The organism is Corynebacterium sp. KPL1814 (assembly GCF_000478175.1).
GTDB lineage: Bacteria > Actinomycetota > Actinomycetes > Mycobacteriales > Mycobacteriaceae > Corynebacterium.
Map to the genome: position 1 here is coordinate 313,953 of NZ_KI515776.1, position 55,969 is coordinate 369,921.

Consider the following 55,969-nt stretch of genomic DNA (forward strand, 5'->3'; position numbering starts at 1 on the left):
CCCGATGCGCGGTGCGAGCTCGATTTCGACTCTCCCCTCCAACTCTTGGTGGCCACGGTGCTTTCCGCGCAGTGCACGGATGCGCGCGTGAACTCGGTAACCCCTGAGCTGTTTCGCGCCTATCCCACCGCGGCCGATTATGCGGCAGCCAGCCGGGAGGATCTGGAGGCGATCCTGCGGCCGCTGGGGTTTCAGCGGGCAAAGGCGGGGCATCTTATGGGCATCGGCGAGCGCTTGGTTTCTGAATTCGGCGGCGAGGTGCCACAGACCGTAAAGGAACTGACCTCCCTGCCTGGGGTGGGCCGCAAGACGGCGCTGGTGGTGCTGGGCGATGCCTTCGGGGTACCGGGCCTTACCGTGGATACGCACTTTAGCCGCCTGATGCAGCGCCTGGAGCTGACGGGGGAGAAGACGCCGGTGAAGATAGAAAGGGACATCGCCAAGCTCATTGCAGAGGCCGAGTGGACGATGTTTTCCCACCGCATCATTTTTCACGGCCGGCGCGTCTGCCATGCCCGGAACCCGGAGTGTGGGAATTGCGTGGTGCGGGATCTGTGCCCAGCTGCATTAAGCTAGCGGTATGAAAAAATACGTCTTCGGCACCGTCATTGCGGCCATTGTCATCGCAGCCCTCGTGGTGGTGGGGGTCATGCAGCTGCGTGGGGATGACAACGGCACGGGCGATTCGGCGCAGGCCCCTGGCGCGGGATCGGAATCGGGCTCGGCGGGTTACCAGGACGTGGCCGAGCGCCCAGATTGCCCCGCGGGGCCCATCGCCGGAGTGGAACTGGAATGCTTGGGCGGCGATGATGCACGCGAAGGGGACAAGGCGGATGAAGGCATTACCATCGCCAATGTGTGGGCATGGTGGTGCGAGCCGTGCCGCGCGGAATTGCCCCACCTGGACGAGGTGGCAAAGTCTCACCCTGACTGGAAGGTCATTGGGGTGCACGCGGATAAAAACGCCGCCAACGGGGCTGCCTTTCTCAACGATGTGGGAGTAGACCTGCCGAGCTTCCAAGATCCGGATAATAGCTTCGCGGGCACGCTGGGACTGCCGGGCGTGGTTCCCGTGACCGTGATTCTCCGCGATGGGGAAGTGGTTAAGCAGGCAGCCCAGCCGTTTACCTCGGCGGCCGAAATCGAAAAAACGGTTGAGGAGGCGCTCGCCGGATGAGTGAATTATGGCCCGAGTACGCACCCGAGTGGATAAAACCCGCGCTGGGCGTCGATCCGAGTCAGGTGCAGGAACTTATTGGGCAGCGGCAAGCATCGCAGCTCAATGGCTCAGAGGAAGAGGTGCCAACCAAGCGGGAAGCCGCGGTGCTGATGCTGCTTAGCGGGAACAGTGTGGAGGATGGCGAAATTTTGCTTACGCACCGCTCGCCGTCCCTGCGCTCGCATTCCGGTCAGATTGCCTTTCCTGGCGGCCGGCGGGATCCGGGTGATACCTCGCTGGTAGATACCGCCCTGCGGGAGGCGTGGGAGGAAACCGATCTGCAGCGCCACACGGTCACGCCCTTAGAGCAGTGGGAACAGCTGCACATTCGCGCCACGGGGAATCCGGTAAGCCCCATCCTGGCCCATTGGAACCAGCCGGGCGAAGTCTATCCCGCTAGCCCGGCGGAGACCGATGATGTGTTCTTCGTCCCGCTCGGGGAGCTCATTGACCCCCGCAACCGCCTGCTGGTGGGCTTCAAGCGGTGGCAAGGGCCGGCGTTTTATGCCAATGATTACGTGATTTGGGGCTTTACCGCCGGAGTACTGGCAGCATTATTGGATCATTCTGGGTGGAGCGTACCGTGGAATAATAATTCGGTCATAGACCTGCGTGACACCCTCAAAAAGTCCCGCAATAATGAGAAGATGTTCTAATTGCCCGCGCGTTTAAGCTGCCGGGGAACGCACGAGATTTCGATCGAGAAAGAACCAAAGCCATGACTGCTGCGCTCGTTGTTGACGGCCTGATTGTGCTTGCCGTATTAGCAGCATTGCTAAGCGGTTGGCGCAATGGTGCGCTCGCCGCGGTGCTCTCCGCCATTGGCGTGGGCGCGGGCCTCGTGGTGGGCATCGCCGTAGCACCCAGCGTATTGCGCACAGTGGAGGAGCCTTCGCTGCGCCTGCTCCTGCTCGTGGGCATCCTAGTTTTGCTGGTGGGTATTGGGCAGATCATTGGTTCCTCCTTGGGTACCAGCATGCGCGATCACATGAAGGCGCGCACCACCCAGCGGATAGATTCGCTATTCGGCGCGGTCTTTCAGTCCTTCATCGCGCTCATCGTCATCTGGATGATTTCCATTCCCGTGGCCACCAATTTGGGCGGATCCGCGGGGCAGGGGCTGCGCGATTCCCGCATCCTGAGCAACCTCAACGCGGCCGCCCCGACGCGCCTGGCTTCCCTTCCCAATGGCGTGGCGGCGTTGCTCAATGAATCGGGGCTTCCGCCCTTGGTCTCGCCGTGGGAAAATTCCATCAGCGGCAAGGACGTTGAGGACCCCGCCCCAGACGTGCAGGATCCAGAGCTGGTGCGCAGCATCCGCCCGTCCATCATTCATGTGCTTGGCGATGCCGAAGAGTGCTCCCGCCGCCTCATGGGTTCCGGTTTCGTGGTGGACAATGACTATGTGGTCACCAATGCCCACGTGGTGGCCGGCACCCAAACGGTGAGGTTGGATACGAAGCTGGGGCTGAAAGACGCCTCGGTGGTCTACTACAACCCAGAGGTCGATATCGCCGTCTTGCACGCGCCGGATCTGGGCATCCAGCCCCTGCCGTGGGCGCAGCAGCCGGCCCAGACCGGCGACGACGCCATGGTCATGGGCTTCCCACACTCAGGCCCCTTTAATGCGGAAATGGCCCGCGTGCGCGATCGCATCACCATCGCCGGGCCAGATATCTACTCCCAAGGCAGGTTAGAGCGCGATTCCTATACGGTGCGCGGCAATATCCAACAGGGCAATTCTGGCGGCCCCCTAATCAATACCGCGGGTGAGGTCTTGGGCGTTATCTTCGGTGCCTCAGTGGATGATTCTGAGACCGGATACGCGCTGACCGCAGACGAGGTCATCGGCCACATTGGGGATGTCACCCAATTGAAGCGCCCAGTAGAAACGGGCGAGTGCGTGGCGCACTAGCTTTCGTACTAGATCCGCGTAGGGCTATCCGTCCTACGCGCCCCACGCGCCGTCCTACGCGCCCAGCCACCGGCGCAGCTCGTCGACGAACCGTTCGGGGGCCTCGAGGAAGGGCAGGTTCTTGGCACCTGGAATCGAGGTGGCACTAAATCCGGCGCGGGCGCGGAGGGCGGCTCGCTGGATGACGGGGTTCCACAAGCGCTGCTGGGCGTGGATGAAAAGGACGGGGCGTTTTACGCTTAATTCGGACCAGTTCAAGGGCACCACGGCGGTGCGCATCCGATGATTCCACAGGATGCCGCGGCGCACCTTGCCAATCTGGGAGGCGCGCAGGCGCAGGGCAAGGATGGACTCTAGGGTGGCATCGGCAAGCGCGGGCCCCGTATCCAGGCTGAGCTCCTTGCGGTAGGCCCGGGGACTGAGCAGCAAGGTATTCGCGCGCGTGACCTTTGGCAGGTGGCAGAGGAGGGAACGCAGGATTATCCACCCAAAGTCCCAGGGGCGGGCGGCGATGGCGCGGCGGATATCCACGGGGTGCGCGGCCGAGACGGAGACTAGGCCGCGGACGCGGTTGGGGCGCTCGGCGGCCAGGCACCACGCCACCGCGCCACCGGTATCGGCGCCGACGATATAGGCATCATCGTGGCCCAATGCTTGGATGAGGCCATCCAGATCCCCGACCAAGGTGCGGATATCCTGGCCGGGATCGATGGGCGGCTTATCGGACATGCCAAAGCCGCGCATATCCACCGCGGCAACGTGGTACCCGCACTGGGCGAGGGGCCCGATGACCTCCTGAAAATCGAACCAGCCGCCAAAAGCGCCGTGAATAAAAACAACGAGGGGGTCGGCACTATCGCCCGCTATGGCCACGTGCAGGCGGATGCCCCGGGTGTGGACAAACTCGTGCGCAAAGGGTCCTTCCAGCTCAACCGTGGAGGGGGGCAGTGGTGCTAAGGCCATGGAGGACAAGGCGCCTTTCTATGTGTACAGAAAATCCGCCCCAGGAAAGGCTGAGGCGGATCTAATAGTGCGTGCGGTTTAGGTATACAGGCCGTGAGTGTCCTTCCGGTCCAGCGACTTCTGCGCCTTGCCCGGAATGAGGTTCTTGAGTTCCTTGGTGGAATCTATGGTCTTCTGCGGTGCCTTAACCTTCTTGACATTCTTGACGCCGAGTAGGGCGAGGGCACCGGCCGCCACGATCATCACGAGGAAGACGATCAAGAAGGCAGCCCAGCGGTCCAGCCAGAGGGCGAGGAGCTCAGCGAGAAAGAAGAAAAAGAAGAAGGAGCTGTACAGCGCGATGGTGCCCGCTGCGCCGAAGAAGCCGGCGCCAATGCCGCCCTTCTTGGCGGACTCCGCCAGCTCCGTCTTGGCGAGCTCTACCTCAGAGCGCACGAGCTGGGACATCTGCTCGGTGGCATTGGAGACCAACTTGCCGATGGAGGTTTCGGAGGACGATGCATCAACATCGCTCAAAGGAATCGAATTAACCTTTGGTGCGAATTGATCGGTGCCGTCAGTAAATAATCCATCGTTGCTCACGATTAATTCTCCTCGTTTTCATCTAAACCTTGTAACGGCCCCAATGATAATAGATACAGCGCGGTTTTATGGTGCCGCGCCAACGATAGGGGGCCTTCGGGGCTCGGGGCGTCTAGGGCTATCCTAATGTATATGCCAGAAAATGACGCGTTATCCCCGCTATTTCGCCTCCCGGGGGTGAAAGAAGGTGCGGAAAAGGCCGCGGCTGCCATCGCGCGCGCCCACCGCAGGCCCGCCGGGCTGCGCAGGTATGAGGTCATCTCTGCGGAGTCCTTGATGCGCGGGGCGCGCGCCAGCGTGGCCTTGGATGGGCATTCCATCCCCCCGCATCCTGGCCCGGGTGATGTGGAAAGCGGGCCGCTCGCCGGCGCGGTCAGCGCGTATTCCGTGGTAGCACCTGAGGTGGTAGATTCCACCGTCCGCTCCTTTGCCCGCGCGCCGCTGCAGGTGCTCGCGCGCATCGACGTTGCGGCCGGCGGCAACGGGATCCCCAGCGGCGATAGCGCGCGCTTGCAGGGCCTGGCGCGCCTGATTGCGCAGGGCAGCGGCCCCGCATTCCGCGATCTTTTGCCGAGCGTCGTGCACGCCGAAATCGCGGCAGGCGAATTCTTTGGCCCGCGCAGCGGCGTGGTGGCGCGGGTTGCGGCCCGCCTGGCCGCCATACACACCGGCTTTGATCCTCGCGGGTTCGCCGTGCCAGAGGTGTATTTCCACCGCCATTCCACGGCCTACCACGAGTGCCGCGCGAACTACCGCGACAGCCCCGGTGAGGTGGTACTTTTCCACCTTTCCGCTTGGGAGGTAGGCGGCAAAGAAGCCGATGCCATCGCCCGCGCGGCCTAACCGTACGCCCGTATCCGGTAGGCGGTGAACATCCATTCGGTGCTGGTCAGCGCCGTGCAGGTAGATAATTTTTCTTAGCTGTTGTGATCGGGTAATGAACGTGTCATAATAAGCGGTGCAAGGCCCCGATATACAGTGTGGCCTGCCCCGGCTCGCCCCCCGAGGCCGGGTTACTGACGGCCCGCGCACCCCCCGATGCGCGGGCCGTCACCTATATCTACGGTTATCCACAAGGCTTAGTTGAAAATGCAACTAACTGAGCGCTAGGTGGTGCCTTTCGCGCATTTATCCACAGACGGGAAGTTCCATCCCTAGTGTAGGTGGAGCGGGTGCTTCAGGCTAGGGGCATGAATACAGCACAGTCTCGCTCCACCATCGTCGTTGCCATAGGCGAGGAAGCCTTGCGCGCCGAGGCGGTTCATGCCGCTGCGGCGACCAGCCACGAGGTCATTGCGGTCGCCGATCCTCGCGATATTCCGCGCAGCCTCGCCGGGGCTTATACGGTCTTGGTCGATGCGCTCATGGCGCGCGTCCTCGCCTCCGCACAAGCCGCACAGACCGCGCCCGCCCCGGTGCTTTTCCTCGCCGCGGATCCGGGGCCCATCGATTATGAGGCAGCGCTTGCCTGCCATGCGGACCGCGCTTTCATTATCCCCGCGGAGATTAAGGACCTGCTGGCGGCAATCGCCCAGGCCGCGCACCCGCCAGAAGATCGCCCCGGTACCGCCACCATCGCGGTGGTGGGCGCCAGTGGTGGGGTAGGAGCCTCTACCTTTGCAGCAGCCTTGGCGCGATCTCACTGCACGGCGGGCGAGCAGACGAGGGCGCTGCTTATCGATGCCACCGCGCACTCCGGCGGGCTCGATCTCCTCCTCGGCGTGGAAACCGCGCCAGGTGCCCGCTGGCCGGAGCTCAATATTGGCGATGGCAGCATCGATGCCGCAGATCTTTACCGCGCCTTGCCTTCTACCGCTGATGACATAGCGGTGCTATCCGCGGCGCGCAGCACGGTGAAAGATACCTTCAGGCTAGATGCCACGCTCTTGGCGGCAGTGACGTCTGCCGCGCACGCGGGCGAGGGCCTGTGCGTTGTGGATTGTACGGCGGAAAATATCCCGGCTGCCTGCACGCACGTGGTGTTGGTGGTGGCCGCGGAGGTGCGCTCGGCAGCGGTGGCCGCACAACTCATACTGCGACTGGATGCGGCGCGGCGCGACATCGTGGTGGTGCTGCGCCAACGGCAGTGGGCGGCTCTCAGCGCACCCGAGGTAGAAGACATTATTCATCACCGGGTCAGTGCCCAATTGCCCACCGTGCGCGGGCTGACCCGCAGCATCGAGATCGGTGGACTCCCAGCCCGGCTTCCCGCAGCCCTTGCCAAGACCGCCCGTGCGGTGCGCGAGGAGGTAGGGGTATGAGCGCGGCGATGGATAGCTCGGCCGAAACCATGGAAAAGACCATGGAGAAGATGCAGCGGCTCATTGCCGCCGAGCCGGACTTGGTGCACGACGCCTCTAGCTTGGCCCGGCGGATCCGCGAGGAAGCAGGGGTTATCAGTGACGTCGCCGTGGTGGATCTGCTCCGGCGCCTGCGCCAAGATGCCACCGGCATGGGGCCACTGGATGCCTTATTGACCCGGCAGGGCGTGACCGATGTAGTGGTCAACGGGCCTGAACACGTCTTTATGGACCGCGGTGAGGGGCTAGAGCGCAGCGATATTACCTTTCGCAACGATGGGGAGGTGCGCCAGCTTGCCTCCCGCCTGGCCGCGGCCTCAGGCACGCGGCTTGATGATGCCCAGCCTTTTGCCGATGGCCGCGTCACGCGCCCCGATGGCGTCGTGCTCCGCGTGCATGCCCTTTTAAGCCCACCCGCAGTGGGCGGGACGTGCATTAGCCTGCGCGTATTGCGGCAGGCGCAGACCACCCTGCCGCAGTTGGTGGCCAATGGCACCGTGTCGGAGGACATCGGCCAGCTGCTTGCTGCGATGGTGAAAAAGCGAGTGTCCTTCCTCGTCATTGGCGGCACCGGTTCCGGCAAGACGACGCTGCTTTCGGCGCTATTGGGGACCGTATCCGAGCGCGAGCGCATCGTGGTCATCGAAGATACGGCGGAGCTTTCACCTCATCACCCGCATTGCGTGAGCATCGTCTCGCGCCGGGCAAACGCCGAAGGCAGCGGGGAAATCACCATGGCGCAATTGCTGCGGCAAGCGCTGCGCATGCGCCCAGACCGCATCGTCGTCGGCGAGATTCGCGGCCCAGAGGTAGTCGATCTTCTCGCCGCGCTGAATACGGGACACGATGGTGGCGCGGGCACCTTGCACGCCAATTCCCTCTTTGAAGTGCCCGCCCGCATGGAGGCTCTCGGCGCGCTCGGCGGCCTGGACCGCAGCGCCCTGCACTCGCAATTGGCGGCCGCCGTCAACGTGGTGCTCACGATGGAGCGCACGCCACACGGCCGGCGCCTGGCCCATATCGGCGTCTTAGAGGGCAATCCGGTCACCCCGCGCATTGTCTGGAACGCAACCGAGGGTCCCGCGCCTGGATTTGCGGAATTCTCGGCCTCGCTGCTGGAGGAACCGTTTGAAGAAACAGGGGGTCAGGCGGATGCTTAGCTTCTTATTGCTCGCCGCAGCCCTCTTGCTGTCTGCGCCCTCGAGCGCATCCCGCATTGCTGGCAAGGGTAGCCGGATAAAGGCCAGCTCTTTGCTCATTTTGGGTGCCGTATTCTGCGGCAGCTTGGTCTTCTTCTCGGTCGGGCGGATGAGCATTGCGGTCGCGGCGGCGATCATCGCATGGTGCGTGTCGTGGTATATCAAGGACATCATGGCCACCCGCACGCGCCGGCGCGGCCGCGAAGCCCTAGCCGGATACTTCGGGGTCGTCACCGCTGACCTGCGCGCCGGGGCGACCCTGGCGAGCGCGCTATCGCGCGGGGCGGAGTCCCTTCCCTCGACGACGCCGCGGGATATGAGCGCGGCCTTAGAATCCACCGCTACCGCCGCTGCGCGCGGTGCGCCCCCACACGTGGCGCTCTCTGGCGCCCATGCGGATGCGGAACTTACCCGGCTGGGCCACCTGCTCGAATTATCCACACAGCACGGCATCGCGGTAGCAAGCCTCTTTGAGCAGGCCCAAAGCCGAATGGATGCGCTGCGTCGCCACCACCAATCCACAGCGGCCGGGCTGCAGGGACCCCAAGCTACGGCGACGGTCTTGGCCTGCCTTCCCATTGCGGGCATCGCCATGGGCGGGGCGATGGGGGCCAATTCGCTGGGCTTCTTGCTCGGCGGGGGATTAGGCGGAATCCTGCTGGTCATCGGGGTGGGGCTTGCCTGCGGCGGCTTTGCCTGGTCCCGCGTCATCATCAGGAAGGCGGCACCGTGATGGCCTTTATCTGCTTAGCGCTGGCCGTGCTGGTTGGGTTGCCGGCCACCAAGGGGCGGCTGGGACCGGCTACCGCACAGAACTCAGCACAGCACACGGCGAAGACCCCGCGCGCCGGCCCAAGAAAGCTCAATGGCGCAACAGTGCGCGGGGGATTGATGAGCAAACTCCAGCCTTCTACCACCGTGGATCCACTCCTCGTGGCCGGGGATATCGAGCTTTTCGCAGCTTGCCTGAGTGCGGGCCTGACGGTGCACGCCGCTGCTACGGCAGTCGCGCGCACGGCAGAGGCCGATACCCAGCACCTGTGGGAGACGGTATCCGCGCTCCTAGGAGTTGGCGTGCCCACGGAATCTGCATGGGACCACATGAAGGGCCATGCGGGATTGGAGGACGTGGCGGGGCTTGTCATCTTATCGGGCCAGTCCGGCGCCACCATAGCCGCCGGATGCACGCGAATCTGTACTTCTTTGCGCGCCGAAGCATCTGCTCACGCTACGGCTAAAGCAGAGCGCGCAGGAGTATTTATTGCCCTCCCGCTGGCGGTGTGCTTCCTGCCAGCATTCATCGTTCTAGGCCTCGCGCCCGTAGTGATTAGCTTGGGCGCGCAGCTTTTCTAGATGCACCATTTTTCACTTCTACTCAACCACCACACCTTTTAAGAAAGGACTCTCCATTATGTCTGCACTATTTATTAAGTACTCCCAGCTCACCCGCGCCCTCGTCCGCAACGATGAGGGGATGAGCACCATTGAATACGCCATGGGATCGCTTGCGGCTGCGGCACTTGCCGGCGTGCTGTACATGGTTATCAACGGCGGCGGCGTGGTCGATGCCATCGAGGGAATTATCACCGATGCGCTATCGAATACCCCGAGCTAACCGGGCGCACTAGAACACAAGAAAGGAGGAATCATGCGCACGGTAGTCGATGACGATGGTTCGGTGACCATCGAAGCCGCCCTGGCATTAAGCTCCCTCGTCCTCGTGGCGGCGGGCATCATCGGTGCGATCGCGACGATGGCGTCCTATATCGCGGCGGTGGATATGGCGGGCGCGGCGGCTAGGTCGCACGCCATCGGCGTCGAGTACCAACCGGCCCGCGAGGATGCCCGGGTAAGCGTGCAGGAAAGCGCGGGGCTTATCAGGGCATCGGTAAGCGTCGATGCTCCCATCGGCACCATGAGCGCGGAGGCGGTCTTTCCCGTGGAGGTGGCCGGCAATGACTAGCAGGCTCCGCGGCGAGGATGGATACGCCACCATCGCAGCCACCGGAATCATCGTCGCCATTGTCAGCTTATTGCTGGTCATCGCGGCGGTGGGATCTCGTGTGACCGCGCGCCATGAAGCGCAGGTGGCCGCGGACCTTGCCGCTGTAGCCGGCGCGTGGGCCTTAGCCACCGGCAAGGATGCATGTGCGGCCGCAGAAAGCACCGCGCGGGATAACGGCGCGAGCCTCGAGGAATGCACAGAAAATGTACCCGATATCATCGCCGTTGCCGCGGTGCGCGGCCAGAGCGCCAAGGCCAAGGCGGGCCCAGTCTAAACCGCGGCATCCTGCGTCATGGTGACGAGCGCGCCGAGCAGCTTGATGGCGCCGTCCTTGCTCAGAGGATTATTGCCGTTGCCGCACTTGGGCGATTGCACGCACGATGGGCACCCGGCCTCGCACGGGCAGGAGCGCACCGCCTCAAAGGTGGCCGCGATCCACTCGGGGAAGCGGCGGAATCCCTCTTCGGCAAACCCGGCGCCACCGGGGTGGCCGTCGTAAACAAAGATGGTGGGAAGCTGTGTATCCGCGTGCAGGGCGGTGGATACGCCGCCGATATCCCAGCGGTCGCAGGTGGCGATAAGCGGCAGCAGGCCAATGGCGGCATGTTCGGCCGCATGCAGGGTGCCGGGGATATCGGCGGCGGTAATGCCCATCGCAGAAAGCGCCAGCGGGTCGATGGTATAGGCCACGGCGCGGGTGGTCAGCCGCTGTTCGGGGAGATCGAGGGGGATATCGTCGCCGATGGTGCCATCGGCAAGCCGCACCTGATAGCCGGTGACGCGGTCGGTGACCTCGACCTCCACGTCCGCCACCCACAGGCCTGGGGAGTAATTGACCAGGTTATCGGCCTCGCGCACGATGCGAATATCTGTCGTGGAGCGCGGGGTGGTCGAATACTCGGGGGTTTCCGGGCGGGCAAGCGCCACATAATCGGCCAGGAGGAGTTCCTCGATGACAAAGCTTTCGCCCTGGTGCAGGTAGACCGCGCCGGGGTGGACCTGGCTGGTCGCGCGGGCTGCATCGATGGTGCCCAAAAGACGCCCATCGGAGGCATCCACGATCATGACCTCCTCGCCTGATCCGCCGCGCAGCGATACCGCTGAGTGGGCGGTTTCCGGAGAGAGCTCCTCCGCGCTGGAAGCGGGAATGGGCACGGCAAACCATCCGCGCTCGCGGCGGCGCACGAGGCCTTGCTCCGCAAGCTGGTGGATGACCTCGCTGGCACCCCACTCAGCAATGGTGGCATCATCCAGCGGTTTCTCCACCGCCGCGCAGTAGAGATGACCAAAGAGGATGTAGGGGTTCGTGGGGTTAAAGACGCTCGCTTCCACCGGCTTGCCCAATAGCGCATCGGGGTGGTGCACCAGGTAGGTATCCATGGGTTCATCGCGGGCGACGAGCACCACGAGCGAACCTTGCCCGCGGCGGCCCGCGCGCCCGGCCTGCTGCCAAAAACTGGCCACCGTGCCCGGAAAACCAGCGGTGACCACGGCATCGAGCCCGCCGACGTCGATGCCCAGCTCGAGGGCGGAGGTGGTGGCGACGCCTAAGAGAGAGGCATCGTCAAGCGCCTGCTCCAACCGGCGGCGGTCCTCGGCTAAGTAACCTGCGCGGTAGGCGGCGATGCGCTGCGCGAAATCCGGCCGGCCCAAGCTACCGGAGAGGGTCTCGGCGGCTACCATCGCCACGACCTCGGCGGAGCGGCGGGAGCGCACAAAGGTCATGGTCCGGGCGCCTTCCGCGATGAAGGTCGCCATCATCTCGGCTGCCTCGGTGGTGGCCGCGCGCCGGACGGGGGCGCCGTGCTCGCCCTCCGCGCCCTCCAGGAATCCAGGCTCCCAGAGCGCGACCGTGCGCGCGCCGGTGGGGGCGGAATCCTCAGTAATCGCATGCGCCGGGCGGCCGGTGAGGCGCTCGGCATGCCGCGCCGGATCATTCATGGTTGCGGAGGCATAAATGATGGTGGGCTGCGATCCATAATGCCGGCACAGACGGAGCAGGCGGCGCACCACCAGGGCCACATTGGCACCGAATACGCCCCGGTAGGAATGGCATTCATCGATGACAATGAACTCCAGGTGGCGCAGCACCCGCGCCCACCGCGCGTGCGCGGCCAGCATGGACATGTGCACCATATCGGGATTGGAAAACACCAAGCGCGAATGCTCGCGCACGCCCGCCCGCGACTCCTGGGGCGTATCGCCGTCATAGGGCGCGGGCACCACGTTCTTGAGCTCCGGAATCCCGCGGCACAGCTCGAGCGCGGACTGCAGCTGGTCCGATCCCAGGGCCTTGGTGGGGGTGAGGTAGAGCGCGCACGCGGTCTGATCCTCTGCCAACCGGGTGAGGATGGGCAGCTGGTAGCCCAGGGATTTTCCGGACGAGGTGCCGGTGGAAATTACCGCGTCGCGGCCCTGCCACGCGCATTCGGCGAGCTCGGCCTGGTGCGCATAGAGCTTGCCGATGCCCCCATCTACCACCTTCTCCTTCAACCCCGGCAGCACCCACTCCGGCCAATCGGCGTAGCGGGCCCGTTGCGCCGGGAGCGTGGTGTGAAACGTCAGGGTGGACTCAGAAAGGCGCCGCTGGATGAGTTCTAGGAGCTCTTCACCAATGGGGTTATCGCCAGCCGGGTGAGACAATTTTTTACCCCCTTGTGAGTTAAATCTATCGCTTTGGCATGGAACGTGTCACACTGTTGACAGGCCAATGTTGTCTTGGTGCGGTTTTATACTTCACGGTACTGCTCGAGGACCCATTTACCGAATAACTACCGGCGCGGTTTTCCGCGCTACCTCTTTAAGAAAAGGAACTCAGTTCACCATGACACAAGGAACCGTTAAGTGGTTTAACTCCGAAAAGGGATACGGCTTCATCGAGCGCGAGGACGGCGGCGGAGACATCTTCGTGCACCACTCCGAAATTCAGGGCAGCGGCTTCCGCACCTTGGAAGAAAACCAGAAGGTCAGCTTCGAGGTTGGATCCGGCCCGAAGGGCGACCAGGCGCAGGCCGTTTCCATCCTCTAAAGCCTTTTAGGGTTTTAAGCGCCCTAGGGCGTTTCGGCGTAGCCGCGGCGGGTATCCCACCACTCCATGATGCTGTTTTGGGCCTTTTGCAGTCCCAAGCCGATGAATACGGCGGCGATAATGCTGATAACCATCGCAAACAGTGGGGTATCGGAGAACGCCAAGCCGCCCACATAACCAATGGCCAAGGCTTGGAATGCCCAGAGCATCACGCCAATGGTGTCGAAGAAAAGGAAGACCGGCCAGGGAAAGCGCATTGACCCCAGTAAAATGGTCATAAAGAGCCTTGCTGAGGGGATAAAGCGCGCAATGATAATGGCCGCGCCACCGCCGCGGCGCATATTGCGTTTTACCCAGGTGAGGGCCTCGTAGGCCTTCGTTCCTTTCTGAATGCGGTTAAGCAGTGGCATAAACCGCGTGCCCAGCAAAAAGCACAGGTTATCGCCCAACATGGCGGCTACGAGCGCCGCAAAGAACATGGTGGGCAGGTGCGGAAATCCCTGCGAGCCGGCCCAGGCGCCGGCCATATTCAGCGGGATTTCGGAAGGGAGCACTGGAAAGAAACAGTCCCCGAAAATGAGCAGGCCCACGATTGGATACACCCACTCCGTGCCCATGATGGCTTCAATCCACATCGTTACTGTGTCAACCATCTAATCCTCCACGGGGTGTGTTGTGGGTGTGCTATCGTCCCCAACAATGCTTTCACAGCTGCTGGACTTTCTAAAAAGGTCAGTATAGACCGGTTCGGTGGGGGTGCGAAGCGCCCCCTACAAAGCCTTTTGGTAGTACCAAGTATATGGTGCGAAGAACGGTATAAACCACCTGTGTACGCTAGGGGCGATTGCTGAAAGCGCACAAATTTTAATGTTCGCATCATCGAAAGGGATGAAGTCGAAGTGGCAGAAGCGGCCGAGCCGGGCAAAACTTTAGTGATTGTGGAGTCGGCGACTAAGGCGAAGAAGATCCAGCCGTACCTGGGAGATAACTACATCGTGGAGGCCTCCGTGGGGCATATCCGCGATCTCCCGCGGGGCGCTGCCGACGTGCCGGCGAAGTTCAAGAAAGAATCTTGGGCCCGCTTGGGTGTTAACCCGGAAGATGACTTCGCCCCGCTTTACGTCGTCAGCCCGGATAAAAAGAAAAAGGTCGCTGACCTCAAATCCAAGCTGAAGCAGTGCGATAACCTCTTGCTGGCAACAGACCCGGACCGCGAGGGCGAGGCCATTGCTTGGCACCTATTGGAGGTTTTAAAGCCCAAGGTGCCGGTGCGCCGCATGGTCTTTAATGAGATCACCAAGTCCGCCATCCTGGAGGCGGCGGAAAACACCCGCGACTTGGACTATGACCTTATCGATGCCCAAGAAACCCGTCGCATCCTCGACCGCCTCTACGGCTACGAAGTCTCCCCGGTGTTGTGGAAGAAGGTTATGCCGCGGCTTTCGGCCGGGCGCGTGCAGTCGGTGGCCACGCGGGTCATCGTCGAGCGCGAGCGCGAGCGCATGGCGTTTATCTCCGCCGATTACTGGGATTTGCTCGCCACCTTGGACGCGGGAGCTGGCAGTGGCGAGGGCCCGTCGGCCTTTGACGCGCGCCTGACCGCGGTTAATGGCAAGCGCGTGGCTTTGGGCCGCGATTTCGATGATAGCGGAAATGTGAAAACCAAGGACGTCATCGTCATTACCCAGCCGCAGGCGGAGGCCTTGGAAAAGTCCCTGCAGGGCGCGGGCATGACAGTAGCCGGGGTGGAGCACAAGCCCTATACCCGCAAGCCTTATGCGCCGTTTATGACCTCGACGCTGCAGCAGGAGGCGGGCCGGCGCCTGCACTTTACCTCGGAGCGCACGATGCGTATTGCGCAGCGCCTCTATGAAAACGGCCACATTACGTATATGCGTACGGACTCCTCTTCGCTGTCCCAGCAGGGCTTGAACGCCGCGCGCAGCTCCGCGACCAGCATTTATGGCGAAGAATACGTCTCGGATTCCCCGCGCGTCTATGACCGCCGCGTGAAGAACTCGCAGGAGGCGCACGAGGCTATCCGCCCCGCCGGTGAGTCCTTTGCCACCCCGGGCCAGCTTTCTAGCCAGCTGGATGCGGAGGAATTTAAGCTCTATGACCTAATTTGGAAGCGCACCGTGGCCTCGCAGATGGCCGATGCCAAGGGCACTTCCATGAAGGTGGCGGTCGCTGGCACCGCGAACACGGATAACGGCACCTACGACGTCGAGTTCTCTGCAACCGGCCGCACCATTACCTTCCCGGGTTTCTTGAAGGCTTACGGCGCCGACGAGGATACGAGCAAGAAGAGCGACAACCGCCTGCCACACCTGGAGGAGGGCCGCGATCTTCAGGCCGAAGAGGTTTCGGCAGAAGGTCACTCCACCAACCCGCCGGCGCGCTATACAGAGGCCAGCCTGGTGAAAAAGATGGAAGATTTGGGCATCGGGCGCCCCTCGACGTATGCCTCCATCATCAAGACTATCCAGGACCGCGGCTACGTCGTCTCGCGCGGCAACGCCCTGGTGCCTTCGTGGGTGGCCTTCGCCGTGGTGGGCCTATTGGAGGAAAACTTCACCGAGTTAGTGGATTATGACTTCACCTCGTCCATGGAAGATGAGCTGGACTCGATTGCCACCGGCACGGAGGATGGCACGGACTGGCTCAACGGCTTTTACTTTGGCAACGCTGAGGCCAACGAGCACAAGGCGGCCTCCATCGCGCGGCATGGTGGGCTGAAATCGCTTATCGATGTCAACCTCGAGGCCATCGATGCCCGCAAGGTCAACTCGCTGAAGCTCTATACCGATTCTGAGGGCCGCGAGGTCTTCGTGCGCGTCGGCCGCTACGGGCCTTATATCGAGCGCGCGATCGGCACCAATGAGGACGGCAGCGTGGAATACCAGCGCGCCAACCTCTCAGAAACCGTGACCCCAGATGGGCTGAATGAACAGCTGGCGGAAAAGCTCTTCGCCACCTCGCAGGGCGGGCGTAAGCTGGGCGAAAACCCTGAAAACGGCCGCATGGTGGTGGCTAAGGAAGGCCGGTTTGGTCCCTATGTCACCGAGGTCGTGCGCGATGATGAGCGGGAAAAGGCCGAGGCGGAGGCCTTGGAGATCGTCGCCAAGGAGCGCGCAGAAGAGGATAAGCAGCGCGCCGAGGAAGGCAAGCGCGCCAAGAATTGGGAGACCAAGACGGCCGCGAAGCAGAAGGAAAAGCGCATCAATGACTACATTGATGAGAAGCTGAAACCGGGCACGGCCTCGCTCTTTAGCTCGATGGAGCCGCTGACCGTCACGCTGGAACAGGCCCTAGAGCTGCTATCCCTGCCGCGCGAGGTGGGCGTGGACGACGGGGAGATGATCACCGCCCAAAACGGCCGTTACGGCCCATACCTGAAGAAGGGCACGGATTCGCGCTCGCTGGCTAAGGAAGAGCAGATCTTTAGCATCACCCTGGATGAGGCGCGCCGCATCTATGCAGAGCCGAAGCGTCGAGGCCGCGCAGCCGCACAGCCGCCGCTGAAGCAGCTCGGCGATAATGACGTTTCGGGCAAGCCTATGACCGTTAAGGATGGCCGCTTCGGCCCGTACGTCACGGACGGCACCACCAATGCGTCCCTGCGCCGCGGCGACGATCCGGAGCAGCTTACCGATGCCCGCGCCAACGAGCTCCTCTCCGAGCGCCGCGCCAAAGAGGCCTCTGGGGAGACGAAGAAGAAGTCCACGAAGAAGTCTTCTAAGAAGAGCACAAAGAAGTCGACCAAGAAATCGACGAAGAAGGCAACCAAGAAGTCCAGCAAGAAGGCCACTAAGAAGGGCACGAAGAAGGCGGCTAAGAAATCTAGCTCGAAGCCTTCGCCCGGCACGAAGAACGTGGTTAAGGCCGGCTCGCGGAAGAAATAAGCGCAGAAATAAGTAAGGTGGCGGGCATGAATGATTTTCTTGCCCGCACCGAGGAAGGCACCGCGGCCTTGACCCGCGCGGTGTCTGAAACTTTTGCTGATGTCACCGACCCAGCCCGGCGCACGCCGCGGGGCTGGCGGCGCTTCGCGTACCTAGCGCTAGGCGAGTCTACGGTATGGTCCCGTCTCTTTGGCTGGAAGAAGGCACACGCCGTAACGAGCACGCCGCTTTTGCCGCTATTGGCAGCGGAGGCGCAGGACCCCACCCTGAGCCCCGCCTTGTTGGCCGGCGCGGTGGGCCAGGTGGAAAAGACGCGCCGCTTGCACCGCCCCTCCCTCCTTGGTGTGGCCGGCGTAACCGCTAGCCACGCGGCGTATTCGTGGGTGCTCTACCGGCGCGGCGCGCGCAACGATGCCCGCGGTTGGGGCCTGCGCGCCATCGCTTGGGCGGCGGCGCTCTTTGCCACGCGCAAACAGCCCACCCGGACCGCGGTAGCGGTGGGCGGCGCGGCGGTGCTGACCACCTCGGCGCTGGCGGGCGATCCGCGCCTGCGCACCGATGCGACGAAGGGATTGAGCCACGGCGCGAACCTCTTGGTTGCGGCAGAAGGCCTGACGGCGCTGCGGGCGCGAATAGCAGCAGCCGGGTCCCAGAAGAACAAGAAACAAGCCAAGCCCACGAAGGCGGCCCGGGCGGTGGGCGCGGCGGAGGCCGGCGCTTTTGCCTTGGGGCACTTCCTGCTAGTCGATGCCCTGACTAGGTAAGGTCCTGACTGGGTACGCTCCGCTCCGGCTGCATGCTCGGGCCATAAGATAGCCGGCGGTGCACCACTTCGAAGGGCCCGCGCAGGCCCAGCGCTTCGAGCACGCAGGCGCCGATTACGGTCACCAGCCACACGCCGCAGGCGAGCCCGGCTTGTCCAAAGGCACCAAGCTCGTGGCCGAAGTCCAGCGTGAAGGGGTGCACGAGCAGGAAAAATAGTATCGACTGGCCCACGTAACCGCTCATGGATCGCTTACCCAGCGCGACGAAGGGCCACAAGAGCGCAGGCACGGAAGCGCCGGCGGCTAGGCGCTCTTGCACGGGTTGCAAGATAAGGGCGAGCCCGGCGAGGATTCCCGGCCCGGTCAGCACGCCGAGGAAGGAATTGGCGCTACTGGCCGCGCTTGCCCAGCGCTGATCGATAACCCCGAGGGTACCCAAGGACCACAGCGTGCCAATGACCAGCGTTACGGCGGCGGCGATGGCCACCCAGCGCAGGAGTTGGGGGCGGTGAGAGGGGACATCGGCAAGCACGCCCTCGCGCGCCCACACAAAGCCCACCAGCATGACCGGCAGATACATCAGCACGATGAGCGGGGCGGAGATTATCTGCGCGCCTAGGGTGAGAAGCTGGCTCAGCAGCAGGTCACCGTAGGAATTTACCGTGCCAATGGCATCGACGGGGATATCGAGCCCGCCGTCAACCGCGGAGAAAATAAACGCGGCGATGCCGAGCACCGTCAGCACCCCGAGCGCGATATGAGAAATCTTGCGCAGCGTAGAATTATGCAGCGTGAGCAGCAGCGCAATGACTATGCCCGCTATGCCATAGACAAACATGATATCGCCCCAAAACAGCAGCACCATGTGCACCGCGCCTAGCAGCGCGAGGAAGCCATAGCGCTTGGCGATGACCCTCCTTGCCTCCCCCAGCGGAAATCCCCGCCGCCACAGGCTCATCGCAATAAGCCCCACGCCGAAGCCCAGCAGGGTAGAAAACATGGGCAGGCCGCGATTGTGCACGAAGAAAGCGCCGAAGACGACGGCGATTTTATCGAGCACGCTGTCATCGAGGATGCCGCCGAAATACGCGCCCGGCCGGTTCTCAGTGATGATCCACGCGGTGGTCATATTCGCTATCGCGATGCCTAAAAGCGCCATTCCGCGCGCCGCGTCGGGCACGATGAGGCGGGTGCTGGCCACTAGATTTCGCACCTTTCCGCCAGGCTGGCGCGGATGGGGCGGGCCAACTGCGTCATGCGGCGGCGCCCGCGTAGCTCAATGGATTTCATGACGGTCCAGCGGGCCTGCTCGGCCTCGTTGGCCGTCTTTAGGGTGGCGGCGTTGGTCAGGACCTGGCCGGGGGTGTCCTTAGCCATTTCGGTCAGGCGGGCGGCCTCGTTGACGGCATCGCCAATGACGGTGTACTCGAAGCGATCCGCGCCGCCGATGTGGCCTGCCACCACGTGGCCGGAGGCGACACCGATACCGGCCTGCAGCTCGAGCCCGCGCAATTCCCCGCGCAGCTCGCGGGCGGCCTGCAGGGCCATCGAGGTCGAGTCGTACACATTGAGCGGTGCGCCAAAAACGGCGAGGGCGGCATCGCCCTGAAACTTATTAATGATGCCCTTATTGCGGTGCACCACCGTTACGACGTGCTCGAAGAATTTATTGAGCTCCGTGACCACTTCCTCGGGGGAGTGGTTGACAGCGAAGGTGGTGGAACCGATGACATCGATAAACAGCACCGCGACCTTGCGGTCCTCGCCGCCCAATTCTGGGCGCTCATCAAGGGCGCGCTGGGCCACCTCGGTGCCTACGTAGCGGCCGAAGATATCGCGGACGCGCTGGCGCTCGCGCAGCCCGCGCATCATCTCATTGAAACCGGCCTGCAGGACGCCGAGCTCGGATCCATCGTAAATATCGACCTCGGCATCGGCCTCGCCTCGGCGCACGCGGTTAATCGCATCCTGCAGCTCCACGATGGGATCGACCACGCTCATGATGGCAAAGCTGGTGCCGATAAACCCGGTGGCCAGCGCGGTGAGTGCCAGCGCCACGATAGCCGGGATGATCTCGCTGGCATCGCCAGAGAAAAGCCCGGTGTGCTGCCCCAACAGCACCAGCACGATGCCGAGCAGTGGTACGCCGGAGGTCATCAGCCAGGTGGAAAACAGGCGGTATTTGATGGGCGGTTCGACGGTGGAATCTTCGAAGCGGCGGGCGACGGCCTGGGCTGCGACGGGCCGCACGAGGCGCTCGGCCTGTAGGTAGGTCAAGATAATGACCACCAGGCCCGCCAGGGTGGTGGAGACACCCACGACGAGCCCGAGGCGCCCGGATTGCCCGCTGGAGATAGCCACGGTCAAGATGATGCCGATGAGCCAGACTGCGGCCGCGACCAGGGATTGGTACACGGGGATGCGCAGTACGAGGGTGCGCACCATATTCGGATCGTGTGCATCGGGATTGCGCTGCCAGTCCAGCACGGGGCGGAAGAGCAGCAGGGTAGCGGCGATGCCGATGATGACCGCAAAGATGAGGTAGACCGCCGCCACTCCCTTCAGGTTGGGCAGCTCGGCAGCAAAGTCCTCTATTTCCGGCATGGGCAGGAAATAGAGGATAAAGGTCATGATCGCGATGGCGCCGATGATATTGGCGCCCAAGACCAAGGCAGCGTATACCGGCCATTGGGTTCCCATGAGCCAACGAGCGCCACGCAATAGTCTGTTCATAACTACTTACTGTAGTAAGACCAGTAGGCTAGAGCGAGTGAATACGGGAAGCGTTGCGCAACGATTGGCAGATACCCCAGGTGTGGCCCGCACTATCTTGGGTGCCGCGCGGGCGGCGCGGGGGATGCCGGGGGCAGATCCGCGGGCGATGAGCCATTCCTGGCTCTTTACCGGTCCGCCCGGTTCCGGGCGTTCCTTGGCCGCAATCGATTTCGCGGCCACGCTCATGTGCACGGATCCGGAGGAGCCGGGCTGCGGAAAATGCGAGGCCTGCCGCGCCGTGCTGGAGACTAAGCAGCACACGGACCTGGTCTTGGTGGACCCGCAGGAGGTCATCATCCCGGTGGATACGGTGCGCGAGGTCATCGGGCGCGCCGCGAGCTTGCCCACGGTCGCCCCGTGGCGCGTCGTGATCTTCAATAACGCGGATCGCCTGAACAATAATGGCGCCAACGCGCTGCTGAAGACGGTGGAGGAGCCGCCGGAGCGCACCGTTATTATCATGTGCGCGCCTTCCGATGCCCCCGATGACTTCTCCCAGACCCTCCGCTCGCGCTGCCGGCACCTGTACATCCCCTCGCCGTCGGTGGAAAATATCGTTGCGCAGTTGGTGAGCGAAGGCGCCTCGGATCACGATGCCCGCCTCGCCGCCGTGACTTCCCTGCGCCACGTGGGCAGGGCGCGCCACTTGGTGGCAGATCCTACGGTGCAAAAACGACGGGCGGTGGCCATCAACCTGGCGGAAGACATCTTCCACGAATCCCAGGGCTTTCAGGCGGTGACCTCGCTTCTTAAGCTGGTGGATGCGGACGCGAAGGAATCGCACAAGGAGGAAGAGGAAGCGGAGCTGGCCAAGCTGGAAAATACCTTTGGCGTGGGCGCGAAGGGCAAGGGCGCGGCGAAGGCGCAGCGCGATGCCCGCTCCGCCATCAAGGACTTACAAGAACAGCACAAGAAGCGGGCGAAGCGACGGGTCATCGATAACCTCGACTTGGTGCTCGTCGATCTCTCCGGAATTTACCGCGACGCGCTGATGACAAAGGTGGGCGCGCAGGTGGAGATGACCCACCCGGATTTCGCGGGGCTATCTGGCGAGCTGGCGCAGCGGGTGAGCGAGGAAGGCCTCTTGGAGTGCCAGTCCGCCATTTCTTATTGCCGCGAGCAGCTGACCCAGAACGTGGGCACGCAGATTGCCTTCGACGGCTTGGTGGGCAGGTTGCGGCGGGCCTGCCTCTAGGGCCGGTCTTTAGCGCCGGCCCGTCAAAAACTAGGCCTGAGCCCCGATTTCTTTTCCGCGCCACCCCTGCGATAGAATCGCCAGTGCTGCTTTAAGCAGCGCGCCGCCTTAGCTCAGTCGGTAGAGCATTTCACTCGTAATGAAAAGGTCGCGAGTTCGATTCTCGCAGGCGGCTCCATTTTTATATGTGCGGGGTTCTTCCTTAATATAAACTCTCCTTCAATAGAAGCAGGCCATATGGCCTCGATGAGGGAAGGAACGAGACACTGCTTATTGCTACCGTCGCAGCAGAAATCCTCTTTTGGGTGTGCCTTATTCTGGGCGGTGTTCTCCGCTACATCGTTAAGGCCCCAAGAATTGGACTGGCATTTTTTATCGCTACGCCAATTATTGACATAGTCTTGTTAATTTTCTCATTTTTCACCATGCATAATGATGGCGAAGCGGGATTCATGCACGGTTTCGCAGCTTTTTATATCGCATTTTCGCTGGTCTTTGGCGGCGACATCATCCGCGCAGTGGATCGGAAACTCAGCGGGAGGTCGAAAACCGAGTCTGGGAATCAGTCCGATAATAATGTAAGAAAATGCGTATATGCAAGTGCGGTGACGGCTGCGATCCTTATAGTGAGCATCGCGGTGGTAGGGCTAAACGGCAGCTTCTGGTTGATTTATTGGCTTATTGCCGTGCTCTTTACCCCACCGGTGTGGTGGGGCATTGAAAAATTTAGTCGCCGTGCTTAAGCAGGCGCGGAACCACCTTGCCGGTGGCATTGCGCGGCAGCTTGGATAGGAAGTGCACATCGCGGGGCACGGAGTGCTCGGCGAGCTTTTCGTGCACCCAGGCGCGGATGGCATCGGCAGTCAGATCGCGGCCGGCGGCATCGGCAGTAGGCACCGCCCAGACGGCGATGCGGCTGAAGGTCTCGTTATCCTCCACGCCACCCGCATGCACCTCATCGATGCCGGGCATGGCCTCGAGCACCTCGGTCACGGACTGGGGGTGGACATTCTCGCCGCCCACGATGATCATGTCATCGGCCCGGCCCACGACGTGGAGGAAGCCCTGCTTGTCGATGTACCCAAGATCACCAATCGACAACAACCCATCGACCCTATTGAGCTTGAGCTTGGGGTTGGTATAGCCGGTCATGGCGGTGGAGTTGGTGAGGTAGATTTCACCCACCTCGCCGCGGGGAACGGGGTGGCCCTCTTCATCGAGGATGCGCAGCTTGGTGCCATTGGCAACCTTGCCCACCGCATCGGGGTTTTCTGCTACTTGTTCCATCGTGGCCGTTGAGGCAAGCGCCAGCTCCGTGGAACCGTAGACGTTGCACAGGATGGGGCCGAAGCGCGCGTTGGTGTCCTTGACCACCTGTGGGGTAAGCGCATTACCGGCAGAGGCGATGAAGTTCAGGCTCGAGGTATCGAAGGTGCCCTCGGGATCATGATCTACCAAGCGCTTGAAAAAGATGGGGGAGGAGATCATGCCGTCGAGGCGGTAGCGTTGGACATCATCAAGCACCTGCTCCGGTTCAAAAACGCGGCGGGTGACGATGGTATTGCGCAGCCCCAAGGCAATATTGATGCAGGCCCACCCCCAAGTGTGGAAGATAGACGCCGTCATCTGCACGCGCTGATCGGCGCGCCACGGAATATTGCCCACGATGGAGGCCAGCACGACAGGCAACGTTGGCTCTGGGCGCATGATGCCCTTGGGGATGCCGGTCGTACCGGAGGACATCAGCACGATGGGGCCGTGCTTGGGAAAGGTAGGCAGCTCGATATCCAGGGGATTCTTCACGATCTTATCGAGCGTGGGCAGATCGCTTTCCCCCGTATCGTGGGCGATGATGACCGGAATATCCAGGTTGGGATCGACGCGATCGATGAATTCATCATCGATGACGAGGACATTAATGCCATTTTCTTCGATGCAGCCGGCCAGCTGTTCTGGGGAGGAACCGACATTGAGCAGGTAGATCCCAGCACCGGCGTAGCCCTTGGCGCCCAAGGGGATGATGATGCCGCGGCCGTTGCGGGCCATGACGCCGAGCCGGATTTCCGGCAGCTCCAAGGATTTTAGGTAGCGGGCGAAATTCTGGGTATGGGAGCGCAACTGGCGGTAGGTGAGGGTGCCGTCGTCATCGATAAGCGCGAGGCGATCAGGGCAGGTCAAATAGGCCTGCTCGATTTCGCGCGCCGTGGTGAAGCGATAGCGCGCGAGGTTGGGCAGGAGCTTGAGCTGCCCGCCAAGCCCGCCTTGTTGGGTGATGAGCCCCGACTTGAAGAGTGCAGGGAAGAACTGGCTGAGCGCGGAGGCGTGGAAGGGAACATCAGACAATTTCATGGAAGGGAAAGCTCCGAAAAGAGAAGATAACAAAAATATAACTATGAACGATATCGTCAGAAGAAAAGATAGCGTTGCTTTTAACTCGAAAAATGTTACCAGAGTGACTAATATACACTTAAGTTACAAGATTTGAAGAGAAGGTCGCTCAATGAAATCCATAAAGCTCAAGGTATTTTCGGTCGTAGCTTCTGCGATCGCGGTGGTGGGTGCGGTGGCCGCGCCGCAGGCTAGCGCGGCAGAACGCAATCTCGTCTCCTTCGGTGACTCGGTAATGGCGGATCCGAATGGCGGGGAATACTTGGCGGACCGTTTTAATCCCACTCGGGTAATCGGGGAAAACTGCCCCACCTCCTTCAACTATGCGAAGCGCGCCGGCGCCAAGATGGGCTTGCCGGTGCGCGATTTCTCTTGTGCTGGTGCGGTGTCGATGTCCAACGGCCCGCAGATCTGGCAGCAGGTTGACGCAGCCATCGGATCTGGCGCGCTGACCCCGGATACCGCGCGTGTGCTGATTACTACGGGTTTTAATGACACCTATAACCACCCTGATTTGAACATGGCGCAGATCCGTCAGGAATTCACGGATCGCACCGCCCCACAGGTTGAGCGGATTAAGCGCGCCGCCCCGAACGCCCGCATCCAGATCGTGGGCTATCCCACCATCGGTTCGGATTCGCACTACTGCCTCATTCACGTTGGCCCGACACCGCTGGATTCGACCTTCCTGCCCATGGTTCAGGACTACGAAAATAAGGCGCAGTGGATGCAGGTTGATTTGGCGGCCCGCACCGGCGTGCAATTTTTGGATATGAAACCATCGACCCGCAATAACGGCATGTGTGCCAATGCGAATGACCGCATGTGGGCAGGTCTTGTGGACTTTACGGCGGGTCCCGGTAACCTGCCTATCCACATGAACCAGCGGGGTCACGAGCACGCGGCCAACGTAGTTGCCGCTTCCTAGTAATTATTTTCAATAACGCGGTGATATTGAAAACATAGGTATGGTTGGGAGGCATGACTGTAAAAGCTGTTATTGCCCGCTCTAAGGGCGCGGAAGTTGAGACCGTAAATATCGTCGTTCCTGATCCCGGCCCCAATGACGTCATCGTGCGGGTGCAGGCCTGCGGCGTATGTCACACCGACTTGGCCTACCGCGATGGTGACATTGAGGATGCCTTCCCCTTCCTGCTGGGCCACGAAGCGGCAGGCGTGGTGGAGACCGTAGGCTCTGCGGTTACCCACGTGGAGGAGGGCGATTTCGTCGTCCTGAACTGGCGTGCAGTGTGCGGCGAGTGCCGCGCCTGCAAGAAGGGCGAGCCCAAGTACTGCTTCAATACCCACAACGCTTCCAAGGCCATGACCTTGGAAGATGGCACCGAGCTCACCCCTGCGTTGGGTATCGGTTCCTTCGCGGAGAAGACCCTAGTACACGAGGGCCAGTGCACGAAGGTTGATGAGATGGACCCTGCCGCTGCGGGCTTGCTGGGCTGCGGCATCATGGCCGGCCTGGGCGCATCCGTCAATACCGGCGATATCCAGCTGGGCGAGTCCGTAGCCATCTTTGGCTGTGGCGGCGTCGGCGTGGCAGCGATTGCTGGTGCGAAGCTGGCGGGCGCGGCGAAGATCATCGCCGTAGACATTGACGAGTCCAAGCTGGAGACGGCGCGCGAATTCGGTGCCACCGACACCATTTGCTCGAAGGACATGTCGGAGCAGGAGGTCATCGATGCGGTGCGCGATCTCACCGGCGGCTTCGGCACGGACGTTTCCATCGACGCGGTAGGCATCCAGCCAACGTGGCGCCAGGCCTTTTACTCCCGCGATCATGCCGGCCGCATGGTGATGGTGGGCGTGCCTAACCTGACGGACCACGTGGACATCCCAGCCATCGATCTCTACGGCCGCGGCGGTTCCATCAAGCCGGCTTGGTACGGCGACTGCTTGCCGGAGCGCGACTTCCCCGCATACGTTGCTCTGCACAAGGCCGGCAACTTCCCGCTGGATAAGTTCGTTTCTGAGCGCATCGCGCTTGACGATGTCGAGTCTGCCTTCCAAACTATGAAGGACGGCAAGGTACTGCGTTCGGTGGTGGAATTTTAATGCAGATTGATAGCACTGTAACTTCTGGCAAGTTCCGCTTGGACGGCGGCGAATGGGACGTGGACAATAACGTTTACGTGCTAGGCGATGCCTCCAGCGTCTACATCGTCGACCCTTCCCACGATCTCGATGCCGTGGCGGAATTGGTGGGCGATCGCAAGGTTGAGGGCATTATCTTGACCCACGGGCACAACGATCACTGTGAGCTCGCGCCGGAGGCGGCGAAGCGCTTCGATGCGGATGTCTACATGCACCCGGACGATGACATGCTGTGGCAAGAGGCCAATGGCGATGCCCACTACATCGACCTAGCCGATAACGGCCAGTTCGACATCAACGGTGAGAAAATCACCGTCTACCACACCCCGGGACACTCGCCGGGCTGTGTTGTCCTCTACGTCGATGGCACCCTGTTGTCTGGCGATACCCTGTTCAACGGCGGGCCTGGTGCGACGGGGCGCAAGTACTCGGACTTCGATGTCATCATCGAATCCCTGCGCAACGTCGTATTCAACCTGCCGGATGACACGAAGGTCTTGCCGGGCCACGGCGATGCTACAACGGTGGGCGCGGAAGCGGCGCGCATCGACGAGTACATCGAGCGCGGCTACTAAAAATCGCGCAAGTACTCTCCGTAGCCGGATTTGAGGAGGGGCTGGGCTAGCGCTTCTAGCTCCGCCTGCGAGATGAATCCGGCTTCATAGGCCGCCACCTCGGGGGAACCGATGACGATGCCCGTCCTTTTCTGCATCACCTCTACGTAGGCGGCGGCCTCGCTCATGGAATCGACGGTGCCGGTATCCAACCAGACGCTGCCGCGGTGGAGGCGCTGCACGCTCAACGCGCCGCGGCGCAGGTAGGCCTCGTTGACGGAGGTAATCTCGAGCTCCCCGCGATCGCTAGGCGTGATGGACTTAGCGATATCGATGACCGAGTTATCGTAGAAATACAGCCCGACGACGGCATGATTAGACCGTGGGTCCGCCGGCTTTTCTTCAATGCTGAGCGCTTGGCCGGCTTGGTCGAATTCGACGACTCCGTAGCGCTGCGGATCTGAGACTTCATAGGCAAAGATGATGCCGCCCTCTGGATTGCGGCACTGGCTTAGCTCCCCGCCGAAACCGTGGAAGATATTATCGCCGAGGACCAGCGCGACGCTGTCATCACCAATAAAGTCCTCCCCAATCAAAAAGGCCTGCGCCAATCCTTCTGGGCGGGGCTGTACGGCGTAATCGATCATCAACCCGAGTTGGGATCCGTCCCCGAAGAGCCTTTGAAAGGCTCCGGCGTCCTCGGGGGTCGTGATGATGAGGATCTCCCGAATTCCCGCTTGGATGAGCGTGGTCAAAGGGTAGTAGATCATCGGCTTGTCATAAATGGGCATGAGCTGCTTAGAGATGCCCTTAGTGATGGGATAAAGCCGCGTTCCGGATCCGCCGGCAAGGATAATGCCTTTCATCGCTACTCCTCGCTGGCCTCGGTGTTTTCGGTAGTGTTGGCGGTTCCGGCGGTTTCTTCGGCGCTAGGCTCGCTTGTATCGCCAGTAGCGCTGGGCTCACCGGCACTGCTAGGAACACTGGGTTCGCTGGGTTCGCTGGGCTCACTGGGCACGCTCGGGTACAGCGCGAGATACAAGGCGAGGGCGGCCCGCCAATTCTGCGGGGAAAATCCCGTGGCCTCGATTTTATCTAGGGCAAGCGTCGATTCTTTGGGACGCGGTGCCTCGGGGCCGGCGATTTCCCGATACTGTTCGGTACTTACCGGCGTGACCTCTGAGGGGTCGTGGCCCAGGCCGATGAATACGGACATCGCCATTTCATCGCGCCCGACGGTATCGCCGGAGTTGGAGATATTATAAATTCCGTACTCGGGCCGGGTGCGCAGGAGATGCGCGATGCCCTTGGCCAAATCCTCAGCGAAGGTGGGGCGCCCGCGCTGGTCATGAATGACCTTCGGCTCCTTATCCGCTTCGGCGAGGCGGCGCATGGTAGCGATGAAATTCGGGCCATCGCCAAACACCCACGAGGTGCGCACAACATAATGCTGCGGTGTAGTCTGAGCGGCGGTTTCGCCAGCGGCCTTCGACGCCCCGTAGGCGGATAGGGGCGAGGGGTTCTCGTCTTCGGTGTGCAGCTCCTTGGATCCATCGAAGATGTAGTCGCTGGATACGTGTACGAAGGTCAGCTGGTTTTCGGCAGCGATGCGGGCGAGTTTGGCTGGCGCTTCGGCGTTTACGGCCCAGGCGGCGGCGCGATCATCCTCGGCGCCATTGACGTCGTTGTAGGCGGCGCAGTTGATGATGGCTTCGTATTGTTTCCACTGGCGCTGCGGGGGATTGGTGATGTCGAATTCCGCGTGGGTGCAGAATTCGGCATTCTTGAGGACCCGTTTCAGTGCCCGGCCAAGCTGACCGTTCGCACCGGTAACAAGGATTTTGCGGGGTGGCATGGGGGCTACATCTGCAAGCGCCGGCAGTTGCTTGTCTTTTTCTGAAACCTCGCGTGGTTCGAGGGGCCACTCCACAGCGTCGAGGTTGGTTCCGGTATAGCGTGCCTCGGGGGACCAATGCTCGTTGACTAGGTAGGAGTAGGAAGTTTCCTCGAGGGCTTGAAAGCCATTGGCGACCCCGCGTGGTACAAATACGGCGGTCTCCGGCCCCACCTCATGGGTGACAATTTTGCCGAAGGTTGCGGAACCTTCTCGTAGATCGCACCAGGCACCAAAGATCTTGCCGTGCGCGACGGAGATGAGCTTGTCCCAAGGCTCAGCGTGCAGCCCGCGCGTAGCACCGGTGCGGTTATAAGAAATATTATTTTGCACCGGCTGGAACGAAGCCAGCTCTGGTGCGGCCTTAGCAAGCTTTTCGCGCTGCCAGTTTTCCTTGAACCAGCCACGGTTATCTCCGTGTACGTCCAGCTCAATGATGCTTAGGCCTTCAATGGCGGTGTTGTGTACCTGCATAATTACTGTCCTTGCTCTTTATAGCGGGCTTCTACAGATTCCTTTTGGGATCGCCACCAAGTTTCGTTATCGCGATACCAGGCGATGGTATCTTCTAGTCCCGCCCGGATATCGGTATAACGGGGCTGCCAATCCAATTCGCGGCGCAGCTTGGAAGCATCCATGGCATAGCGCTGGTCGTGGCCGGGGCGGTCCGCCACGTGCTCGTACAGGGCCCGACCTCCTTGGGTATGTCCCATGATTTCGCAGATCAGCTCGATGATGCGCTTATTATCTATGTCCGGCTGGTCAGCGCCGATATTATACGTCTCACCGATCCGCCCCTCTTCGATGATTTTTAGCACTGCCGCATTGTGATCGTCGACGTGGATCCAGTCGCGCACCTGCTCGCCAGTGCCGTAGAGCTTAGGCCTATGCCCGGAAAGGATATTGGTGATTTGGCGCGGGATGAACTTCTCGATGTGTTGGTAAGGCCCGTAATTATTTGAGCAATTAGAAATGGTGGCGCGCAGTCCAAAGGACCGGACCCATGCTCGCACGAGGTGATCGGAACTCGCCTTGGTGGCCGAATAAGGGCTGGAGGGCGCATAGGCGGTATCCTCCGTGAACTTGGTATCCGCCCCAATTTCTAAGTCCCCGAAGACCTCGTCGGTAGAAACGTGGTGAAAGCGGACATCGTATGCTCGGCACGCCTCCAGAAGGGTATAGGTGCCCACCACATTGGTCTGGATAAACGGGGAGGGATCCCGCAGGGAATTATCATTATGGGACTCAGCGGCGAAGTGCACGACGATATCCGCCTTGGCGACGAGCGGATTCACCGTCGCGGCATCCGCGATATCGCCCTCCACCAATTCCACATCGAGGCCCACAAGGTTGTCCCGGTTGCCGGCGTAGGTCAGCTTATCCAGGACGGTGATGCGGGTATCCGGGCGAACCTTGGCCATGAGGCGCACGAAATTGGCGCCGATGAAGCCGGCGCCGCCAGTAACGAGCATGGTGTGCATGAGTCTCCAGTGTAGGGCAGTCCGTGTACGCGCTGCGCGTGGCCAGCCCCAAAACGCTTGTACACGCACTTCTAGGCCGCACGACATGATCGTACGGCCTGAAGTCACGGTAGAGAGTGGGTGGTAGGGCATGGTCACGCTGCGCCGGGAGGCGGCGGACTAGGTGGTGAGTCCTGCGCCGAAGGTTGCGGCGAATCGGCCGGGGAACTGGGTGGTGAATCCACCGGTTCATGAGGCTGAGCAGGCGGGTCGGCGAGCTTGCGCGCCGGGGCTTGCTCTGCCGCAGGGGAGTCATTGAGCTCCACCGAGGGTGAAAGCCCGCCGGTATGCGCTGAGCGGTAGCCCACTCGGCCCGTTTCTGGGTCTCTTTCCGCATGCCCCATGCCATTGCGGCCATCGCGGTTATCGTTATTGTCCACGTGGTGCCGGCGGCAGAGCAGGGTGAGGTTCCGGAGGTCTGTAACTCCCCCGTGGGACCACGCCTGCAGGTGGTGGACATCGCAGTCTTGCCATGGCCGGTTGCAGTCCGGGTGGGTGCACACGATTTCATTGGCGGCGAGCGCTAGCTTTTGCCACAGTGACGCGGTGCGCTTGGTGCGACCGAGCTCGAGCGGGAAGCCCTTGTCATCGACGGCGCAGAAAAAGTCGTGCTGCGCAGCGCCCAAGCGGAGAAGATCGAGCGGGGATAGGTCGATTCCCACGCTCGTGGTGAAGCGGGTATCGCTGTTCATCGCTTGTAGCTCTTCAAGGGTAGTGGCGACGAAGAAGGAGCCGAGGCCGTCCGACTTCTTTTGGCCCGCGGATAAGTAGCTCCCCAATGCTGCGGTCAACTGATCCGCCATGCGCTGGGCATAGGTGCGGGTATCGTCGTCGGGACTCAGGCTCTCGCTGCCCTTATTCTTGGCAGGGGCGAAGGCGCTGGCCAGGACGGCGGCGGCAGAGGCATCGAGGTAGCCGGAGATGTGCACGCCACCGTCTGCATCTTGGTTAGAAATGCTGAACCGGCGCTTGCGGGTAGCTGCGTGCGGATCGCGCTTCCCAGAGGGATCGACGGCATGCTTATTCGCCTTGCGGATGGCCTGACGCAGCCAATCCCGCAGGGATTCATAGGAGCGGCGCTTGGCCTCTTCCAAGGCCTTATTGCGCAGCTCCCGCGGCCCAGGAACCGCGAACTTATTGAGGTTGCGCAGCTCCCGTTCAATGAGGTTGAGGACGCGCTCTGGGATGGGGTCTTCCTCGAAGAGCTTCTTGCGGCGCTCTTCTTCCGCGCGGCGCTCACGTTCGGCACGGCGGCGCGCCTCCTCTTCGGCTTTCTTTTGCGCGGCTGCATCCGGCTCGTCGTCTGCTGGCGGGGGAGTAGGTTCCGGATCCTCGATGGGTGCAAAGAGGTTCTTGCCGTTGCGCAGGCGTGCGGCGGCCTCAGACTCCGTGAGGCCAAGGCGGGCGACTAAGTAGTCCTTAGCTTTAGAAGAGCCGACCCGCCTGCCGGCATCATCGCGCTCTGCAATGAAGGCAAAGGCTGCATCGATGGTGGATTTATTACCCAGCGCCCGCTCTAGGTGTTCGAAATTGGGGTGGAGCAATTCGAAGGAGAGATCGTCCGGATTCTGCATAAGGTTGCGCAGGCGCGTAAGCCCCGCAGCCACATCAGAAATGGCTGTATTGATTTCCGTATGCTTGGCAGTTTCCATGGTTCCTCCTCCTTCCTGTTTCGCTTTCATGTTCTGTTGTAATCCAATAAAACACCAGCGCAACAGTAAGAAAAGAATTGGTCAATAGACTATACATTCCCCAATCGAACGGACTCGCCCACAAACAAAACCACGGCAATCAGCGCCCAAACCCACTAGTCCGGAAACTTGGGCAACGCGGTTTCATCGAGCCATGCGGCAATGGTGGCATCGAAAAGAGCGGCGTCCGGCGCTGCCTCCCGGAAGGCCGAGAGGAGATCGGAGGGCTGAACCACGGAATGTTGATGCTGGGTGAGGTAGGAGGTGAGGGTGGGGAAGAAGGCATCGGCAAGCAGCCGGTGAATGGCGTGCACCGTGAGGGCCCCGCGCTTGTACACGCGGTCATCGAACATATCGCGTGCGCCCGGATCAGAAACCTTGATGTCTTGGCGCTTGCGCGTCAGGACCTGGTAATGCGAGCGCGCCGCCTCGCGCGCGGACGCGCCACCCTTGTGCTCACCCCACAACCACTCGCTGTAGCAGGCAAAACCCTCATTGAGCCAGATATCCTTCCATTCAGAAAGGCCGACGGAATTGCCAAACCATTGGTGGGAAAGCTCGTGCGCGATGAGCCGCTCGAAGGCGTGATCGCCCTTCACGTGGTTGGAACCAAAAATGGACAGGCCCTGGGCCTCGAGGGGGATTTCCAGCTCATCCTCGGTAATGACGACCTGATAGGTGGGGAAGGGATAGGGCCCGTAGATGGAGGAGAAGAAATCCACCATCTCCTGCTGCCGGGAGAACTCCTCGTGCACGCGCTCGCGCAAGAACGCCGGCGCCCACGCCTGGGTATTATTCCCCAGCGAATAAGAAGAAAACTCTCCTACCTGCACCGTTGCCAGGTACGTGGCCATGGGGTGGCGCGTGCGGTAGTGCCACCGGGTGGTCGAACCGCCGGCCTTGCGGGAAACCAATTCGCCATTGGAAACGACGGTAAAGGGGCTATCAGCGGTGATGATGATGTCATACGTCGCCTTTTCTGAAGGCGTGTCATCGCATGGGAACCAGCTGGGCGCGCCATTGGGCTGGCTGGCCACCAACGAGCCGGATTCGGTTTCCTCCCAGCCAATTTCGCCCCACGTGGTGCGGATGGGGCGCGGGCTGCCGCCGTAGCGAATATGCAGTTCAAACTCAGTCCCGGCAGGGATCTCGTCTGCAAAACGCAGGCGCAGCTTCCCGGAAGATTGGCGGAACTTAGCCACCCGCGGGGCGTGCTTAGCGGTCACGCGCCGCGCCACCATCGCCCCGCCGAGGTCCAAAGTTAAGGAGGCCAACTCTTCCACCGCGCGCACGCTTAAAATGGCCTCACCCTGCAGCAGGTTAGGCTCCACGCGGTAGTTCAAGTCCAGCGTGTAGTGGGTGACTTCAAAACCAAGGTTGAAGTCCACGCCGGTATAAGGATCAGTATGCGCACGCGAAAAGGCGGTAGGAAGCAATGTCATAATATTGCGATCCTACCGCCCGTCACGCGCAGCCGAAATTTAGCTATTGAATGCCCGCTCGAAAACTGGCCAAGAATCCTTCAGATCCTCTTTCCAGTGCGGCCACGAGTGGGTTCCGGTATTGCGGAAGTTGTAGGTGGCTGGCACTCCGGCCTGGTCAAGCTTGGCCTTGAAGTTGTGGGTGCAGTAGTTCACTCCAGCTTCGATGCCGCCGCCCTCAACCTGCAGGGTGGAGGATCCGCGTACTGCTTCCTCTTGGTTCAGACCCATAGAGCGCAGGTAGCTATAAGTGTCCTCTTCGCTTGCCAAGCCGGAACCGGAAGAAATGTAGAGCTCGGTACCGTGCAGCTTATCGGCGTTCATCATGGCGTCGTTATAACGGTTGGTCTCGGAGCCATATGGGCCCCACATCTGGTCCACGCTGCCGCCGCCACGGTTGACGGTCAGCTCTACGGCCTGGCGCTCCAGCGGGTAAGCGGTAGCGGCACAACCTGCGTATGAGCCCACTGCATCGTAGAAACCTTGGTTGTGCTGTGCCAGCAGCAGGGAAGAGGTAGCGGACATTGACATGCCTGCAATGGCGCGGTGGTTATCCGCGTTGATGTGCTTTTCAATGGCACCCGGCAGTTCCTTGGTCAGGAAGGTTTCCCACTTTTGTGGTCCCTGCAGGAATTCTGAATTCGGCTCAGAGATCCAGTCGGTGTAGTAGGAGAATGCACCGGCCTGCGGGACTACGACGTTGACGTCCTTTTCGTGGTAGAAATCAACGGCATCAGAAAGCTTCAGCCAATCCATGTCTTGTTCTGCTCCGCCTGCGCCATTGAGCAGGTAAATGGTTGGGCGGTTTTCGCTCTTGGCGCGGATGACGGCCAGCGGAATCTTCCGGTCATTCATTGCCGGCGAGGTTGCCTCGAGCTTTTCAACGCGTGCGTCGTCCTTGTACTTCTTGTACCAGGACTTACCCTCGATCTCCGGGGTAGGTTCCAGCGGGGAAATCGTGGACTGTGCGGTATCGCCCGCCACTTGCTGCGGGGTGAGCTCGGCTGCGCCCGCCACGGGAGCATAAGCTAAGCCCGTGCAAACCGCAGCTGCCGCGAGGATAGAATTAAGACGCTTCATGGTGCTTCTTTCCAGTGGGGAATGGACTCGATAACTATACTTCGGCCGCGAAAAATCGGCATGTTGAGGGAAGTATATTCAGTATTCCTACATGTAGACCTAACCATTAATAGTGCCCAATAAATGCTTGCCGGTAAAGACTTTCGCTGATGTGGGGGAGTAGCGGGGGTAGGCATACTTTCATTGCCTTTTCCGCTAATAATGATAACTAGTGCTATGACAGCTGAGGTTCCTGTGTCATAATTTTCCAATGAAGCACGGCGTGACGCGGTTTGTGTCTGTAATAACATCAGTAGCGGCTGCGTTAGTGCTTTTAGTGTGAAAAGCTAAGCAGCGAGATTGTGTACTCGCGCCCCATCAAGAGAAAGAACATCAATGAACCTTTTTGATTCCGCCCTCGTGTCCTTCAATGAATTCATTGGGCCATTCATCCACTCTGCAATGGATGCATATTCCAAGCTGCTAGCATCCTTGGGCGTGATTTAAGTCCACGAATGCTTAAGGGCCCTGCGGAGGTGCATCTGCTGCTTGCCGATGCCCCCTTTGCAGGGCCCTTTCCCTATCCTCACCGCGGCTTGGGGTGGGGTGCCCCCAAGTGTGACCAATTACGCGACATTGAGGACAAAGTTACGTATCCTGTAGGGCGTGACTAACGAACATTATGACGTAGTAGTACTCGGTGCGGGCCCTGGCGGCTACGTTGCCGCCATCCGCGCAGCTCAGCTTGGAAAGAAAGTCGCTGTTATTGAAAAGCAGTACTGGGGCGGAGTCTGCCTCAACGTAGGCTGTATTCCCTCCAAGTCGCTGCTGAAGAATGCAGAGGTAGCCCACACCTTCAACCACGAGGCGAAGGCTTTTGGCATCTCCGGCGATGTTTCCTTTGATTTCGGTGTAGCCCACAAGCGCTCCCGCAAGGTTTCTTCGGGCATCGTCAAGGGCGTTCACTACTTGATGAAGAAGAACAAGATCACCGAGATCAACGGTCTGGGTTCCTTCAAGGACGATAAGACCATTGAGATTACTGAGGGCGATGACGAAGGTAAGACCGTTACCTTCGATGACTGCATCATCGCCACCGGCTCCGTGGTCAAGTCCCTGCCTGGCGTTGAACTGGGCGGCAATATCGTTTCCTATGAAGAGCAGATCCTGAATGAGGAAGCACCAAAGTCCATGGTCATCGTGGGTGCCGGCGCCATCGGCATGGAATTTGCTTACGTGCTGGCCAACTACGGTGTGGACGTCACCATCGTGGAGTTCATGGACCGCGTCCTGCCGAACGAGGACAAGGACGTATCCAAGGAGATTGCTAAGCAGTACAAGAAGCTTGGCGTTAAGCTCCTGACCGGTTACAAGACCACCTCTGTGAAGGACAACGGCGACGATGTCACCGTTGAGGTGGAATCCAAGGACGGTTCCAAGCAGGACACCTTGACCGTGGATCGCGCCATGATTTCCATCGGCTTCGCCCCGCGTGTTGAGGGCTTTGGCCTTGAGAACACCGGCGTTGAGCTTACTGAGCGCGGTGCCATCGACATCGATGACCGTATGCGCACCAACGTTGACCACATTTACGCTATCGGTGACGTCACCGCGAAGCTGCAGCTGGCACACGTGGCGGAGGCTCAAGGCGTTGTAGCGGCAGAAACCATTGCTGATGCAGAAACCCAGCTCTTGGGTGACTACAACAACATGCCGCGCGCTACCTTCTGCAACCCGCAGGTCGCATCCTTTGGCTACACCGAAGAGGCAGCCAAGGAGAAGTTCCCGGATAAGGACATCAAGGTTGCTACCTTCCCGTTCTCCGCAAACGGTAAGGCAGCCGGACTGAATGAGACCGCCGGCTTTGTGAAGCTTGTTGCTGACGGCGAGTTTGGCGAGCTCATCGGTGGACACATGGTGGGCTCCAACGTTTCGGAGCTCCTGCCTGAGTTGACCTTGGCACAGCGTTTCGACCTGACCACTGAAGAAATCGGTCGTAACGTGCACACCCACCCGACCTTGTCTGAGGCCATGAAGGAAGCCGCCGAGGGTATCAGCGGCCACATGATCAACCTCTAAACAAGCGTCCCTACACCGCATAAGGGCACCGCAGCGTTCTCCAAGAAGGAGGACCGCGGTGCCGTTTCTCTATACGCGGCTAAAAAGACCAGCTAGTAAGGCGCGACCGCCGAGCGGTGGACATCGATATTGATCGCCTCGTTGATGGGCGGGAAGGCACGCTGCGAGCAGTTTTCGCGGGCGCAGGTGCGACACCCTGGTCCGATGGGGGTAGCGGCGTGGAGATTGGTGAGGTCGAGGCCCTCCGCATAGACCGTGCGATCGGCGTGTCGGGCCTCGCAGCCCAGCCCAATGGCGAAGAGCTTATTGGTATCGCCGTAGCGGCCTTGATGGTGCTGCACGGCGCGGGAAATCCACAGGTAGTTGCGGCCATCGGGCATCTGCGCGAGCTGGCGCGAAATGACCCCTGGGCGGGTGAAGGTCTCGTAGACATTCCACAGCGGGCAGGTGCCGCCGTTATTGGAAAAGTGCACGCCGGTAGCGGATTGCCGCTTGGACATATTGCCGGCGCGATCCACGCGCACGAAGGTAAACGGAACGCCGCGCAGGTTATCGCGCTGCAGGGTGGAGAGCCGGGATGCGACTGTCTCATATCCCACGCCGAAGACCTGGCACAGATACTCCACGTCGTAGCCGGCGCGCTCAGCCTCGCTGTGCATCATGGCATAGGGCATGAGTGTGGCGGCTGCAAAGTAGCTGGCCAAGCCGCGTTGGGCCAAGCTGCGGGAGGCATCAGAGGTAAAGGGCTCATCGGCCACGAGCGCGGAGATCTGATCTTGGGCCTCGAGCAGCCCGAGCTCGGCGGCCATGCGGAAGGCGCGTTGGCCCTCGCTCAGGCGCGAGGCGAGCGTGAACTGCCCGCTCTCGCGGTCAAAGCGGTGCAGCGTGCCATCCATTTGCGCCGTCAGCTCGATTTCTACGCCGTGTTCCTCGCGCAGCCGGTTTGCCAGCGCCTGCTCGGTATCGCGAATCCCGAACCCGGAAACGCCGAGGTCACCGGCAAGTTCCTCCGCGTGATGGTCCAGCCCGTTCAGGTAATTCTGCCGGGCATAGAAGAAGTCGCGCACCTCATCGTGCGGCATGGATAAGGCGGCTGCGCTTTCCGATGTCCTCCTCGTATCCGTAGCCAGCGATAGCTTATCGCGCACATTGCGGTAGCGGCGGTGAACATCGACAAGCGTGCGGGCGACGGTGGGGTGGTTATATACCAATTCCGATAGCTCCTGGAGCTCTACCGGGGAGGGGCATAGCTCCTTGTCTTGGATGACGTCCTGGATCTCTGCGAGGAGGCGGGAATCATCATCGCGGGAGAAAAACGTGGCGTCCACGCCAAAGACCTCGGTAATGCGCAGGAGAACCGGCACGGTCAGCGGGCGGACGTCGTGTTCAATCTGGTTGACGTAACTGGCGGAAAGGCCGAGGGTGCCAGCTAGGGAGGCTTGGCTGAGATCGCGTTCACGGCGAAGCTGGCGAAGGCGAGAGCCCACATACGTCTTACTCATGCGCCAAAGATTACTAGTAGAAAGCGCGGCTGTGCATCTTTATGGCGAAAATTTTGTGAAGACTCTTCGCTACCTGGACACCGGGTTTGTGGGGTTTCATGCGAAAGTTTGACACATAAAGGGGTGGGGTAATCACTCGCGTAACACGGAGTGGCGAAGCTCACAGTTTGGATCATAAATACGAAACATCTGTATTGCGGAAATGAAGGCATCCAAGGTGACAGCGTTTTCATATTCTTCTTATCAGGATACCCTTACCTAAAAGATCTCACTGCCTAGTCATGCTTGCGAACCGGGAGTAAATAACCGCTCGAAAATAACTAGTAACCAGCGGTTAAGCCCGGTTAAGGTGAGTATGACTATGGAGGTGTCATGACTTTAAGAAATCCGGACCGTGAGGCAATCGCTCACGGCCACATCACTAATGAACCAATTCGTCAGAATCCTGGAACGCCATCGTGGGTACTGAAGCTCATCATGGCCGTCACCGGCTTGCTCTTTGCGCTTTTTGTGGTCGGTCACATGGCCGGCAACCTGAAGCTGTACATGCCGGCACACAACGGTGAGCCCGCCCTGGATGAGTACGGCGAGTTTCTGCGCTCTATGGGTGAACCGCTGCTGCCGCACGGCTCTGCCCTGTGGGTCATCCGCATCGTGCTGATCGTGGCAATCCTTGCCCACATCTACGGTGCCTTTACCTTGGCTTCCCGCTCCAAGGCATCCCGCGGCAAGTTCAAGCGCACCAACCTGATGGGTGGCCTGGATTCCTTCGCCACCAAGTCCATGCTGGTAACCGGTGTAGTGCTGCTGCTCTTCATCATCTTCCACTTGCTGGACCTCACCTTGGGCGTACAGCCGGTGGCTCCAGAGGCCTTCGTTGAAGGTTCTGTCAAGGCCAATATGATCGAAACCTTTAGCCGTTGGCCGGTCACCATCTTCTACGTGCTGGCAATGTGCTGCCTCTTCCTGCACCTGACCCACGGCATCCGCCTTGCCGCATCTGACCTGGGTATCACCGGTGCAAAATGGCGTCAGACCTTCTTGGTCTTGGCGTACATCATCCCGGCCGTTGTATGCATCGGCAACATCGTTATGCCTTTGTCCGTTGCCCTGGGCTTGGTCAGCTAAAGGAGATAGGAACCCATGACTACTACTGAACTCAAGCGTGAACACCCCAACTTCTCGCACCCAAAGTCCATCGTTGAGGGCGTCTCCGCTGGTAATATCCTGGAATCCCAGGAACCGCACGGCGTGCCGATGAAGGATATGTGGTCTCACCACGTTGACCACATGAACCTGGTCTCCCCACTGAACCGCCGCAAGTTCGAGGTCCTCGTCGTAGGTACCGGCTTGTCCGCGGGTGCTGCTGCGGCAGCTCTCGGTGAATTAGGCTACGGCGTCAAGGTCTTTACCTACCACGACTCCCCGCGCCGCGCGCACTCCATTGCCGCGCAGGGTGGTGTCAACGCATCCCGCGCCAAGAAGGTAGATAACGACTCCGCGTACCGCCACACCAAGGACACCGTGAAGGGCGGCGACTACCGCTGCCGCGAGTCCGACTGCTGGCGCCTGGCCAACGAGTCCGTTCGCGTTATTGACCACATGAACGCCATCGGCGCCCCGTTCGCCCGTGAGTACGGCGGCACCCTGGCCACCCGTTCCTTCGGTGGTGTGCAGGTCTCCCGTACCTACTACACCCGTGGCCAAACAGGTCAGCAGCTGCAGCTGTCCACGACCTCGGCACTGTACCGTCAGATCGGCCTGGGCAATGTGGAGCTTTTTGCCCACAACGATATGCAGGACATCATCACCTACGATGACAACGGCAAGAAGCGCGCGGGCGGCATTGTTACCCGCAACCTGATTACCGGTGAGCTCAAGGCCTTCACAGGCCACGCCGTCATCCTGGGTACCGGTGGTTACGGCAACGTTTACCACATGTCCACCCTGGCAAAGAACTCCAACGCCAGCGCCATGATGCGCGCTTATGACAAGGGCGCTTACTTGGCTTCCCCGGCGTTCGTGCAGTTCCACCCAACGGGCCTGCCGGTCAACTCCGACTGGCAGTCCAAGACCATTTTGATGTCGGAGTCCCTGCGTAACGATGGCCGCATCTGGTCCCCCAAGGAAGAGGGCGATGACCGCGACCCGAACAGCATTCCGGAGGAAGAGCGCGACTACTTCTTGGAGCGCCGCTACCCGGCCTTCGGTAACCTGGTTCCCCGCGACGTTGCTTCCCGTGCAATTTCCCAGCAGATCAACAAGGGCCTGGGTGTTGGACCTCTGAAGAACTCGGTCTACCTTGACTTCCGCGATGCCATCGAGCGTCTGGGCAAAGACAAGATCCGCGAGCGTTACTCCAACCTCATTCAGATGTATGAAGAGGCCATTGGTGAGTCCGCCTACGAGACCCCAATGCGCATTGCTCCTACCTGCCACTTCACCATGGGTGGCCTGTGGACCGACTTCAATGAGATGACCTCTATTGACGGCCTGTTTGCCGCCGGTGAGTGCTCTTGGACCTACCACGGTGCTAACCGCCTTGGTGCTAACTCCCTGCTTTCGGCTTCCGTCGACGGCTGGTTCACCCTGCCGTTTACCATCCCGAACTACTTGGCTGACCACCTCAACGAGGACAAGCTGGCCGAGGATTCCGCTGAGGCACAGGAAGCCGTGCAGAAGTCCCAGGAGCGCATCGACAAGCTGATGCAGGTCCAAGGCGACGACCCGCACGGTCCGTCCCACTACCACCGCCAGCTGGGTGACCTGCTGTACTTCGGCTGCGGTGTGTCCCGTAACGTCGAGGACCTGAAGGACACCATCGAGAAGATCCGCGCGGTGCGCGATGACTTCTGGAAGAACGTCCGCATCCCTGGTGAGGCGAATGACATGAACCAAGTTCTGGAATACGGCCTGCGCGTTGCCGATTACCTGGACCTGGGTGAGCTCATGTGCATCGACGCCCTTGACCGCGATGAGTCTTGCGGCGCTCACTTCCGCGAAGATCACCTTTCTGAAGAAGGCGAAGCCGAGCGTGACGATGAGAACTGGTGCTTCGTTTCCGCCTGGGAGCCGGGCGCGAACAAGAACGAGTTCATCCGCCACGCAGAACCCCTGTACTTTGACTCGATCCCGCTGATGACAAGGAACTACAAGTAATGAAATTGACACTTGAGATCTGGCGTCAAGCCGGACCCACCCAGGAAGGTAAATTCGAAACCGTCCAGGTGGATGATGCCTCCGAGCAGATGTCCATTCTGGAGCTATTGGACCACGTCAACGACGGCTACATTGAGCGCGGCGAAGAGCCTTTCGCTTTCGCCTCTGACTGCCGCGAGGGCATCTGCGGTACCTGTGGTTTGACCGTCAACGGCCGCCCACACGGCCCGGGCCAGAACACCCCTGCCTGCCAGCAGCGCCTGTTCAACTTCAACGATGGCGACACCATTCAGCTGGAGCCATTCCGTTCCGCTGCGTACCCCGTTATCAAGGACATGGTGGTTGACCGCTCCGCACTGGACCACGTGATGGAGCAGGGCGGTTACGTATCCATGGACGCCGGTACCGCCCCGGACGCCGATACCATGCACATCAACCACGAGACCGCCGAGTACTCGCTGGATCACGCTGCCTGCATTGGTTGCGGTGCCTGCGTTGCTGCCTGCCCGAACGGTGCGGCACACCTGTTCACCGGTGCCAAGCTGGTTCACCTGTCCATGATGCCGCTGGGTAAGGAAGAGCGCGGTAGCCGCGCCCGCAACATGGTTGCTGATTTGGAATCCAACTTCGGCCACTGCTCCCTCTACGGTGAGTGTGCCGATGTCTGCCCGGCTGGCGTCCCACTGACCGCAGTATCTGCCGTTACCCGCGAACGTGCACGTGCTGCTTTCCGTGGCAAGGACGACTAAGCTAGAGTTATTCCGTAGGAATACTAGGAACGAGAGAAAGACAGAAAGACTCAGCCATGAGCGATAACACCCACGTAGTTGCTGACTACCAGAGCGAAACGTATCCGGAGTTCTCCGGCAAGATTCAGGACAACTACATCGAAGGCTACGACCCAGTATCCTTCGCAGCTCCTCACTCTTCCCTTCTCCGCACTTCCACGTGGATCGGCATGGGTTTGATCTTGTCTTGCCTGCCGGCAGCCGGCATCCTCATCTGGGGCCTCGGCGTCTGGGATACCCCACTGGGCACCGCAGGTGATGGCAACTACAGCCTGACCATCGCCATCGGCGTCATTTCCCTGGTTGTGGTGGCCATCGCCGCCGCCGGCACCATCCACTATGGACGCCGTTTCTACCGCCAGTACCGCAAGGAAACCGGCCGAGTTAACTAAGGCGCACGCCTAGTTCAGGCAACGTCTCAGTTTCTGTACTGACTCCACACAACCCCCGCCTCCAGCGCATGTGACCCATGCGGGAGGCGGGGGTTGCTTGTGCTTATTACAGACAGGAGGGCAGGAGCCATGCGCTTGCCGATGCCCCTGAGTACCCCACGCCCCGCACCTGCTCGAGGTTGAACTGCCCCCTATTTGCTGGACCCCTGATATCCGGGCCAGTCGGACTGGAAAGAAAGGTAATCTACCACCATGTCTAGGTACTCCGAACAGTTCAGACGCGATGCTGTGGCCCTTTGTGAGAACAATGAGGATGGGCCCGACCCCGGCACACCCACTTTCCAAGGCAGGATTAATTTATAATAGTAACAAGACTCTATCCTGCTTAGATTGGAAGCTTATGCGAAGGGAAATACTTGCGCTAGGATTATCAGTGTCAGTAAGCATGCTCATGTTGTCTTCTTGCTCTCGCGATGATGGCAACAATGCGCAAGAGATAAATTCACTGAGGAAGTGATGGATATGGGCGAAAAAGAAAGTGTAGTAGCCAGCAAGGTGGGCGTAGAGAAAGACCTTGTAGGCAAGATTGTCGAGATAGAAGAAGTAACTGCGGATGAAATAATTTCAGTGCCGAAAGGTGCTAAGAGCTATAAAGTCAGTTACGGTGCAAAAAACGCTTATGGTCAGCCTATCCTGTCAACAGGTTTGGTCACCCTGCCGAACGGGACTGAGCCCGAAAAGGGGTGGCCTGTACTGAGCTGGGCGCATGGGACGACTGGGTTGGCAAAGAAGTGTGCGCCCTCGGAAGCGGATGCAACGCATCCAGATCGTGAAGCGCTGCAGCTTGTCGCTCAGAGCTATCTTCAGACTTGGTTGGATAAAGGGTTTGCTGTCATTCAACCAGACTACGAAGGTCTCGGAACGGTAGGTTCTGGTACATATATGGATCGCCACTCCTTGGCTTCAGCCGTCAATGAGATGGTCCGTGCCACCCGCTCGGAGTTTTCTTTTGCTGATACATGGTACAACTCCGGGTGGAGCCAAGGGGGATTTGCTGCTGTTTCTGCAGCCTCTGCAGCTGATGTCCCATCGGGGCTCCAGGAGACGTTTGCTATTGCTCCGGGTGATACACAAATTCCTGGCGGTAAGGAAGCTGCGGATCTTGCTAAGACCCTCATCTCTGATGCTGATGAGAAGAGCGTGGCATACAGTGCATACGTGATTCGTGGAGCAATGAACTTCAACTCGGAGATAAAGGCTGAAGATCTCCTCAGTGATAGTGGTAGGAAGCTCATGGAACAAGCCTCTGAAAAGTGTCTTACCGCTTTAAAGGAGGAGAATACAACTCCGGGCAAGGATGTATTTGCCCCGGATGCGAACCTAGACTCGCTCGTTGATCACCTCAACGCAAATTCAATGATTAATATGAAACCTTCTACACCAGTGAAGATTTTCATTAGTGAAGATGATGAAGTGATTAACTACGACATCATCTCAGACTCGGCAGGAAAACTGGCCGATGGGGACGGTACCCAGGTAGAAGTCATTGAGCACAAAGGGGAGTCACATCGAGATATGGTTCGCCGTGCTGTTGAAGATCAGAAGCCTTTCGTTAGTGCTCTGCGATAGATGCAATAGATCTGTATCTCCTGCAAATAGTAAAAACAGCAGGTGGGCTGACAATACATTGAGCCCGTGTCCCTGTAAACCGCTCCCCATTAGTTAGACTGGGAAATTAGTTGTCAATTAATGGAGAGCGGTTGTACGGGTGCGTAAGGTCCATCAGCTTCCTGTGTGTCTATGACCACCGAACTGGGTACTCGCCTCAGGTGGAGGGCCCGATCTCCGAAAAGTGAGCACATCGGGGGTCGGGCCCTTGAGAGAGGCCCATGACGACCTATGACGATGCGATATAAACTTTTCCTAAGGGCTATGTTTTCTGCCCTATAGCAAACTCACATATGGGTCGGCATAAGGCCCGTCTGGCTTAGTTCTCGAACTCGTTCTTCAAGGCCAAACCGTGGACGGACATGTTGTGCATCGTCTTTTTGCGAATGAAGCCGTGATGTTCGACGGTGGCGTTGAAATCAACCATGGGACGCGCCCACCCTGAGGTGGACATCGCGCACGTGCGATAGGTCTGATACAGGTCCCTGGCACGCTCAGACAGGTGCTCGTCGACGGCGCAGTGGGCGTCGAGGAACTGGGCGAACCAGTTATTCTCCTCCTGATATGCACTCGATGCAGCCACCACCCGTGCCGGTGGTGTGAGGTGATAGTCCTCGGAATGGATGAGGCACGCGCCCTCCATAATTCAGGCAAGAATCGCCGCGCCAGCTTCCTTGCAGAGGTAGTCGGCATAGTTCTTGATGTCGCTGTTGCCGTCAATTTTGGGGCCCGACCCCCGGCGTGTCCACTTTTCGGGGGTCGGGCCCGCCCCGGCGTATGCCCCGGTCAACCACAAGAAGGTCGCACGAATTATGAAAGCCATGGGGCTTAGAGGCTTTACAAAACGGCGTCGATGCATCACTACCAGGCGCAAACCTGGTCACCGTGTCATGCCGGATGTACTAGGCCCGCTTATTCACAGCCAACGAGCCGGACCGTGTGTATGTAGGCGACATTACCTACCTGCCGTGTAAGGGTGGCAAGAACATGTATGTGGCTACAGTCATTGACACTTCATTCACGCAAACTTGCAGGTTATGCACTCGCAGACCACATGCGTGTCTTATTGGTCATCGATGCTCTAGCCCACGCACACGGTGTGCGTGGCAGTCTTGACGGGGCTATATTCCATTCCGATCACGGCAGCGTGTACACCTCACAAGCCTTTAGAAACTATTGCTCGTCGTTGGGTGTGCGCCAGTCCATGACAGCGGTAGGAACTAGTGCCGATAATGCCCTGGCAGAGTCGTTTAACGTTACTTTAAAGCGGGAAGTGCTGCGTGATCGGAAAGTCTTTGACAATCCCATTATCTGCCGGCAGGAAGTCTTTAGGTGGTGCATGCGCTTGTAACACGCGCCGGCGACACTCGTGGTGCAACCTTCTAGCTCCCGATGACTTCGAAGCACTCACATCAGCTACACTGACCAAAGCAGCATAGCTAACCCCCGACGTGTCCACTGTCCGGGGGTCAGGCCCTCGTGAGTTCTCCGGGAAAATCATGTGTGGCCAGTGCGGTTCCTGGTACGGGTCGAAAACCTGGCATGCAGGCTCAAAATACGAGAAGCGGATCTGGCGATGCAACCACAAATACGCAGGCAAAATGAAATGCACGACACCACACCTGACCGACCAGCAAATCAAAGACACATTCGCCGAAGCCCTCAGGCAACTCGCGGCAAAGAGGAGCGCTGCGGTGGATGTTGAACCGCTTGTCCTCAAGCGGTTCAACACCAACAGCCTTGAAGCACAAGAACAAGCACTAGCAGGGCAAATCGGTGCGGCCGCCACGGCGATTGAAGACCTCATCATCGTGAACGCGCGCCAGCCACTCAACCAGGACGAATACCAGACACGGTTCAACGCCCTGGCCGAGCAGCACGAAAGACTATTAGCTGAGCACAAGAACATCGCAGGCCAGATCACCGACCTGCAGACCCGTCACAAAGCCTACGAACACTACCAGCACCAGCTCGCCCAGATCGAAGACGAAGGCAATGTCAAATACAGCCCGTTCCGCTGGCACGCCCTCCTCGACCACGCCGAAGTCGGAACTGACGGCACGATAACCTATGTGTTCAGAGACAGACAAGGTTTATTTTACAGGCGGGGTGACAGGCTCTGTATACTTCCACAGCTCAGTCACAAACTCATCTTTCCAATTTTGCTTATGTCTGTACATTCGTGGGTCTATCCAGGTACCACGATCATCTAATTCATATTGGCGAAAGAGAATTGACGCACCGTCTTGTCCGCTGCTTACCTTATTGCCTCTATCACTTAGGAAACCTAACACATATTCAAGCTCATCAAAATTTTTCACACCATGCGACATAGAATTCACTCGAAATTCGAGGTATTTCTGGAATTGGTCTGAAGTTTTGAGGGCACTAACCGCAAGGACTAGTGAGTACAGTGGAAAAATTCCGAAGTTTACTGACGAGTTTCCATCCGCAACCTCAGCGGCATTCCAAAGCAACCCACCGTAGCTAGAGAAAGTCGTAATAAAACCAGCTACTTTATCGGCAAAAGCCTTGTCAGAGTCAGAAGGGCGCCAGCCACTCTTCCAGTGCGTTATTCTGGTAGCAAGTTGCGAAGCAGCCTTGGTTAAAACTACGGTGGCAAAATTTGCTGCAACGCTTGAATTGTTGACAGATAGTCGATTGGCTTTACATTCGCCAATGAAGACTGTCTGTGTTGAAGAACCAAGCACGTCGATATCGTCGGGATTCTTAGAACTCTTTGGGTTTATCAAATCCACAGAGGAACGCCAATCAATACTGGAAGGACCCCATTTTTGAAGTAGAGCAGTCGTGACATCCTCGAGAACCTTCCCTCGTGAATGCTGGGGGCTTGCCTGAATACACAGCTGCAACAGAGCATCTTCGCGTTGCACAAACCAAGCGGATCTTCCGAGTGCTCGATATTTACCATCAAGCTCGACAAGAGGAAAGAACGTCGGTAGGTCGCTATTTAATGCATCTTGAATATTGGCAGGTGATATTGATCGGTGAGTTGCTGTTAGTTTTCGCAACAGCTCGTCCGGTACAGCATTTAGAAGCATGTCACTGAAAGCTTCTGGTATAAAGTTTTTCCTATTAGCAATGGCTTCATTCAAAGAATCGGTTGCACTTACAGCATTCATATTGATTTGCTCAGCTATTTTTGAATTAATACTTTCAGAAATACTGCAGCTGTCAGTATTTACCTCTGCCCACTTGCCTATTTCTTTTGTAATCTCGGCCGTGATCCACATCATACGTGTTTCAGGCTCTACGAGCCGATTTATTTCGAGCTGCTTAACAGCATTATGAAGGACCCGTTCATCATCATCCTCAAAGGCGGTGGAAGATATATGCAACTCTATGAGATGTGTCGCAACCCAACGCACATACTTATTGAACACCTTGAGCGCTTCGTATTGGGTGACCTTCTTTCCGTTGCCGAAAACTCCAATTAACCACGCACCTCGGGCGAGAGAAAAAGTCTCACCTCCCTTTGGAGTTCTATATTCGTTTAATCGATCATTACACTCGCCAAACAGGAGTTCTAAGGAGGCTCGAGGGTGAATTTCTTCCAAAGCAATACAGAGTTCTTGGAGGGTATCATGCGCGCACTCTTCTATTGCTTTCCTTAAAATCTCGACTTGCTGGGATTCTCTTTTGTGCAGAGCAACCACATAATCGTGCCAGATAGTCCTGGCAGCCGCTGTCGCGTATCGTAAATGCGTGCGGTAAGCACTGTCGATAACTTTCTGGAGCATTTCGTCATCGATCTGCGCCGTTTTGTCATTGGACACTTTACTGCCTCCCTAAACTTGGGCCTGACCCCCGGACAGTGGACACGTCGGGGGTTAGCTATGCTGCTTTGGTCAGTGTAGCTGATGTGAGTGCTTCGAAGTCATCGGGAGCTAGAAGGTTGCACCACGAGTGTCGCCGGCGCGTGTTACAAGCGCATGCACCACCTAAAGACTTCCTGCCGGCAGATAATGGGATTGTCAAAGACTTTCCGATCACGCAGCACTTCCCGCTTTAAAGTAACGTTAAACGACTCTGCCAGGGCATTATCGGCACTAGTTCCTACCGCTGTCATGGACTGGCGCACACCCAACGACGAGCAATAGTTTCTAAAGGCTTGTGAGGTGTACACGCTGCCGTGATCGGAATGGAATATAGCCCCGTCAAGACTGCCACGCACACCGTGTGCGTGGGCTAGAGCATCGATGACCAATAAGACACGCATGTGGTCTGCGAGTGCATAACCTGCAAGTTTGCGTGAATGAAGTGTCAATGACTGTAGCCACATACATGTTCTTGCCACCCTTACACGGCAGGTAGGTAATGTCGCCTACATACACACGGTCCGGCTCGTTGGCTGTGAATAAGCGGGCCTAGTACATCCGGCATGACACGGTGACCAGGTTTGCGCCTGGTAGTGATGCATCGACGCCGTTTTGTAAAGCCTCTAAGCCCCATGGCTTTCATAATTCGTGCGACCTTCTTGTGGTTGACCGGGGCATACGCCGTGTCCTCCTTAAGGCTCGCAGCGATGCGTTTAACGCCGTAAAGACCAAGCTCATCATCAAAGATGGTTGTGATTCTCGCACCAATAACGGCATCGCGTGTGAACTGTTCTCAGTATCTGGACATGGTGTTAGATTACCAATCTTGCTAACTCGACTGGGCTGGATATCAGGTGTCCACCACATGGGGGTCGGGTCCTTTCGAGTACGCCCGCTATGCACACTAATGTTGAGCAATGGATTTGCTGTCCACCACGAAATCTCATCTAATCCCCTAGGAGAACACATGACGCACCGCTCGGACGCAGAGGTTGATACGGCGAAGAAGCCGGCATCGTCAGGCACCGGTGTGCCGCAGGCCGGCAACCAGGAGGCGCGCCGGGCGGACCTGCGGCGGTGGAAGGCGATTGCGCTGTCGTTGCTTCTGCTGGCGGCGGTGATCTTTTTGGGGTGCTCGTGGTGGCAGGCATCGGAAAGCGGGGCGCCGGTGTGGGTCGGCTACGTGCGTGCGGCGGCGGAGGCAGGCATGGTCGGTGGCCTGGCGGACTGGTTCGCAGTAACGGCACTGTTCCGCCGACCGATGGGCCTGCCCATCCCGCACACGGCGCTGATTCCGAATAATAAGGACCGCGTGGGCGATGCGCTGAAAGACTTCGTGGAGGAGAACTTCCTGACCGCGGATGCACTGAGCGCGAAGGTGCGGGAGGCCGAGCTGCCCCTGTGGCTGGCGCGCCAGGGGGCAGAACCCGGCAAGGCGGAGGAGGTCTCCGAATGGATTGGCCAGCGCGCCGCCAGCGTGGTGGAGGACCTCGACCCGGCTGAGGCGGAGCAGTTCATCCGCACCCAGGTCATGGACCGCCTGGCGGAGCCGGAGTGGGGCCCGCCATTGGGCCGGTTGCTGGAGGGCTATATCGCGGACGGCAAGGCGCGCCCGCTGGAGGATGACCTCATTGACTGGGCACACAAGAAGATTCTTGGCATGGAATCGACGGTGGTCACGGCCATCGATGAGCGCATGCCCGGGTGGGCGCCGCGCTTTGCCCGCGAGATGGTGGGGGACAAGGTCTATAACGAGCTCGTTAATTTCGCCGACGAGGTCCGCCGCGATGGCAACCACGAGGCTCGCCTGGCCATTCGCCGCAACCTATCCAAGCTGGCTGCGGACCTGCAATGGGATGCGGATATGCGCGAGCGCATTGAGAACATCAAGCAAGAGATGCTGGCCTCTGACCAAGTGCAGCAGGCGCCGGCAGCGATGTGGCGCACGATTTCTACCACGCTCATTGATCAGTTCAATGACCCGGAGTCATTCCTGCGGCAGAAGATGACGGCCAAGGTGAAGGAATTGGCGCACCGATTGCTCGAGGATTCCGAGTTCTTGGCCCAGGCCAATGACCTCGTGGACAAGGCCGCGCGCTACGCGGTGGAGAAATTCGCCCCGGAGATCATCGCGATCATCCCGGAGACCATCAAGCGCTGGGATGCGCAGGAGGCTTCGCAGAATATCGAGCTGATGGTGGGCAAGGATCTGCAATTTATTCGCCTTAACGGCACGATCATCGGTTCCCTGGCAGGATTGGCCATATATGCTGTTAATCATCTCATTTTCGGCGCCTAATGCGCCGGAATAATACGTCACACGGAGGATTTCATGACTGAGAAGAAGAAGCTTTTTGATTCCCTGAAGGAAGCCGGTGCGTCCGCGCTAAATACCGCCAAAGACTTCGGTGGCCGCCTGCAGGAAGAGCGCGAGAACCAGGGTGCGCAGGGCACGGGTGCGCAGGACCCACAGGGTGATAAGGACGGCATGCTGGATAAGGCCACCACTACCGCCAAGCAGTGGGGCGCGTCCATTAAGAAGGCTGCGGAAGAAACCCGCGACTCGGAGGCTTTCTCTGAAGCGAAGGACAAGTTCGCGGATGCGTACCAGGAAACCCGCGAGGGCGTGAAGGAAGCGTATGACTATGCCCAGGAACGCGTAAACGAGAAGAAGAACGCGTCCAAGAATGGTAATTCCGCTGCTGCGGGCACGGACGATAATATTATCGATGGCGAAGTTATCGATACCGACGAACCCACGAATTAATCTGCATGTACCTCTTACTTGACATTGCCTATAATTTTCCCATCTACTTCTTCCAGGTCCTGACCATTGTCGCCATTATCGGGGCTGTGCTCGCGGCATCTACGCGCGAGGACGCGTTTCGGGCCGGCGACCGCAAGGGTAAATGGGTATGGGTAGGCCTGCTTGCGGGCTCGGCGGTGGCGATGGCTACCGGCCTGGAATTCCTGGCGTGGATTGGCACGGTCATCACCGGTATCTACTGGTTTGACGTGCGCCCGCAGCTCAAGGCCATCATCAACGGCGACTACAGCTACTAAGCATGAAAAATCTCCTGCACGCTTCCGCCGCTGAGGTCAGGGAGCAGGTCGCCGGGCAGCATGTTTTGGTCTCGCCGCACCACGTGACGGTAGCGGCCGCAGCTGAGCCGGCGGGCATTACCGCCGTGGCGGGCTATCCCACCGGCCGGCATCACACACTCATCAAGGCCTCTGAGGCCCGCTTGGCCATCCAGTCTGGCGCGGACGAGGTGTGGGTCAGCGTGGATGCCACGCTTGCCGATGCCACCCCAATCCTCTCCGAGCTCGTCGCCATCCGCGAGGCCTGCCCGGACCCTGCCCGTGTGGGCCTCATCCTGCCGGAGGCGGAACCGGCGCGGTCCCTCGCGGAAACCGCTGCCACCCAGGCCGGTTTTCATAAACTCGTCATAGAAAAAGGCAGCGAGCTTTCCAGCTCGCTGCCCGTCGTAGAATTTCCCACCGCCTAAGTCGCTGCCTAGGCCGCCGCTCCCAAGGTCGGCCGATGCCTTTAGGCGGCCTTCTTCTGTTCGCCGCTTTCGTCTGAGAAGTGTTCCAAATCCTTCAATGGGACATCGGTGCCCGTAAAGGTGAGAGTGACCTTGCCATCGCCCACATCCACGGATTCGACCTGCAAGTCCTTGGCGATGAGCTCATCGGACATGCCTTCCTGCAGCGCCTCTGAAATGGAACTGGTTGCTTGCTCAGGCAGCGAGAGGCCAAAGATAGCGGCCTCGGTGGCATTGATCTCCAGCTTGCCGTCGCGGGCAATGGGCTTGAGCGAAAGGCTAGCCAAACCGCCGCCGAATTTCACTTCCAGCTCGTCGCTCTGGTCATTCGCGGTAATTTCAGTGACCACCATATTCCCAACGGTGTCGCTGCCGGATTGGTCTGAGATTCCTTTTTGGAAGCTAGCCAGCAGATAGTCATCCGGGACGGTGGTGGTGGCGCGGAGGGAGCCGGCCACGGGGTTATCCGTATCCGTCGACATATCCTCCACGTGGATTTCGGAGGCCGGTTGGCCTTTGATCTGCGATCCTTCGATCTGCAGGGTCGACGGCGTGGTCATATCCATCTGGGAAATCGAGCCGCTCAGCAGGCCAAAGAGGAGGGGGCTGCCGCCAAAGCTTACCGAGGGATCTTCCGTTGCCTCGATGCCTTCTTCTTTGGCGCTATTTTTAAACTCCTCGGTCATCTGATTACCAATGAACCAGCGCAGGCCAAACTCGGCGATGAGGATGATAATAAGCAGCGCTACGAGGACGCCTACGACAATTTTCCAAGCGAGCGATCCGCCCGATTTCTTTGCAGCCATGACTACCAGTGTGGCGCATGAGGCGGCCGGTGGCAATGTGTGCTGGATATTAGCGGGGCGCGATGCTCTCCCAGCTCACAGTGAGCGTATTATCGCGCAGCCGGCGGCGGGGAGGCTGGAGGTTAAAAGGGGCATCGGCAAGCAAGGCGTGTGCCATGCGCCACCGCACCCGCGGGCCGTGCGGGGCCCACCCGGCGGCGCGATCCCAGGCCCTATCAGCGGCTTGCAGGAGCTCGTGGATGGGCTCGCCGGGCACATTGCGGTGGATGAGCACCTTGGGCAGGCGCTCGGCCACATCAGAGGGGCGGGTCACGTCGAAAGGATCCCATGCGAGCGTCAACGTCTTTGGGCCATGCTGATCGAGCAGGATCCACGCCGCGCGCCGGCCCAGTTCATCGCAGGTACCCTCCACGAAGAACCCGCCAGGAGCCAGGCGGGAACACACCGTTTGCCAGGCCTCCGCAACCTGGTCCACATCGTATTGGCGCAGCACATTAAAGGCGCGCACCACCTGCGGCCGGTAGCCCGCCAGCTCAAATCCGCCCAGCTCAAAGCGCACGCCATCGCGTGGCGGCAGCACCCTGTCCGGGTGGATTTCCAGCCCGCGCACATCCACGCGGGGGTTGATGCGGCGCAGCCACCGCGCCCACTCCACGGTGGTGGTATGGGAGGCGCCATAGCCCACGTCGAGCGCGAGCGGGGTGCGCACGTGGCGCAGCAACGCCGAGATTTCCGGGTGCGCCATCATCCACCTATCGCAGCGCCGCAGCCGGTTGTAGTTGGTGGTGCCGCGGGTAATAACGCCAAAAGGCCGACCCGCTGCTGCGCTGGCGCGCAGGTTATGAGCGTGGTCGGCCATGGGAATCGGTGGATGCTAAGGCTGGGATGCCTTAGGATTTTTCAGAAATCCACTGTTCGGTCAGCTTGCCCTCGTTATCAAAGAGCTCCGAGAGGGATTCGCCCACCTTTGGCTCGATGGCTGCGCCCATCATCGGGATCTTCACGGAGATCTCGTTGGTGTAGGTCAGCTTGGTCATCTCACCCTCGCCGGCCAGGGAAATATCGCCCTTGAAGTCCACCGGGGTGCCCTTGACGTCTGCGGTGTAGTTGACGTCAGCGGCCTGGCCGTTGAGCTCGCCCACGGTGACCACGCGCTTGACCTTGAGATCCTGCGAGACCATGGCGCGCACTGCCTCTGGCAAGAGGGTGGTCGGAAGAACCTCGTAGAGCGTTGCTACGTTATCGGAGAAATCGTGAACCTGGCCTGCCTCAGGGGAAAGGTTTGCCACGATGTACTCCCAGTATCCCTGGGTGAGCAGCGCCTTGTGAACCATGTCGATAGGCTGATTGATGGTTACGGTGTTTTCACTACGAGTTGACATGCTTAACAGACTACCTTGGTATACGTGCTTGATAAATTTTTGACGCAACAACTCACAGCAATCGACGGCGTAGACGTGGATCCCACGGCGAGCTTTGCCGATCTCACCACCTTGCGCGTGGGGGGAAAGCCGCGGGTCACGTTGCGTTGTTCGCGGCCTGAAGCAGCGGTTGCGGCACTGCGGTACCTCGAGAAAGAAAAAATCCCTTTCATCGTGGTCGGCGGCGGTTCCAACCTGCTGGTTTCTGATGGCGAGGTAGACGTGGTCGCCGTTGTCCTCGACTTTGCCGCGGTGGACATGGATACCGAGACCGGCCTCGTGCGAGCCCAATCCGGTGTGGTATGGGACGAGGTCGTGGCGGAATCCGTGGCACAGTCCCTGGGTGGCATCGAGTGCCTTTCCGGAATCCCCGGCACGGTGGGTGCGGTGCCCGTACAAAACGTGGGCGCCTATGGCGCCGAGATTTCTGAGGTCTTGACCCGCGTGCGCCTGTATAACCTGCGCACCGATGCCGATGAGTGGGTTCCCGTCTCCGACCTTGATTTGGCCTACCGCTATTCCAACCTGAAATTCACCGGCCGCGCGGTGGTGCTCGAGGTCGAATTGCAATTGACCACGGACGGTCTGTCGCGCCCCCTGCGCTTTGGCCAGCTTACCGATAACCCCGGTGAGCGCCGCCCCGTTGCCCAGGTCCGCGAGGAGGTCCTCGCCCTGCGCCGCGGCAAGGGCATGGTGCTCGATGCCGCCGACCACGACACTTGGTCCGCCGGCTCCTTCTTCACCAACCCCGTGGTCGAGTCCAGCGTCGCTGACGCCATCCAGGACAAGGTGCGGGCCACGCTTGGCGATGCCCCCGCCGACCGCATGCCCCGCCACCCCGCCACCGCTCCAGCACAGGGCGAATCGTCCCTGCGCGAGAAGCTATCGGCCGCCTGGCTTATTGATAACGCTGGGTTCACGAAGGGCTACCCCGGCTCCGGGCCGGCAACGCTATCCACCAAGCACACCCTGGCGCTGACCAATCGCGGAAACGCGAGCGCCGCCGACATCGTCGCGCTGGCCCGCACGATCCGCGATGGCGTGCGCGAAGCATTTGGCGTTGAGCTCGTTCCCGAGCCGGTGTGGCTGGGCGTATCCATGGACGAGGACTAGGCCGCGCGCACATAAAAACGTCCAAAACAACCGCGTTCTTCTAAAATTCGCCCTCATTTTTGGCGAAACGCGGTTGTTTTGGACGTATGTGTTGCTTGCGGGCGGCGCGGGCGGCGCAAAAGCCGCCCCGGAAAAGTGCCCGGCGCAGCCTTAGGCAGCCATGACCTCGAGCCACTCCGGCTTGGCATCCAAGAACTTGCGGGCTGCATCCTGTGCGCCCTTCAAGCTGTGGTGCGCGCCCCAACCGCACTGCTCTTCGTTGGCGGCGGGAACCTCGGTGGCGGTGAGGATATCGTTGAGCGCACCCTCAACGGCGCGCAGCAATTCATCCTGCTCCATGCCGTTGGTAATGGCGTAGAAGCCGGTGCGGCAGCCCATAGGAGCGAAACCGATGAGCTTATCGGTGTAGTTGCGCATAAAGTTGGCCATCATGTGCTCCACGGAGTGCAGCGCCTCCGTGTCCAAGTGCTCCTTATTAGGCTGGCAGAAGCGCAGGTCATACTTGATAATTTCCACGCCGCCGCCCAAATCGGTGCGGTCAGCCACGCGGATATAAGGCGCGCTGACGAGGCGGTGGTCGAGCTCGAAGGACTTGACGTTAATCTTCTCTTGGTTCTGTTCAGTCATAGTCCCCAGCCTAATCGTTGCGAGTGTCACTTCCCAGAATAGATTCTTAAGCCGCATACGCTGCGTAACTATGAGTGCCTTGGACGATGCCCCCGCAACCGGCAGCAAGCCAGCCCGGAAGCAGGCTGCCCAACAGCAAAAGATCGCGCCAAGCACCGTTACCACCTTGGTCACCGTGGAAAGCCCCGCCGCCGATGTCGATCCTTGGGCGCGCGGCAACCGCCTGCGCAAGGACAGCTGGGGCTTGGTCATGCGGCGCGTGTGGGCCGATTTTTTCCACGATGCCTTAATGGACCGCGCCGCCGCGATGACCTACTTCACCCTCATGGCATTCGCGCCCACCGTCCTGGCGGCCTATTCCATTGCCACGCTGATCTTTTCTTCGCGCCGGGGAGAGGTGGAGGCGCTGACCGCGCAATTCATCGATACCTACGTGCCACGCTCCATGGCGGAGGAGGCCGGCAACATTGTCAGCTCCATTATC

55 protein-coding genes, 1 tRNA gene and 1 pseudogene (2 of these 57 only partly in view) are annotated in these 55,969 nt (G+C 59.8%); 35 read left to right on the forward strand and 22 right to left on the reverse strand.

Annotated features, from left to right (window positions below; genetic code table 11):
- From nth to HMPREF1257_RS07615, 4 genes are all read left to right on the forward strand, one after another.
- Positions 1-576 carry the 3' portion of an endonuclease III gene (gene nth / locus HMPREF1257_RS07600; protein WP_034659463.1) on the forward strand. Its footprint begins 78 nt before the window's first position, so 576 of the gene's 654 nt are visible here — the last part of the coding sequence; its start codon lies beyond the left edge, outside the window; its stop codon occupies positions 574-576.
- Positions 577-580: 4 nt separating this feature from the next.
- On the forward strand, positions 581-1,177 hold the full coding sequence (locus HMPREF1257_RS07605) for a TlpA disulfide reductase family protein (RefSeq protein ID WP_023025032.1): 597 nt from the start codon (positions 581-583) through the stop codon (positions 1,175-1,177).
- The gene (locus HMPREF1257_RS07610; protein ID WP_023025033.1) at positions 1,174-1,875 is read left to right on the forward strand and encodes a CoA pyrophosphatase; all 702 of its coding nucleotides are present in this window, start codon (positions 1,174-1,176) and stop codon (positions 1,873-1,875) included. The genes HMPREF1257_RS07605 and HMPREF1257_RS07610 overlap by 4 nt, the downstream gene beginning before the upstream one ends.
- A 62-nt stretch (positions 1,876-1,937) precedes the next feature.
- A complete protein-coding gene (locus tag HMPREF1257_RS07615) occupies positions 1,938-3,134 on the forward strand; it encodes a MarP family serine protease (RefSeq protein WP_023031214.1) in 1,197 nt (398 codons plus the stop codon).
- 54 nt (positions 3,135-3,188) lie between these two features.
- On the opposite strand, the gene HMPREF1257_RS07620 is transcribed toward HMPREF1257_RS07615, so the two are convergent.
- Complete coding sequence (locus HMPREF1257_RS07620) at positions 3,189-4,097, reverse strand: alpha/beta fold hydrolase (protein WP_023025035.1); 909 nt, start codon at positions 4,095-4,097, stop codon at positions 3,189-3,191.
- Positions 4,098-4,175: 78 nt separating this feature from the next.
- A complete protein-coding gene (locus HMPREF1257_RS07625) occupies positions 4,176-4,679 on the reverse strand; it encodes a phage holin family protein (RefSeq protein WP_023025036.1) in 504 nt (167 codons plus the stop codon).
- Positions 4,680-4,805: 126 nt separating this feature from the next.
- Here HMPREF1257_RS07625 and HMPREF1257_RS07630 point away from each other — a divergent pair, with 126 nt between their 5' ends.
- The 8 genes from HMPREF1257_RS07630 to HMPREF1257_RS07665 all read left to right on the forward strand — a co-directional run bounded on the left by HMPREF1257_RS07630 (position 4,806) and on the right by HMPREF1257_RS07665 (position 10,457).
- Entirely contained in the window at positions 4,806-5,522 is a 717-nt protein-coding gene (locus HMPREF1257_RS07630) for a hypothetical protein (protein ID WP_023025037.1), read from the forward strand.
- Between the two features lie 347 nt (positions 5,523-5,869).
- Positions 5,870-6,940 carry a septum site-determining protein Ssd gene (ssd, locus tag HMPREF1257_RS07635; RefSeq protein WP_034659464.1) on the forward strand — a complete coding sequence of 357 codons (1,071 nt, stop codon included), beginning with the start codon at positions 5,870-5,872 and terminating at the stop codon, positions 6,938-6,940.
- A complete protein-coding gene (locus HMPREF1257_RS07640; protein ID WP_023025039.1) occupies positions 6,937-8,139 on the forward strand; it encodes a TadA family conjugal transfer-associated ATPase in 1,203 nt (400 codons plus the stop codon). The genes ssd and HMPREF1257_RS07640 overlap by 4 nt, the downstream gene beginning before the upstream one ends.
- A complete protein-coding gene (locus tag HMPREF1257_RS07645; RefSeq protein WP_023025040.1) occupies positions 8,132-8,911 on the forward strand; it encodes a type II secretion system F family protein in 780 nt (259 codons plus the stop codon). Before HMPREF1257_RS07640 ends, HMPREF1257_RS07645 begins: the two co-directional genes overlap by 8 nt.
- Complete coding sequence (locus HMPREF1257_RS07650) at positions 8,908-9,531, forward strand: type II secretion system F family protein (RefSeq protein ID WP_023027953.1); 624 nt, start codon at positions 8,908-8,910, stop codon at positions 9,529-9,531. The genes HMPREF1257_RS07645 and HMPREF1257_RS07650 overlap by 4 nt, the downstream gene beginning before the upstream one ends.
- A 58-nt stretch (positions 9,532-9,589) precedes the next feature.
- Positions 9,590-9,793, forward strand: a complete 204-nt coding sequence (locus tag HMPREF1257_RS07655; RefSeq protein WP_005276515.1) for a DUF4244 domain-containing protein — start codon at positions 9,590-9,592, stop codon at positions 9,791-9,793.
- Positions 9,794-9,826: 33 nt separating this feature from the next.
- The gene (locus HMPREF1257_RS07660; protein ID WP_023025042.1) at positions 9,827-10,141 is read left to right on the forward strand and encodes a hypothetical protein; all 315 of its coding nucleotides are present in this window, start codon (positions 9,827-9,829) and stop codon (positions 10,139-10,141) included.
- Positions 10,134-10,457, forward strand: a complete 324-nt coding sequence (locus tag HMPREF1257_RS07665; protein WP_023025043.1) for an Rv3654c family TadE-like protein — start codon at positions 10,134-10,136, stop codon at positions 10,455-10,457. The genes HMPREF1257_RS07660 and HMPREF1257_RS07665 overlap by 8 nt, the downstream gene beginning before the upstream one ends.
- Here the strand turns inward: HMPREF1257_RS07665 and HMPREF1257_RS07670 are convergent.
- Positions 10,454-12,826, reverse strand: a complete 2,373-nt coding sequence (locus HMPREF1257_RS07670; protein ID WP_023025044.1) for a DEAD/DEAH box helicase — start codon at positions 12,824-12,826, stop codon at positions 10,454-10,456. The genes HMPREF1257_RS07665 and HMPREF1257_RS07670 overlap by 4 nt on opposite strands.
- Positions 12,827-13,007: 181 nt before the next feature.
- Between HMPREF1257_RS07670 and HMPREF1257_RS07675 the strand changes: the two genes are divergently transcribed.
- On the forward strand, positions 13,008-13,211 hold the full coding sequence (locus HMPREF1257_RS07675) for a cold-shock protein (protein WP_023025045.1): 204 nt from the start codon (positions 13,008-13,010) through the stop codon (positions 13,209-13,211).
- A gap of 23 nt (positions 13,212-13,234) precedes the next feature.
- Here the strand turns inward: HMPREF1257_RS07675 and HMPREF1257_RS07680 are convergent, their stop codons facing one another.
- Positions 13,235-13,864, reverse strand: a complete 630-nt coding sequence (locus HMPREF1257_RS07680) for a DedA family protein (RefSeq protein WP_023025046.1) — start codon at positions 13,862-13,864, stop codon at positions 13,235-13,237.
- 246 nt (positions 13,865-14,110) lie between these two features.
- On the opposite strand from HMPREF1257_RS07680, the gene topA reads away from it, so the two are divergent.
- Both topA and HMPREF1257_RS11640 read left to right on the forward strand, forming a co-directional pair.
- The gene (gene topA, locus HMPREF1257_RS07685; RefSeq protein ID WP_023025047.1) at positions 14,111-17,116 is read left to right on the forward strand and encodes a type I DNA topoisomerase; all 3,006 of its coding nucleotides are present in this window, start codon (positions 14,111-14,113) and stop codon (positions 17,114-17,116) included.
- 26 nt (positions 17,117-17,142) lie between these two features.
- On the forward strand, positions 17,143-17,880 hold the full coding sequence (locus HMPREF1257_RS11640) for a hypothetical protein (RefSeq protein WP_023025048.1): 738 nt from the start codon (positions 17,143-17,145) through the stop codon (positions 17,878-17,880).
- Here HMPREF1257_RS11640 and HMPREF1257_RS07695 read toward each other — a convergent pair.
- Positions 17,873-19,081 carry a DUF418 domain-containing protein gene (locus tag HMPREF1257_RS07695; RefSeq protein ID WP_023025049.1) on the reverse strand — a complete coding sequence of 403 codons (1,209 nt, stop codon included), beginning with the start codon at positions 19,079-19,081 and terminating at the stop codon, positions 17,873-17,875. The genes HMPREF1257_RS11640 and HMPREF1257_RS07695 overlap by 8 nt on opposite strands.
- Positions 19,081-20,613, reverse strand: coding sequence for an adenylate/guanylate cyclase domain-containing protein (locus HMPREF1257_RS07700; protein ID WP_034659466.1), 1,533 nt, complete (start codon positions 20,611-20,613; stop codon positions 19,081-19,083). The genes HMPREF1257_RS07695 and HMPREF1257_RS07700 overlap by 1 nt, the downstream gene beginning before the upstream one ends.
- Before the next feature lie 37 nt (positions 20,614-20,650).
- Here HMPREF1257_RS07700 and HMPREF1257_RS07705 point away from each other — a divergent pair, with 37 nt between their 5' ends.
- The 3 genes from HMPREF1257_RS07705 (at position 20,651) to HMPREF1257_RS07715 (ending at position 22,593) form a co-directional block, all read left to right on the forward strand.
- On the forward strand, positions 20,651-21,850 hold the full coding sequence (locus HMPREF1257_RS07705; protein ID WP_023025051.1) for a DNA polymerase III subunit delta': 1,200 nt from the start codon (positions 20,651-20,653) through the stop codon (positions 21,848-21,850).
- 102 nt (positions 21,851-21,952) lie between these two features.
- Positions 21,953-22,028, forward strand: a tRNA-Thr gene (locus tag HMPREF1257_RS07710).
- A gap of 247 nt (positions 22,029-22,275) precedes the next feature.
- Positions 22,276-22,593, forward strand: a complete 318-nt coding sequence (locus tag HMPREF1257_RS07715) for a hypothetical protein (RefSeq protein ID WP_232208539.1) — start codon at positions 22,276-22,278, stop codon at positions 22,591-22,593.
- On the opposite strand, the gene HMPREF1257_RS07720 is transcribed toward HMPREF1257_RS07715, so the two are convergent.
- Complete coding sequence (locus tag HMPREF1257_RS07720; RefSeq protein WP_023025053.1) at positions 22,577-24,199, reverse strand: AMP-binding protein; 1,623 nt, start codon at positions 24,197-24,199, stop codon at positions 22,577-22,579. The two genes, HMPREF1257_RS07715 and HMPREF1257_RS07720, sit on opposite strands and share 17 nt — an antisense overlap.
- 151 nt (positions 24,200-24,350) lie before the next feature.
- Between HMPREF1257_RS07720 and HMPREF1257_RS07725 the strand changes: the two genes are divergently transcribed.
- Genes HMPREF1257_RS07725 through HMPREF1257_RS07735 form a run of 3 tightly spaced genes read left to right on the forward strand, consistent with a single transcriptional unit; the run spans position 24,351 to position 26,919 of the window.
- Positions 24,351-25,166: a GDSL-type esterase/lipase family protein gene (locus HMPREF1257_RS07725; protein ID WP_023025054.1), complete on the forward strand. Its 816-nt coding sequence runs from the start codon at positions 24,351-24,353 to the stop codon at positions 25,164-25,166.
- A gap of 53 nt (positions 25,167-25,219) precedes the next feature.
- Entirely contained in the window at positions 25,220-26,305 is a 1,086-nt protein-coding gene (locus tag HMPREF1257_RS07730) for an S-(hydroxymethyl)mycothiol dehydrogenase (RefSeq protein ID WP_023025055.1), read from the forward strand.
- Positions 26,305-26,919 (forward strand): MBL fold metallo-hydrolase, encoded by a 615-nt coding sequence (locus tag HMPREF1257_RS07735; protein ID WP_023025056.1) that lies wholly within the window; start codon positions 26,305-26,307, stop codon positions 26,917-26,919. The genes HMPREF1257_RS07730 and HMPREF1257_RS07735 overlap by 1 nt, the downstream gene beginning before the upstream one ends.
- On the opposite strand, the gene rfbA is transcribed toward HMPREF1257_RS07735, so the two are convergent.
- The 6 genes from rfbA to HMPREF1257_RS07765 all read right to left on the reverse strand — a co-directional run bounded on the left by rfbA (position 26,916) and on the right by HMPREF1257_RS07765 (position 34,564).
- Complete coding sequence (gene rfbA / locus HMPREF1257_RS07740) at positions 26,916-27,764, reverse strand: glucose-1-phosphate thymidylyltransferase RfbA (RefSeq protein WP_023025057.1); 849 nt, start codon at positions 27,762-27,764, stop codon at positions 26,916-26,918. The two genes, HMPREF1257_RS07735 and rfbA, sit on opposite strands and share 4 nt — an antisense overlap.
- A 2-nt stretch (positions 27,765-27,766) precedes the next feature.
- Complete coding sequence (rfbD, locus tag HMPREF1257_RS07745; RefSeq protein WP_023025058.1) at positions 27,767-29,266, reverse strand: dTDP-4-dehydrorhamnose reductase; 1,500 nt, start codon at positions 29,264-29,266, stop codon at positions 27,767-27,769.
- Positions 29,267-29,268: 2 nt separating this feature from the next.
- Positions 29,269-30,264 (reverse strand): dTDP-glucose 4,6-dehydratase, encoded by a 996-nt coding sequence (rfbB, locus tag HMPREF1257_RS07750; RefSeq protein ID WP_198010511.1) that lies wholly within the window; start codon positions 30,262-30,264, stop codon positions 29,269-29,271.
- Between the two features lie 143 nt (positions 30,265-30,407).
- A complete protein-coding gene (locus HMPREF1257_RS07755; protein ID WP_023025060.1) occupies positions 30,408-31,964 on the reverse strand; it encodes an HNH endonuclease signature motif containing protein in 1,557 nt (518 codons plus the stop codon).
- Between the two features lie 155 nt (positions 31,965-32,119).
- Positions 32,120-33,445: a M1 family metallopeptidase gene (locus HMPREF1257_RS07760; RefSeq protein WP_023025061.1), complete on the reverse strand. Its 1,326-nt coding sequence runs from the start codon at positions 33,443-33,445 to the stop codon at positions 32,120-32,122.
- Positions 33,446-33,484: 39 nt separating this feature from the next.
- On the reverse strand, positions 33,485-34,564 hold the full coding sequence (locus HMPREF1257_RS07765; protein WP_023025062.1) for an alpha/beta hydrolase family protein: 1,080 nt from the start codon (positions 34,562-34,564) through the stop codon (positions 33,485-33,487).
- Between the two features lie 645 nt (positions 34,565-35,209).
- Between HMPREF1257_RS07765 and lpdA the strand changes: the two genes are divergently transcribed.
- On the forward strand, positions 35,210-36,622 hold the full coding sequence (lpdA, locus tag HMPREF1257_RS07770) for a dihydrolipoyl dehydrogenase (protein ID WP_023025064.1): 1,413 nt from the start codon (positions 35,210-35,212) through the stop codon (positions 36,620-36,622).
- Between the two features lie 92 nt (positions 36,623-36,714).
- Here lpdA and ramB read toward each other — a convergent pair whose 3' ends face one another.
- Entirely contained in the window at positions 36,715-38,124 is a 1,410-nt protein-coding gene (gene ramB / locus HMPREF1257_RS07775; RefSeq protein WP_023025065.1) for an acetate metabolism transcriptional regulator RamB, read from the reverse strand.
- Positions 38,125-38,496: 372 nt separating this feature from the next.
- Here ramB and HMPREF1257_RS07780 point away from each other — a divergent pair, with 372 nt between their 5' ends.
- The 5 genes from HMPREF1257_RS07780 (at position 38,497) to HMPREF1257_RS07800 (ending at position 44,092) form a co-directional block, all read left to right on the forward strand.
- Complete coding sequence (locus HMPREF1257_RS07780) at positions 38,497-39,252, forward strand: succinate dehydrogenase cytochrome b subunit (protein WP_023025066.1); 756 nt, start codon at positions 38,497-38,499, stop codon at positions 39,250-39,252.
- Positions 39,253-39,267: 15 nt separating this feature from the next.
- Positions 39,268-41,283 carry a fumarate reductase/succinate dehydrogenase flavoprotein subunit gene (locus HMPREF1257_RS07785; RefSeq protein ID WP_023025067.1) on the forward strand — a complete coding sequence of 672 codons (2,016 nt, stop codon included), beginning with the start codon at positions 39,268-39,270 and terminating at the stop codon, positions 41,281-41,283.
- Entirely contained in the window at positions 41,283-42,032 is a 750-nt protein-coding gene (locus HMPREF1257_RS07790) for a succinate dehydrogenase/fumarate reductase iron-sulfur subunit (RefSeq protein ID WP_023025068.1), read from the forward strand. The genes HMPREF1257_RS07785 and HMPREF1257_RS07790 overlap by 1 nt, the downstream gene beginning before the upstream one ends.
- A 56-nt stretch (positions 42,033-42,088) precedes the next feature.
- On the forward strand, positions 42,089-42,463 hold the full coding sequence (locus HMPREF1257_RS07795) for a hypothetical protein (protein WP_023025069.1): 375 nt from the start codon (positions 42,089-42,091) through the stop codon (positions 42,461-42,463).
- A 522-nt stretch (positions 42,464-42,985) separates the two neighbouring features.
- Complete coding sequence (locus HMPREF1257_RS07800; protein ID WP_023025070.1) at positions 42,986-44,092, forward strand: lipase family protein; 1,107 nt, start codon at positions 42,986-42,988, stop codon at positions 44,090-44,092.
- Positions 44,093-44,450: 358 nt separating this feature from the next.
- On the opposite strand, the gene HMPREF1257_RS07805 is transcribed toward HMPREF1257_RS07800, so the two are convergent.
- The gene (locus tag HMPREF1257_RS07805; RefSeq protein WP_023025071.1) at positions 44,451-44,774 is read right to left on the reverse strand and encodes a hypothetical protein; all 324 of its coding nucleotides are present in this window, start codon (positions 44,772-44,774) and stop codon (positions 44,451-44,453) included.
- A gap of 139 nt (positions 44,775-44,913) precedes the next feature.
- Between HMPREF1257_RS07805 and HMPREF1257_RS12515 the strand changes: the two are divergent.
- Both HMPREF1257_RS12515 and HMPREF1257_RS07810 read left to right on the forward strand, forming a co-directional pair.
- Positions 44,914-45,570, forward strand: a pseudogene (locus tag HMPREF1257_RS12515) (IS3 family transposase); the annotation flags it as partial.
- Positions 45,571-45,582: 12 nt separating this feature from the next.
- On the forward strand, positions 45,583-46,344 hold the full coding sequence (locus HMPREF1257_RS07810) for a recombinase zinc beta ribbon domain-containing protein (RefSeq protein ID WP_198010508.1): 762 nt from the start codon (positions 45,583-45,585) through the stop codon (positions 46,342-46,344).
- Here HMPREF1257_RS07810 and HMPREF1257_RS12255 read toward each other — a convergent pair.
- The 3 genes from HMPREF1257_RS12255 to HMPREF1257_RS12665 form a co-directional block, all read right to left on the reverse strand.
- Positions 46,225-47,928, reverse strand: a complete 1,704-nt coding sequence (locus tag HMPREF1257_RS12255; RefSeq protein ID WP_023025075.1) for a hypothetical protein — start codon at positions 47,926-47,928, stop codon at positions 46,225-46,227. The genes HMPREF1257_RS07810 and HMPREF1257_RS12255 overlap by 120 nt on opposite strands.
- 146 nt (positions 47,929-48,074) lie before the next feature.
- A complete protein-coding gene (locus HMPREF1257_RS12660) occupies positions 48,075-48,434 on the reverse strand; it encodes a DDE-type integrase/transposase/recombinase (RefSeq protein WP_084529655.1) in 360 nt (119 codons plus the stop codon).
- 17 nt (positions 48,435-48,451) lie between these two features.
- Entirely contained in the window at positions 48,452-48,739 is a 288-nt protein-coding gene (locus HMPREF1257_RS12665; protein WP_084529657.1) for an IS3 family transposase, read from the reverse strand.
- 198 nt (positions 48,740-48,937) lie between these two features.
- Here HMPREF1257_RS12665 and HMPREF1257_RS07815 point away from each other — a divergent pair, with 198 nt between their 5' ends.
- Genes HMPREF1257_RS07815 through HMPREF1257_RS07830 form a run of 4 tightly spaced genes read left to right on the forward strand, consistent with a single transcriptional unit; the run spans position 48,938 to position 51,479 of the window.
- A complete protein-coding gene (locus HMPREF1257_RS07815) occupies positions 48,938-50,269 on the forward strand; it encodes a DUF445 domain-containing protein (RefSeq protein ID WP_023025076.1) in 1,332 nt (443 codons plus the stop codon).
- A gap of 33 nt (positions 50,270-50,302) precedes the next feature.
- On the forward strand, positions 50,303-50,737 hold the full coding sequence (locus tag HMPREF1257_RS07820) for a CGLAU_01105 family protein (RefSeq protein WP_023025077.1): 435 nt from the start codon (positions 50,303-50,305) through the stop codon (positions 50,735-50,737).
- A 5-nt stretch (positions 50,738-50,742) separates the two neighbouring features.
- Entirely contained in the window at positions 50,743-51,033 is a 291-nt protein-coding gene (locus tag HMPREF1257_RS07825; RefSeq protein ID WP_023025078.1) for a DUF2516 family protein, read from the forward strand.
- Positions 51,034-51,035: 2 nt separating this feature from the next.
- Positions 51,036-51,479 (forward strand): hypothetical protein, encoded by a 444-nt coding sequence (locus tag HMPREF1257_RS07830; protein ID WP_023025079.1) that lies wholly within the window; start codon positions 51,036-51,038, stop codon positions 51,477-51,479.
- 41 nt (positions 51,480-51,520) lie between these two features.
- On the opposite strand, the gene HMPREF1257_RS07835 is transcribed toward HMPREF1257_RS07830, so the two are convergent.
- From HMPREF1257_RS07835 to HMPREF1257_RS07845, 3 genes are read right to left on the reverse strand one after another with little or no spacing between them, the layout of a single operon-like run.
- Positions 51,521-52,324, reverse strand: a complete 804-nt coding sequence (locus HMPREF1257_RS07835; protein WP_023025080.1) for a DUF2993 domain-containing protein — start codon at positions 52,322-52,324, stop codon at positions 51,521-51,523.
- Between the two features lie 49 nt (positions 52,325-52,373).
- Positions 52,374-53,183: a hypothetical protein gene (locus HMPREF1257_RS07840; RefSeq protein WP_023025081.1), complete on the reverse strand. Its 810-nt coding sequence runs from the start codon at positions 53,181-53,183 to the stop codon at positions 52,374-52,376.
- A 31-nt stretch (positions 53,184-53,214) separates the two neighbouring features.
- A complete protein-coding gene (locus HMPREF1257_RS07845; RefSeq protein ID WP_023025082.1) occupies positions 53,215-53,706 on the reverse strand; it encodes a DUF2505 domain-containing protein in 492 nt (163 codons plus the stop codon).
- 24 nt (positions 53,707-53,730) lie between these two features.
- Here HMPREF1257_RS07845 and HMPREF1257_RS07850 point away from each other — a divergent pair, with 24 nt between their 5' ends.
- Complete coding sequence (locus HMPREF1257_RS07850) at positions 53,731-54,858, forward strand: UDP-N-acetylmuramate dehydrogenase (RefSeq protein WP_023025083.1); 1,128 nt, start codon at positions 53,731-53,733, stop codon at positions 54,856-54,858.
- Positions 54,859-55,008: 150 nt separating this feature from the next.
- Here HMPREF1257_RS07850 and HMPREF1257_RS07855 read toward each other — a convergent pair whose 3' ends face one another.
- On the reverse strand, positions 55,009-55,485 hold the full coding sequence (locus HMPREF1257_RS07855) for an S-ribosylhomocysteine lyase (RefSeq protein WP_023025084.1): 477 nt from the start codon (positions 55,483-55,485) through the stop codon (positions 55,009-55,011).
- A 70-nt stretch (positions 55,486-55,555) separates the two neighbouring features.
- Here HMPREF1257_RS07855 and HMPREF1257_RS07860 point away from each other — a divergent pair, with 70 nt between their 5' ends.
- Positions 55,556-55,969, forward strand: the start of a protein-coding gene (locus tag HMPREF1257_RS07860; protein WP_023025085.1) for a YihY/virulence factor BrkB family protein. 792 nt of this gene lie beyond the right edge of the window; the window shows 414 of its 1,206 coding nt (coding positions 1-414); it begins with the start codon at positions 55,556-55,558; its stop codon lies beyond the right edge, outside the window.

Bases quoted from the DNA above. Each gene is read 5' to 3' on its own strand.
- HMPREF1257_RS07830 (WP_023025079.1), top strand. From the start codon at position 51,036: ATGAAAAATCTCCTGCACGCTTCCGCCGCTGAGGTCAGGGAGCAGGTC.
- rfbA (WP_023025057.1), bottom strand. From the start codon at position 27,764: ATGAAAGGCATTATCCTTGCCGGCGGATCCGGAACGCGGCTTTATCCC.
- HMPREF1257_RS07755 (WP_023025060.1), bottom strand. From the start codon at position 31,964: ATGGAAACTGCCAAGCATACGGAAATCAATACAGCCATTTCTGATGTG.
- HMPREF1257_RS07730 (WP_023025055.1), top strand. From the start codon at position 25,220: ATGACTGTAAAAGCTGTTATTGCCCGCTCTAAGGGCGCGGAAGTTGAG.
- rfbD (WP_023025058.1), bottom strand. From the start codon at position 29,266: ATGCAGGTACACAACACCGCCATTGAAGGCCTAAGCATCATTGAGCTG.
- HMPREF1257_RS07735 (WP_023025056.1), top strand. From the start codon at position 26,305: ATGCAGATTGATAGCACTGTAACTTCTGGCAAGTTCCGCTTGGACGGC.
- HMPREF1257_RS07840 (WP_023025081.1), bottom strand. From the start codon at position 53,183: ATGGCCGACCACGCTCATAACCTGCGCGCCAGCGCAGCAGCGGGTCGG.
- HMPREF1257_RS07765 (WP_023025062.1), bottom strand. From the start codon at position 34,564: ATGAAGCGTCTTAATTCTATCCTCGCGGCAGCTGCGGTTTGCACGGGC.
- HMPREF1257_RS07785 (WP_023025067.1), top strand. From the start codon at position 39,268: ATGACTACTACTGAACTCAAGCGTGAACACCCCAACTTCTCGCACCCA.
- HMPREF1257_RS12660 (WP_084529655.1), bottom strand. From the start codon at position 48,434: ATGTGGCTACAGTCATTGACACTTCATTCACGCAAACTTGCAGGTTAT.
- HMPREF1257_RS07605 (WP_023025032.1), top strand. From the start codon at position 581: ATGAAAAAATACGTCTTCGGCACCGTCATTGCGGCCATTGTCATCGCA.
- HMPREF1257_RS07655 (WP_005276515.1), top strand. From the start codon at position 9,590: ATGTCTGCACTATTTATTAAGTACTCCCAGCTCACCCGCGCCCTCGTC.
- HMPREF1257_RS07820 (WP_023025077.1), top strand. From the start codon at position 50,303: ATGACTGAGAAGAAGAAGCTTTTTGATTCCCTGAAGGAAGCCGGTGCG.
- HMPREF1257_RS07855 (WP_023025084.1), bottom strand. From the start codon at position 55,485: ATGACTGAACAGAACCAAGAGAAGATTAACGTCAAGTCCTTCGAGCTC.
- HMPREF1257_RS07815 (WP_023025076.1), top strand. From the start codon at position 48,938: ATGACGCACCGCTCGGACGCAGAGGTTGATACGGCGAAGAAGCCGGCA.
- HMPREF1257_RS07800 (WP_023025070.1), top strand. From the start codon at position 42,986: ATGGGCGAAAAAGAAAGTGTAGTAGCCAGCAAGGTGGGCGTAGAGAAA.
- ssd (WP_034659464.1), top strand. From the start codon at position 5,870: ATGAATACAGCACAGTCTCGCTCCACCATCGTCGTTGCCATAGGCGAG.
- HMPREF1257_RS07795 (WP_023025069.1), top strand. From the start codon at position 42,089: ATGAGCGATAACACCCACGTAGTTGCTGACTACCAGAGCGAAACGTAT.
- HMPREF1257_RS07615 (WP_023031214.1), top strand. From the start codon at position 1,938: ATGACTGCTGCGCTCGTTGTTGACGGCCTGATTGTGCTTGCCGTATTA.
- HMPREF1257_RS07715 (WP_232208539.1), top strand. From the start codon at position 22,276: ATGCATAATGATGGCGAAGCGGGATTCATGCACGGTTTCGCAGCTTTT.
- HMPREF1257_RS07845 (WP_023025082.1), bottom strand. From the start codon at position 53,706: ATGTCAACTCGTAGTGAAAACACCGTAACCATCAATCAGCCTATCGAC.
- HMPREF1257_RS07700 (WP_034659466.1), bottom strand. From the start codon at position 20,613: ATGAACAGACTATTGCGTGGCGCTCGTTGGCTCATGGGAACCCAATGG.
- HMPREF1257_RS07610 (WP_023025033.1), top strand. From the start codon at position 1,174: ATGAGTGAATTATGGCCCGAGTACGCACCCGAGTGGATAAAACCCGCG.
- rfbB (WP_198010511.1), bottom strand. From the start codon at position 30,264: ATGCTCGTTACTGGCGGCGCCGGCTTCATCGGCGCCAATTTCGTGCGC.
- HMPREF1257_RS11640 (WP_023025048.1), top strand. From the start codon at position 17,143: ATGAATGATTTTCTTGCCCGCACCGAGGAAGGCACCGCGGCCTTGACC.
- HMPREF1257_RS07725 (WP_023025054.1), top strand. From the start codon at position 24,351: ATGAAATCCATAAAGCTCAAGGTATTTTCGGTCGTAGCTTCTGCGATC.
- HMPREF1257_RS07780 (WP_023025066.1), top strand. From the start codon at position 38,497: ATGACTTTAAGAAATCCGGACCGTGAGGCAATCGCTCACGGCCACATC.
- HMPREF1257_RS07675 (WP_023025045.1), top strand. From the start codon at position 13,008: ATGACACAAGGAACCGTTAAGTGGTTTAACTCCGAAAAGGGATACGGC.
- HMPREF1257_RS07835 (WP_023025080.1), bottom strand. From the start codon at position 52,324: ATGGCTGCAAAGAAATCGGGCGGATCGCTCGCTTGGAAAATTGTCGTA.
- ramB (WP_023025065.1), bottom strand. From the start codon at position 38,124: ATGAGTAAGACGTATGTGGGCTCTCGCCTTCGCCAGCTTCGCCGTGAA.
- HMPREF1257_RS07825 (WP_023025078.1), top strand. From the start codon at position 50,743: ATGTACCTCTTACTTGACATTGCCTATAATTTTCCCATCTACTTCTTC.
- HMPREF1257_RS07660 (WP_023025042.1), top strand. From the start codon at position 9,827: ATGCGCACGGTAGTCGATGACGATGGTTCGGTGACCATCGAAGCCGCC.
- HMPREF1257_RS07680 (WP_023025046.1), bottom strand. From the start codon at position 13,864: ATGGTTGACACAGTAACGATGTGGATTGAAGCCATCATGGGCACGGAG.
- HMPREF1257_RS07805 (WP_023025071.1), bottom strand. From the start codon at position 44,774: ATGGAGGGCGCGTGCCTCATCCATTCCGAGGACTATCACCTCACACCA.
- HMPREF1257_RS07720 (WP_023025053.1), bottom strand. From the start codon at position 24,199: ATGAAATTGTCTGATGTTCCCTTCCACGCCTCCGCGCTCAGCCAGTTC.
- HMPREF1257_RS07645 (WP_023025040.1), top strand. From the start codon at position 8,132: ATGCTTAGCTTCTTATTGCTCGCCGCAGCCCTCTTGCTGTCTGCGCCC.
- HMPREF1257_RS07630 (WP_023025037.1), top strand. From the start codon at position 4,806: ATGTATATGCCAGAAAATGACGCGTTATCCCCGCTATTTCGCCTCCCG.
- HMPREF1257_RS07665 (WP_023025043.1), top strand. From the start codon at position 10,134: ATGACTAGCAGGCTCCGCGGCGAGGATGGATACGCCACCATCGCAGCC.
- HMPREF1257_RS07760 (WP_023025061.1), bottom strand. From the start codon at position 33,445: ATGACATTGCTTCCTACCGCCTTTTCGCGTGCGCATACTGATCCTTAT.
- HMPREF1257_RS07790 (WP_023025068.1), top strand. From the start codon at position 41,283: ATGAAATTGACACTTGAGATCTGGCGTCAAGCCGGACCCACCCAGGAA.
- HMPREF1257_RS07640 (WP_023025039.1), top strand. From the start codon at position 6,937: ATGAGCGCGGCGATGGATAGCTCGGCCGAAACCATGGAAAAGACCATG.
- HMPREF1257_RS07620 (WP_023025035.1), bottom strand. From the start codon at position 4,097: ATGGCCTTAGCACCACTGCCCCCCTCCACGGTTGAGCTGGAAGGACCC.